This window comes from Lysinibacillus sp. FSL M8-0355 (genome assembly GCF_038008985.1).
Classification (GTDB): domain Bacteria; phylum Bacillota; class Bacilli; order Bacillales_A; family Planococcaceae; genus Lysinibacillus; species Lysinibacillus fusiformis_D.
Window position 1 is genome coordinate 230,686 of sequence record NZ_JBBPAI010000001.1, and the last position, 57,671, is coordinate 288,356.

Annotated in this window: 48 protein-coding genes, 18 tRNA genes, 3 rRNA genes, 1 pseudogene and 4 riboswitches (2 of these 74 only partly in view); of the genes and pseudogenes, 65 read left to right on the forward strand and 5 right to left on the reverse strand. The window is 40.4% G+C overall.

The genetic code is table 11. The annotated features are described in order from the left end of the window. From MKY46_RS01075 to thiC, 4 genes are all read left to right on the forward strand, one after another. Positions 1–46, forward strand: partial view of a response regulator gene (locus MKY46_RS01075; protein WP_036125634.1) — the final stretch only. The gene continues 1,115 nt to the left of window position 1, outside the view; only the last 46 of its 1,161 coding nucleotides appear in the window; its start codon lies beyond the left edge, outside the window; the stop codon is at positions 44–46. A gap of 211 nt (positions 47–257) precedes the next feature. Further along, entirely contained in the window at positions 258–2,360 is a 2,103-nt protein-coding gene (locus MKY46_RS01080) for a methyl-accepting chemotaxis protein (protein WP_036125636.1), read from the forward strand. A gap of 111 nt (positions 2,361–2,471) precedes the next feature. Next, positions 2,472–3,401, forward strand: a complete 930-nt coding sequence (locus MKY46_RS01085) for an AEC family transporter (RefSeq protein ID WP_036125640.1) — start codon at positions 2,472–2,474, stop codon at positions 3,399–3,401. A 78-nt stretch (positions 3,402–3,479) separates the two neighbouring features. After that, positions 3,480–3,594: riboswitch (TPP riboswitch) on the forward strand. A 145-nt stretch (positions 3,595–3,739) separates the two neighbouring features. Continuing rightward, positions 3,740–5,518, forward strand: coding sequence for a phosphomethylpyrimidine synthase ThiC (gene thiC, locus MKY46_RS01090; protein WP_036125643.1), 1,779 nt, complete (start codon positions 3,740–3,742; stop codon positions 5,516–5,518). A 121-nt stretch (positions 5,519–5,639) separates the two neighbouring features. Here the strand turns inward: thiC and MKY46_RS01095 are convergent, their stop codons facing one another. Both MKY46_RS01095 and MKY46_RS01100 read right to left on the reverse strand, forming a co-directional pair. Next, positions 5,640–7,145, reverse strand: a complete 1,506-nt coding sequence (locus tag MKY46_RS01095; protein ID WP_036125644.1) for a catalase — start codon at positions 7,143–7,145, stop codon at positions 5,640–5,642. Positions 7,146–7,454: 309 nt separating this feature from the next. Then, on the reverse strand, positions 7,455–8,909 hold the full coding sequence (locus MKY46_RS01100) for a helix-turn-helix domain-containing protein (protein WP_036125647.1): 1,455 nt from the start codon (positions 8,907–8,909) through the stop codon (positions 7,455–7,457). A gap of 281 nt (positions 8,910–9,190) precedes the next feature. Between MKY46_RS01100 and hutH the strand changes: the two genes are divergently transcribed. From hutH to MKY46_RS01260, 32 genes are all read left to right on the forward strand, one after another. Beyond that, complete coding sequence (gene hutH / locus MKY46_RS01105; protein WP_036125650.1) at positions 9,191–10,705, forward strand: histidine ammonia-lyase; 1,515 nt, start codon at positions 9,191–9,193, stop codon at positions 10,703–10,705. Positions 10,706–10,866: 161 nt separating this feature from the next. Continuing rightward, positions 10,867–12,537 (forward strand): urocanate hydratase, encoded by a 1,671-nt coding sequence (gene hutU / locus MKY46_RS01110; RefSeq protein WP_058844643.1) that lies wholly within the window; start codon positions 10,867–10,869, stop codon positions 12,535–12,537. After that, positions 12,534–13,811 (forward strand): imidazolonepropionase, encoded by a 1,278-nt coding sequence (gene hutI, locus MKY46_RS01115; RefSeq protein WP_036125121.1) that lies wholly within the window; start codon positions 12,534–12,536, stop codon positions 13,809–13,811. The genes hutU and hutI overlap by 4 nt, the downstream gene beginning before the upstream one ends. A 150-nt stretch (positions 13,812–13,961) precedes the next feature. After that, complete coding sequence (locus MKY46_RS01120) at positions 13,962–14,762, forward strand: NUDIX domain-containing protein (protein WP_036125123.1); 801 nt, start codon at positions 13,962–13,964, stop codon at positions 14,760–14,762. Between the two features lie 79 nt (positions 14,763–14,841). Continuing rightward, the gene (locus MKY46_RS01125) at positions 14,842–15,396 is read left to right on the forward strand and encodes a cysteine hydrolase family protein (protein ID WP_036125125.1); all 555 of its coding nucleotides are present in this window, start codon (positions 14,842–14,844) and stop codon (positions 15,394–15,396) included. 19 nt (positions 15,397–15,415) lie between these two features. After that, positions 15,416–16,876, forward strand: coding sequence for a nicotinate phosphoribosyltransferase (locus tag MKY46_RS01130; protein ID WP_036125128.1), 1,461 nt, complete (start codon positions 15,416–15,418; stop codon positions 16,874–16,876). 5 nt (positions 16,877–16,881) lie between these two features. Then, complete coding sequence (gene nadD, locus MKY46_RS01135) at positions 16,882–17,496, forward strand: nicotinate-nucleotide adenylyltransferase (RefSeq protein WP_036125130.1); 615 nt, start codon at positions 16,882–16,884, stop codon at positions 17,494–17,496. A 164-nt stretch (positions 17,497–17,660) separates the two neighbouring features. After that, on the forward strand, positions 17,661–19,514 hold the full coding sequence (locus MKY46_RS01140) for an SLC13 family permease (RefSeq protein ID WP_101967048.1): 1,854 nt from the start codon (positions 17,661–17,663) through the stop codon (positions 19,512–19,514). A 408-nt stretch (positions 19,515–19,922) separates the two neighbouring features. Then, positions 19,923–21,474, forward strand: a 16S ribosomal RNA gene (locus MKY46_RS01145). Between the two features lie 372 nt (positions 21,475–21,846). Beyond that, positions 21,847–24,774, forward strand: a 23S ribosomal RNA gene (locus tag MKY46_RS01150). A gap of 66 nt (positions 24,775–24,840) precedes the next feature. Next, positions 24,841–24,956 (forward strand): 5S ribosomal RNA (gene rrf, locus MKY46_RS01155). The 16S, 23S and 5S rRNA genes sit together here with 18 tRNA genes alongside, the layout of an rRNA operon. Positions 24,957–24,967: 11 nt before the next feature. Further along, positions 24,968–25,043 (forward strand) — tRNA-Val (locus MKY46_RS01160). A 26-nt stretch (positions 25,044–25,069) separates the two neighbouring features. Beyond that, positions 25,070–25,144: transfer RNA gene (locus tag MKY46_RS01165), tRNA-Met, on the forward strand. Between the two features lie 3 nt (positions 25,145–25,147). After that, positions 25,148–25,223, forward strand: a tRNA-Asp gene (locus MKY46_RS01170). A gap of 9 nt (positions 25,224–25,232) precedes the next feature. After that, a tRNA-Thr gene (locus MKY46_RS01175) sits at positions 25,233–25,308 on the forward strand. Between the two features lie 7 nt (positions 25,309–25,315). Further along, positions 25,316–25,399, forward strand: a tRNA-Tyr gene (locus MKY46_RS01180). 4 nt (positions 25,400–25,403) lie between these two features. Further along, a tRNA-Trp gene (locus MKY46_RS01185) sits at positions 25,404–25,477 on the forward strand. 47 nt (positions 25,478–25,524) lie between these two features. After that, positions 25,525–25,600: transfer RNA gene (locus MKY46_RS01190), tRNA-His, on the forward strand. A gap of 9 nt (positions 25,601–25,609) precedes the next feature. Continuing rightward, positions 25,610–25,684 (forward strand) — tRNA-Gln (locus MKY46_RS01195). A gap of 14 nt (positions 25,685–25,698) precedes the next feature. After that, positions 25,699–25,771, forward strand: a tRNA-Lys gene (locus tag MKY46_RS01200). Positions 25,772–25,790: 19 nt separating this feature from the next. Then, positions 25,791–25,867: transfer RNA gene (locus tag MKY46_RS01205), tRNA-Arg, on the forward strand. A 15-nt stretch (positions 25,868–25,882) separates the two neighbouring features. Continuing rightward, positions 25,883–25,959: transfer RNA gene (locus tag MKY46_RS01210), tRNA-Pro, on the forward strand. A 15-nt stretch (positions 25,960–25,974) separates the two neighbouring features. Beyond that, positions 25,975–26,050: transfer RNA gene (locus MKY46_RS01215), tRNA-Ala, on the forward strand. Positions 26,051–26,063: 13 nt separating this feature from the next. Beyond that, positions 26,064–26,156, forward strand: a tRNA-Ser gene (locus MKY46_RS01220). Between the two features lie 4 nt (positions 26,157–26,160). Further along, a tRNA-Phe gene (locus MKY46_RS01225) sits at positions 26,161–26,236 on the forward strand. 6 nt (positions 26,237–26,242) lie between these two features. Continuing rightward, a tRNA-Gly gene (locus MKY46_RS01230) sits at positions 26,243–26,316 on the forward strand. Positions 26,317–26,320: 4 nt separating this feature from the next. Further along, positions 26,321–26,394, forward strand: a tRNA-Ile gene (locus MKY46_RS01235). A 7-nt stretch (positions 26,395–26,401) separates the two neighbouring features. Beyond that, positions 26,402–26,478, forward strand: a tRNA-Asn gene (locus MKY46_RS01240). A gap of 1 nt (position 26,479) precedes the next feature. Beyond that, positions 26,480–26,551: transfer RNA gene (locus tag MKY46_RS01245), tRNA-Glu, on the forward strand. A 318-nt stretch (positions 26,552–26,869) separates the two neighbouring features. Then, on the forward strand, positions 26,870–27,916 hold the full coding sequence (locus MKY46_RS01250; RefSeq protein ID WP_089934917.1) for a nitric oxide synthase oxygenase: 1,047 nt from the start codon (positions 26,870–26,872) through the stop codon (positions 27,914–27,916). Between the two features lie 25 nt (positions 27,917–27,941). Further along, positions 27,942–28,130: a hypothetical protein gene (locus MKY46_RS01255; RefSeq protein ID WP_230593893.1), complete on the forward strand. Its 189-nt coding sequence runs from the start codon at positions 27,942–27,944 to the stop codon at positions 28,128–28,130. Further along, entirely contained in the window at positions 28,102–28,473 is a 372-nt protein-coding gene (locus MKY46_RS01260) for a hypothetical protein (protein ID WP_230593891.1), read from the forward strand. The genes MKY46_RS01255 and MKY46_RS01260 overlap by 29 nt, the downstream gene beginning before the upstream one ends. Positions 28,474–28,539: 66 nt before the next feature. Here the strand turns inward: MKY46_RS01260 and MKY46_RS01265 are convergent, their stop codons facing one another. Next, positions 28,540–29,748 (reverse strand): CynX/NimT family MFS transporter, encoded by a 1,209-nt coding sequence (locus MKY46_RS01265; protein WP_058845206.1) that lies wholly within the window; start codon positions 29,746–29,748, stop codon positions 28,540–28,542. Positions 29,749–29,924: 176 nt separating this feature from the next. Continuing rightward, a riboswitch (Lysine riboswitch) is annotated at positions 29,925–30,101 on the forward strand. 82 nt (positions 30,102–30,183) lie between these two features. Here MKY46_RS01265 and MKY46_RS01270 point away from each other — a divergent pair. Then, positions 30,184–31,647: an amino acid permease gene (locus tag MKY46_RS01270; RefSeq protein ID WP_036122023.1), complete on the forward strand. Its 1,464-nt coding sequence runs from the start codon at positions 30,184–30,186 to the stop codon at positions 31,645–31,647. Positions 31,648–31,842: 195 nt separating this feature from the next. Here the strand turns inward: MKY46_RS01270 and MKY46_RS01275 are convergent, their stop codons facing one another. Continuing rightward, complete coding sequence (locus MKY46_RS01275; RefSeq protein ID WP_036122019.1) at positions 31,843–33,108, reverse strand: Nramp family divalent metal transporter; 1,266 nt, start codon at positions 33,106–33,108, stop codon at positions 31,843–31,845. 208 nt (positions 33,109–33,316) lie between these two features. Here MKY46_RS01275 and MKY46_RS01280 point away from each other — a divergent pair, with 208 nt between their 5' ends. From MKY46_RS01280 to MKY46_RS01320, 9 genes are all read left to right on the forward strand, one after another. Further along, on the forward strand, positions 33,317–34,012 hold the full coding sequence (locus MKY46_RS01280; protein WP_036122016.1) for a response regulator transcription factor: 696 nt from the start codon (positions 33,317–33,319) through the stop codon (positions 34,010–34,012). Continuing rightward, on the forward strand, positions 34,002–35,297 hold the full coding sequence (locus tag MKY46_RS01285; RefSeq protein ID WP_036122012.1) for a sensor histidine kinase: 1,296 nt from the start codon (positions 34,002–34,004) through the stop codon (positions 35,295–35,297). Before MKY46_RS01280 ends, MKY46_RS01285 begins: the two co-directional genes overlap by 11 nt. After that, the gene (locus tag MKY46_RS01290; protein ID WP_036122010.1) at positions 35,294–35,965 is read left to right on the forward strand and encodes a PepSY domain-containing protein; all 672 of its coding nucleotides are present in this window, start codon (positions 35,294–35,296) and stop codon (positions 35,963–35,965) included. Before MKY46_RS01285 ends, MKY46_RS01290 begins: the two co-directional genes overlap by 4 nt. A gap of 91 nt (positions 35,966–36,056) precedes the next feature. Further along, a complete protein-coding gene (locus MKY46_RS01295) occupies positions 36,057–36,581 on the forward strand; it encodes a PepSY domain-containing protein (protein ID WP_036122007.1) in 525 nt (174 codons plus the stop codon). A gap of 192 nt (positions 36,582–36,773) precedes the next feature. Continuing rightward, positions 36,774–36,924: riboswitch (cyclic di-AMP (ydaO/yuaA leader) on the forward strand. A gap of 118 nt (positions 36,925–37,042) precedes the next feature. Then, on the forward strand, positions 37,043–38,866 hold the full coding sequence (locus MKY46_RS01300) for an APC family permease (protein ID WP_036122004.1): 1,824 nt from the start codon (positions 37,043–37,045) through the stop codon (positions 38,864–38,866). 164 nt (positions 38,867–39,030) lie between these two features. Next, positions 39,031–39,132: riboswitch (purine riboswitch) on the forward strand. 134 nt (positions 39,133–39,266) lie between these two features. Further along, entirely contained in the window at positions 39,267–39,851 is a 585-nt protein-coding gene (locus MKY46_RS01305; RefSeq protein ID WP_036122000.1) for a xanthine phosphoribosyltransferase, read from the forward strand. Then, positions 39,851–41,149, forward strand: a complete 1,299-nt coding sequence (locus tag MKY46_RS01310; protein WP_340833622.1) for a nucleobase:cation symporter-2 family protein — start codon at positions 39,851–39,853, stop codon at positions 41,147–41,149. The genes MKY46_RS01305 and MKY46_RS01310 overlap by 1 nt, the downstream gene beginning before the upstream one ends. A 114-nt stretch (positions 41,150–41,263) precedes the next feature. Next, positions 41,264–42,265, forward strand: a complete 1,002-nt coding sequence (locus tag MKY46_RS01315; RefSeq protein WP_259420458.1) for a tyrosine-type recombinase/integrase — start codon at positions 41,264–41,266, stop codon at positions 42,263–42,265. 653 nt (positions 42,266–42,918) lie between these two features. Then, positions 42,919–43,074, forward strand: a complete 156-nt coding sequence (locus MKY46_RS01320; RefSeq protein WP_175400688.1) for a hypothetical protein — start codon at positions 42,919–42,921, stop codon at positions 43,072–43,074. Between the two features lie 147 nt (positions 43,075–43,221). Here the strand turns inward: MKY46_RS01320 and MKY46_RS01325 are convergent, their stop codons facing one another. After that, positions 43,222–43,452: an LLM class flavin-dependent oxidoreductase gene (locus MKY46_RS01325; protein WP_259420601.1), complete on the reverse strand. Its 231-nt coding sequence runs from the start codon at positions 43,450–43,452 to the stop codon at positions 43,222–43,224. A gap of 131 nt (positions 43,453–43,583) precedes the next feature. Between MKY46_RS01325 and MKY46_RS01330 the strand changes: the two genes are divergently transcribed. From MKY46_RS01330 to MKY46_RS01420, 19 genes and pseudogenes are all read left to right on the forward strand, one after another. Next, positions 43,584–43,841: a hypothetical protein gene (locus tag MKY46_RS01330; RefSeq protein ID WP_319839450.1), complete on the forward strand. Its 258-nt coding sequence runs from the start codon at positions 43,584–43,586 to the stop codon at positions 43,839–43,841. 43 nt (positions 43,842–43,884) lie between these two features. Then, on the forward strand, positions 43,885–44,106 hold the full coding sequence (locus tag MKY46_RS01335; protein WP_340833624.1) for a hypothetical protein: 222 nt from the start codon (positions 43,885–43,887) through the stop codon (positions 44,104–44,106). 1,379 nt (positions 44,107–45,485) lie between these two features. Next, positions 45,486–46,442 carry a DUF3102 domain-containing protein gene (locus MKY46_RS01340; protein WP_340833625.1) on the forward strand — a complete coding sequence of 319 codons (957 nt, stop codon included), beginning with the start codon at positions 45,486–45,488 and terminating at the stop codon, positions 46,440–46,442. Beyond that, positions 46,408–46,587 carry a hypothetical protein gene (locus MKY46_RS01345; RefSeq protein WP_259420608.1) on the forward strand — a complete coding sequence of 60 codons (180 nt, stop codon included), beginning with the start codon at positions 46,408–46,410 and terminating at the stop codon, positions 46,585–46,587. The genes MKY46_RS01340 and MKY46_RS01345 overlap by 35 nt, the downstream gene beginning before the upstream one ends. Positions 46,588–46,602: 15 nt before the next feature. Beyond that, positions 46,603–46,857: a hypothetical protein gene (locus tag MKY46_RS01350; protein WP_259420610.1), complete on the forward strand. Its 255-nt coding sequence runs from the start codon at positions 46,603–46,605 to the stop codon at positions 46,855–46,857. 400 nt (positions 46,858–47,257) lie between these two features. After that, positions 47,258–48,457, forward strand: a complete 1,200-nt coding sequence (locus tag MKY46_RS01355; RefSeq protein WP_340833627.1) for a hypothetical protein — start codon at positions 47,258–47,260, stop codon at positions 48,455–48,457. A 20-nt stretch (positions 48,458–48,477) separates the two neighbouring features. Beyond that, entirely contained in the window at positions 48,478–49,440 is a 963-nt protein-coding gene (locus MKY46_RS01360) for a hypothetical protein (RefSeq protein ID WP_259420562.1), read from the forward strand. Between the two features lie 62 nt (positions 49,441–49,502). After that, on the forward strand, positions 49,503–49,745 hold the full coding sequence (locus tag MKY46_RS01365) for a helix-turn-helix domain-containing protein (protein WP_101967000.1): 243 nt from the start codon (positions 49,503–49,505) through the stop codon (positions 49,743–49,745). Positions 49,746–49,792: 47 nt separating this feature from the next. After that, on the forward strand, positions 49,793–50,056 hold the full coding sequence (locus MKY46_RS01370; RefSeq protein WP_259420565.1) for a hypothetical protein: 264 nt from the start codon (positions 49,793–49,795) through the stop codon (positions 50,054–50,056). A 124-nt stretch (positions 50,057–50,180) separates the two neighbouring features. Continuing rightward, positions 50,181–50,345, forward strand: a complete 165-nt coding sequence (locus tag MKY46_RS01375; RefSeq protein WP_259420567.1) for a hypothetical protein — start codon at positions 50,181–50,183, stop codon at positions 50,343–50,345. Next, entirely contained in the window at positions 50,346–50,798 is a 453-nt protein-coding gene (locus tag MKY46_RS01380) for a hypothetical protein (RefSeq protein WP_259420569.1), read from the forward strand. After that, entirely contained in the window at positions 50,798–51,895 is a 1,098-nt protein-coding gene (locus MKY46_RS01385) for a DUF5309 domain-containing protein (protein WP_259420571.1), read from the forward strand. The genes MKY46_RS01380 and MKY46_RS01385 overlap by 1 nt, the downstream gene beginning before the upstream one ends. A gap of 259 nt (positions 51,896–52,154) precedes the next feature. Continuing rightward, positions 52,155–52,490, forward strand: a complete 336-nt coding sequence (locus tag MKY46_RS01390; protein WP_330493661.1) for a hypothetical protein — start codon at positions 52,155–52,157, stop codon at positions 52,488–52,490. A 53-nt stretch (positions 52,491–52,543) separates the two neighbouring features. Beyond that, complete coding sequence (locus MKY46_RS01395; RefSeq protein ID WP_340833629.1) at positions 52,544–54,793, forward strand: phage tail protein; 2,250 nt, start codon at positions 52,544–52,546, stop codon at positions 54,791–54,793. A 49-nt stretch (positions 54,794–54,842) separates the two neighbouring features. Beyond that, on the forward strand, positions 54,843–55,121 hold the full coding sequence (locus tag MKY46_RS01400) for a DUF2577 domain-containing protein (RefSeq protein ID WP_259419697.1): 279 nt from the start codon (positions 54,843–54,845) through the stop codon (positions 55,119–55,121). A gap of 62 nt (positions 55,122–55,183) precedes the next feature. Next, the gene (locus MKY46_RS01405; RefSeq protein WP_259419698.1) at positions 55,184–55,696 is read left to right on the forward strand and encodes a hypothetical protein; all 513 of its coding nucleotides are present in this window, start codon (positions 55,184–55,186) and stop codon (positions 55,694–55,696) included. Further along, positions 55,681–56,085, forward strand: a complete 405-nt coding sequence (locus tag MKY46_RS01410) for a phBC6A51 family helix-turn-helix protein (protein ID WP_259419699.1) — start codon at positions 55,681–55,683, stop codon at positions 56,083–56,085. Before MKY46_RS01405 ends, MKY46_RS01410 begins: the two co-directional genes overlap by 16 nt. Before the next feature lie 864 nt (positions 56,086–56,949). Beyond that, positions 56,950–57,225, forward strand: a complete 276-nt coding sequence (locus MKY46_RS01415; protein WP_330493659.1) for a hypothetical protein — start codon at positions 56,950–56,952, stop codon at positions 57,223–57,225. 134 nt (positions 57,226–57,359) lie between these two features. Further along, a pseudogene (locus MKY46_RS01420) lies at positions 57,360–57,671 on the forward strand (solute carrier family 23 protein) (its annotated part continues 126 nt past the right edge of the window); the annotation flags it as partial.

The window sequence follows — 57,671 nt, forward strand, 5'->3', positions numbered from 1 at the left end:
CTGGAAACAAGCAAATGCTATGCCTCATGCTCAAACCTTTAGTTAAACTACATGATTTTGTTATGAGAGGCTCTGTCATAGACAGAGCTTTTTGTTTTTAATAGTTCATAAGACCCTTATTAAAAAATGTATATTGGTTGTAGATTTGTCCATATTTCTCTCTATAACTCTGTAAAATTCTACTTTATTCGCTAAATATTTTATTGTGATACAACCTTTCATCCTTTATCATTATTATAAAAGTGGGGGTGTTAGTTATGAAAAAATCTAAAGGTATTGCATTAAAACTATCTTCCCTAATTATAGGATTATTTCTAGTTTTATTTTTATCCTATACAGTGACAACGGGAATTATTATAAAAAATCAAAGTGTGGAAGACTCAGAATATGCAACGGTGCAGGCTGCTGAATCTTCGGCTGCTATTATGAGTGAACGTTTCAAGAAAGCAAATACGGCATTGCAAACAACAAAGCAAATCATTGAAAGCATGCAGAAGAATAATGCTTTATCTTCCAAGGGTGTCTTAGACATTATGGAAAATAATCTAGCTAACAATGATGATTTACTTGGTGTTGGAGCAATCTTTGAGCAGGGTTCTATTATGTTAGATGCAAATGCAGAGGCTACTTTAGTCGATTCCAAAAAACGTTTTGGACCATACCTAAGCAAAGATGATAATAAGATCAGCACCACTTTAATTGAAGGGGTCGATGATAAAAGTGTTTCTGAATGGTACTGGGTGCCAAAAGAAGACGGACGCGCAGTTTTAACGGAGCCGTATGATTACAATGTAAATGGAAAGAACGTATTAATGACAACCATTTCAGTGCCGTTAGTCAATGCTTCTGGATCGTTTTTTGGTGTATTGACGGCGGATGTATCGATAGATTTTTTAAATGGATTAACAGAATCTGTTGCACCAGAGGGTGGTTATGCGGGCATTATTACGAATAAGGGTGTACTGACAGCCAACAGTTTTGGTGAAGAGCTAGATGGGCGCAATATGCAAGAGGACCCAGCTTGGACAAGTATTAGTAAGACCATGGAAAATGATGAGCTTACAAGTATGTACGTTGATTCTAAACAGTTTAAGGAAAAGGCATTTAATGTATTTGCCCCAATGATTTTAGAGGATATTGACGAGACGTGGACTGTTCAAATTGTATTGCCTGAATCAAAAATTCTAGAGACATACAACCACGTCTTTGTATTTACAATTATTTCTTCTATTATTATGGTTGTTTTGATGACAGTTGCAAGTGTGCTATTCATTTACAAACAGTTAAAGCCACTCCAATTTTTGCGTGCATCCATTGAAACAGCTGCAGAAGGGGATTTAACACAAAGAGTAGAGGAGAAATATATTAAGTCTGATGAGATTGGTGCAGTTGCACTGGCTTATAATAATATGCTGGATAAAACCAATAGTGCAATACAAACAGTGCTAAATTCTACGACATTATTGAACCAATCTTCTAATCAAGTGCATGAGGTCTTTAATGAAATAGTAGCTTCAAGTCAAGAGGTTTCAGTAGCAATCAATGAAATTGCACAAGGTGCATCGAAGCAATCAGAGGATACTGAAGAAACCAATTATCGAATGATGGATCTATCTGATCAGATTGATGCCATTACGTCACTATCCAATGAGATGGATGAGCTATCTCATAAAACAAGTGCAACGACAGAAAAGGGATTGCATGAGGTTAATAGTTTACGTGAACATAATATAGAAACAAATGAGATGAATGGGCGTATTCAACAGCAAATGGAATCATTAGCTTCTAACATTGCCAATATTAATCAAATCATCGCTTCTATTCAAAGCATTACAGAGCAAACGAATTTGTTAGCTTTAAATGCAAGTATCGAGGCAGCTCGTGCTGGCGAACATGGAAAAGGGTTTGCAGTAGTAGCAGAGGAAGTAAGAAAGCTAGCAGAGCAATCTAAAAATGAAACAGAAATTATTAAGAGTACGGTAGAAAGTATTCTCGAAAATTCCCAACAAACAGTAGCTGTTATTGCTTCGAATGCAGATTTAATGCATTCTCAAAATGAGTCCGTACAAAGCACACAAATGGCCTTTAAAGATAGCAGTGACTTGTCACGTTCAATTGCAGCTTCCATTAGTGAACTAATGAGTAAGCTATCTAGTATGTTAGAGCATAAAAATCAAGCAATTATGGCCATTCAAAGTATATCTGCTATTTCAGAGGAAACAGCTGCCTCTGCTGAACAAGTAAGTGCTTCTGCAATGGATCAACAAGCAGAGTTACAAAAAGTAGCAGAGTCTATTCAAAATATGAATGATATATCAAATGAACTGCAAGAAGTCGTAAATCGATTTAAGCTAGCGTGAAGAAAAAGGCTGCCTAAAATATATAGGCAGTCTTTCTTAATGGTGAAGGGAAGAGACATTGACCTGTTAGCCATTCAGCACTACTATAATGAAGGGAAGGGGGTCATCAATATGATGTATCTCGGAATGATTTTCTTTCAAATTGTTGCACCTATTTTAGTGTTGCTTGTACTTGGCGCTATACTACAAAAGAAATTTCGTTTTAACTTAAAAGCATTGTCTCAGCTTATTACATATTGCTTTATGCCAGCCGCTGTTTTTGTGAATTTATATGAAACACGTGTAGAGCTGTCTGTTCTGGGAGAAGTCGGGTTATTTATTGTGCTTTTTATTGGGAGTCAAATGATACTCAGTCATTTTTTAGCGAAAGGGCTTGGTTTGGCCAAAACGGAGGCAGCCGTCTTTAAAAATAGTGTTGTGCTCATTAACTCTGGAAATTATGGTATTCCAGTGGCCCAAATGATTTTTGTAACACAACCTATTGGTGTAGCCATTCAGGTCATGCTCGTTATATTTCAAAATATGACAACTTATACATATGGTTTGTACAATTTAATTTCCTCTACGAAATCGGGTATGACAATCATCAAAGATTTCTTTAAAATGCCCATTATTCATGCGCTAATTATTGGTGTCGCTATGAACTATTTTAATATTGGTATACCGCAGTTTATCAAAATACCTGTAGAGCATGTCGCAGATGGATTTATTGCTGTAGCCTTAATTACATTAGGCGCACAATTATCACAGCTTGAAATCAAATCTATGTTTAATAAAACGGTTTTTGTTAGCTGTTTTACAAGATTAGTTATCGGACCAGCTGTAGCATTGGTCATTATTTATGTATTGGGGTTAGATGGAGTTGTCGCACAATCTCTGTTTATAGCCAGTGCCTTCCCAACATCTCGCAATAGCTCTAGTCTAGCATTAGAATACGATGTGGAATCAGCTACAGCTGCGCAAACTGTTTTATTTTCAACCATTGTGAGCTGTCTAACGGTAACGATCGTGATTTATCTTGCGGAAGTATTATTTACTTAGTTGGATGAAAATTTTAAAATATTGAATGGAAAACTTCCATCTCTTAGAAATATCTGCTACACTAGCATCAAACTAAATAGTATTAACTAGGGGAGTCTGATGAGTCAGGCTGAGAGGGAAACGCTTAGAAGTTTCTTGACCCTTTGGACCTGATCTGGCTCATACCAGCGTGGGAAAGTTAAGAAGCTATTGCATCGTATGTCGTGTGCAATTACTAGACCTTTACATTCATGGCCGGATCCAAAAAAATATTTTGGATTCGGCCTTTCTTTATTTGTTGGAGTGAGCTAGATTTTCGGTCCTTGTATCAAATTACATTTAAGGGAGAGAAGTAGCTCATGTCAGTAGTTAGTGAAAAGAACATTACGATTATGTCTAGCTTTGAAGGAAGCAAAAAAGTGTATGTGGAAGGATCACGTCCAGATATTTTAGTACCTATGCGTGAAATCGCATTAAGCCCAACGACTGGTAGCTTTGGGGATGAAAAAAATGCCCCTATTCGAGTATATGATACGAGTGGTCCATACACAGATCCGAATTATCACGTTGATATTACAAAGGGTCTGCCTGCTTTGCGACGTGCATGGATAGAAGAAAGAGGAGATGTTGAGGAATATGAGGGGCGTACGATTAAACCTGAGGATAACGGTTTTCGTCGTGTTGATGATCCGCGCATTCAAGAAAATGTTTTCCCTGAATTGGAGCGGAAGCCTTTACGTGCAAAAAGGGGTAAAAATGTAACACAGCTTCACTATGCACGAAATGGAATGATAACGCCGGAAATGGAGTTTGTGGCGATACGTGAAAACATGGATCCTGAATTTGTTCGTTCAGAAATTGCAGCAGGTCGGGCTATTATGCCTTCTAATATTAATCACCCTGAGGCAGAGCCGATGATTATTGGTCGCAACTTCCATGTGAAAATCAATGCAAACATTGGAAATTCCGCGGTGTCGTCGTCAATAGCAGAAGAAGTTGAGAAAATGACATGGGCTACACGCTGGGGTGCCGATAATATTATGGATCTCTCGACTGGTAAACATATTCATACAACGAGAGAATGGATTATTCGAAATGCTGCAGTGCCAGTGGGAACGGTGCCCATTTATCAGGCTTTAGAAAAAGTAAATGGCATAGCCGAGGATTTAACGTGGGAAGTTTATCGTGATACGCTCATTGAGCAAGCAGAGCAGGGGGTTGATTATTTCACGATACATGCGGGTGTTCTTTTACGCTATGTACCTCTTACAGCAAATCGTGTAACAGGCATTGTGTCACGTGGTGGTTCAATTATGGCACAGTGGTGTTTATTTCATCATCAAGAGAATTTCCTTTATACACATTTTGAGGAAATCTGTGAAATTATGAAGACATATGATGTTGCTTTTTCTTTAGGAGATGGCTTACGCCCAGGTTCCATTGCAGATGCCAATGATGAGGCCCAATTTGCAGAGCTTGAAACGCTGGGTGAATTAACACAAATCGCTTGGAAGCATGATGTTCAGGTGATGGTAGAGGGGCCAGGTCATGTACCGATGCATTTGATAAAGGAGAATATGGACAAGCAATTAGAAGTTTGTAAGGAAGCGCCTTTCTATACATTGGGCCCATTAACAACAGATATTGCGCCAGGATATGACCATATTACCTCAGCTATTGGTGCAGCGATGATTGGCTGGTTTGGTACAGCGATGCTCTGCTATGTGACACCGAAGGAGCATCTTGGCTTACCTAATCGTGAGGATGTTCGAGTAGGAGTTATTACTTATAAGATTGCTGCCCATGCAGCTGATTTAGCGAAAGGACACCCAGGTGCACAACAACGGGATGATGCATTGTCAAAAGCACGCTTTGAATTCCGCTGGCGTGATCAATTCAATCTATCATTAGATCCAGAACGTGCGGTTGAATATCATGACGAAACGCTTCCAGCAGAGGGGGCAAAAACAGCGCACTTTTGCTCAATGTGTGGCCCTAAATTCTGTAGTATGAGAATCTCACAGGATATTCGTAATTATGCTAAAGAAAAAGATTTAAATACGACTGAAGCTATTCATCAAGGTATGCAGGAAAAGGCAGAGGAGTTTAAAAAAGCGGGGAGTCAGATTTATCAATAATGAAGGAAGGCTTATGTCAAAGTATAGACATAAGCCTTTTCTAATCATAAAAAAGCTCCATGTGAATGACAGATTCACATGGAGTAAAAGTTGAATTTGGATATCAATAATAAGTGGACTATTAAACGTTAGTTGGTTGTTTTACATATGGGTTTGTAAGGTCCATACCTTCTAACGAAAGACCCATCGCTTTTGCGACACCCTCACCATATGCTGGGTCAGCTAAATAGCAGTGAAGGATGTGACGGCGTTTGATGAATTCTTCAACAGAAGCCATATCATTCGCTGTATTTTCAAATAGACGTTGTTGCTCTTCTGTAGTCATTAAACGGAACAGTTTACCTGGTTGCTCAAAGTAATTGTTATCATCTTCACGGAAGTCGTGAATACCTGCATGACCATCAATGCGTAATTCAGGCTCTTTATGGTCTAGGTTATGCTCCCATTCACCATAGCTATTTGGTTCATAGCCTAATGTAGAACCGAGGTTGCCGTCAAAGCGCATTGCACCATCACGATGGAAGGTACGGAATGGACATTTCGGTGCGTTAACTGGCAGCATATAGTGGTTTACACCTAGGCGATAGCGTTGTGCATCTGCGTATGCAAAGATACGACCTTGTAACATTTTATCTGGTGAGAAGCTAATACCAGGAATAATGTTAGATGGTGCGAATGCAGCTTGTTCAACTTCTGCAAAGTAGTTATCCGGATTTTTATTTAACTCGAACTCACCGACAGGAATTAATGGGAAGTCTTTTTTATACCATACTTTTGTTAAGTCAAATGGGTTGTATGGAAGCTCACGAGCTTGCTCCTCTGTCATAACCTGAATATACATTTTCCATTTAGGGAAATCGCCTTTTTCAATAGCTTCATATAGATCACGTTGTGAAGATTCACGATCTTGACCGATAACTTCAGTAGCTTCAGCACCTGTTAAGTTTTTAATACCTTGCTCTGTACGGAAATGGAATTTAACCCATACACGCTCATTTTCAGCATTGATAAAGCTATACGTATGAGAACCAAATCCATGCATATTGCGGTAACCAGCTGGAATACCACGGTCAGACATTACAATTGTCACTTGGTGAAGTGCTTCAGGTAATAGAGTCCAGAAATCCCAGTTGGAGTTAGCGTTTTTCATATTTGTACGTGGATCACGTTTAACGACATGGTTTAAATCTGTAAAGTGTAATGGGTCGCGGAAGAAGAATACAGGTGTATTGTTCCCTACTAGATCCCAGTTTCCTTCTTCTGTATAGAATTTAAGGGCAAAGCCACGAATATCGCGCTCAGCATCTGCAGCACCACGCTCACCAGCAACTGTTGAGAAACGTGCGAACATTTCTGTTTTCTTGCCAATCTCTGAGAAAATTTTCGCTTTTGTATATTGAGTAATATCATGCGTTACAGTAAAAGTACCAAATGCACCTGAGCCTTTAGCGTGCATACGACGTTCAGGAATTACTTCACGGTTAAAATTTGCTAATTTTTCAACTAACCATACATCTTGAAGTAAAAGAGGACCACGTGGACCTGCTGACATAGAGTCATGGTTACTTACTACTGGAGCGCCACCTGCTGTTGTAAAACGACGGCTACGATCATTTGCGTTTGTCATATTAGTTTACCTCCTGAAAAAAATATAAGTCAAACTCTTCATCTATAACTATAACAAATATAAAATAGAATTGCTAGTACATTATAATTATTATCGTTAAAGAATTTTTATATTTAAAGATAAACTATAAATATATGCGAAAGAAAGGTGTTTTATACATAGTTTTCACCAGAAATTTCACTTTTCTAATCTCCTTTTAAAAAATATTAGGTATGAAAATGACATGAATTTTAAGATAATGACTACATTGTAAAAACCTTTATTGAAAATAAAATGGACTAATTGAAAATTATTTCAATCAATTATCTTTTAGTTTTTTCGATATCGATTAGGCGTTATGCCGATTTGTTGTTTAAATATTTTAATGAAATAATTAGGATCATCAAAACCGTTTAAATGGGCAATTTCACTAATGGAAAAATCCGTTTCTAGCAGCATGTTAGTAGCATGATGAATTCTTATTTGCTGTAAATAGCGTTTAAATGGTAAGCCTTGCTTCTTTGAGAAAATGGTACTTAAATAATTTGGGCTGATTCCGAGCTTATGGGCGACGAAGGGCAGGGACAAGGAGCTATCATTAAATTGTTGATCAATTATTTCTAAAGCTAGTTCAACATAATCGGCTCGTTTCTCCATTCGAGCTTCCCGCGCTAATTCAATTAATGTTTGTGTGAAAGAAATAATGCCATTGAGAATTGTATAAAATATAGGATGTTCAATGATTAAGTGAAATAGCTGACGATAGCTTTGCTCGATAATTGCTTTTTCGTGTAATTTATATTTCAACATAAAGCGTCGAATTTGTGCTAGAACACTTGTTAAATGAATACGTAGATCATCTTGCTCATAATATATTCCCTCATTAGATAGCTGGTATAAAAATGTTTTAACGGCTTCAAGGTTTCCGTCTTCCAAACTACTGATTAACAATTGTTGCTCTTCTGGTGTTAATAAGGGATCAAAGGGCTGTGTTTCAATTTGTTTGCTTGCATAAAAAATATGACCAAAGCCTTCGTAAAAGCTTTGATGTAGTGCGCGCTTTGTTAATGTATACATGTTTTTGATGGTTGTCGGTGGCCCATCATAAATGCCAATATTTAAAGAACTATTACTAATTAACCGCCATTCCATCATAAGTGCACGGACATCCTTTTCTACCATCTTTATGTCACTTGTTTGAAAAAGGCATACAATTGTATTGGACAGAGGGTAGGTTTTCATATGGAAGTGGATAGGTGTTTGTTGTAGCCAATTGTAAAGCTTATTAAAAGTTTCGATATGTTCTGGCTCCATCATTGTGAAATGTATGGTCGTCTCAATTGAACTAGATTTGTTATCTAAAAATAATTGATAATAAAAGGAATCATTTGTAGTCTCCTGTGCATATTCCGTGACCTGTGGTGTGCGAAGAGAAATGGTTGTGAGCTTTTGTTTTAATAATTCTAAATCAATGGGTTTTACAAAGAGATGGGCCACTTGTAAATCTATTGCCTTCAATGCATTTTTAAATAAAGGTTCTGTCGTCATTGCAAGAATGGCACCAGATAGCTTTTGTAAATCCCGATAAAGAGCCGTTAAGCGATTATTAGGAAATAGATCGATATTTAACAGAATGGCGTCCGGTTCAAATAATCGAATTCTTTGGGGCACCTCTGAAATACTTGTGCACATTTCAATGAAGACGTCTCCAGGGAAATAGGTATGTAAAAACCACTTTATGCCTGCCAAGTCGGTAGGATCACGATCAATTAATAATAGCTTCATTACATCAACTCCTATAAAATATTCCAGTTTCATATAAAAATACGATTATATTATTAAAAATAACATAGGAATCTGAAAAAAATCTTCTTTTCTCTTTTAAAATTCTCTATATTCTGAAAAAAGTAGTGAGTACAATGTAAATAGAGTAATAAATCATCAGCAGAAACCACTTGTACAATGAAAACGCTTAAATGGAATTTAATGCTGAAGTTTTTAATATTACGACCAATAAATGAGGAGTTTTTATTTACATAGTTAGATAGGGAATAGGAGGATGTCATGTGAAATCGATCATCGAGCTTGATGGCAATACATTAACAAGACAACAAATTGAGGAAATCGTTAAGGGGCAAGCAACAGTTGCACTTTCTGTCGATAGTTTACAACGTATTCGTTTAAGTAGAGAGCGTATCGAGAAACGTTTAGCTGAAGGACAAACGATTTATGGAGTGAATACAGGCTTTGGGCAACTCAGCAATATAAAAATTGAGCAAGAGGATATTGAGCTATTGCAGCTGAATTTATTAAGATCTGATGCAACGGGTGTTGGTGAACCGTTCCCTACTGATGTTGTACGTGCAATGATGGTGTTACGTGCCAATGCTTTAGCTAGAGGATTTTCTGGCATTCGTGAGGAAACCGTACAGCTGTTATTGGAGTTTATTAATAAAGGGGTGCATCCGATTGTTCCGTCACAAGGTTCGGTGGGAGCAAGCGGCGATTTAGCGCCATTATCGCATTTGGCATTAGTGCTAGTGGGAGAAGGTAAGGCGGAGTTTAACGGAGAAGTTATGAGTGGAAGCGAGGCGCTACAACGAGCGGAGTTAACACCAGTTCGACTTCAAGCTAAAGAGGGGCTGGCACTTGTTAATGGTACGCAAGCTATGACAGGAATTGGTGTATTAACAGTCAATGAAGCTGAACGAATTGGACTTGCGGCGGATATGGCGGCAAGCTTGACGCTAGAAGCTTTAAAGGGCATTACGTCAGCATTTGATCCAGCGCTATTAGCAGTAAGGCCACATCCAGAATTAGAACTGGTGGGGGGACGTATTCGTAAGTGGCTTGATGGTAGTAAACGTGTCACAAAGCAAGGCGAAATTCGCATGCAGGATGCTTACTCGCTACGCTGTATTCCGCAAGTACACGGTGCTTCTTGGCAGTCCTTTTTCTACGCGGAGAATCGTGTTCAAACTGAAATGAACGCGACTACAGATAATCCGATTGTTTTAGAAAGTGGTGAGGTACTATCGGGTGGTCATTTCCATGGTCAGCCAATTGCCTTGGCAATGGACTTTTTGAAGATTGGTGTAAGTGAATGGGCTAATATTTCAGAACGTCGTACAGAACGTATGGTAAATCCACATCTTAACGAAGGATTGCCGCCGTTCTTGGCAACAAACCCTGGGATTGAATGTGGACTAATGATTGCACAATATACAGCAGCTTCTATTGTCTCAGAAAATAAAGTATTAGCTCATCCTTCTAGTGTGGATTCTATTCCTACATCAGGTAACCAAGAGGACCATGTAAGTATGGGAACAACATCGGCCCGTCAAGTACGTCAGATTGTTCACAATGCGGCTCGCGTTATCGCAATAGAATTAATTTGTGCTTCTCAGGCAATCCATTTAGATAAGGCGGAAGAGCAATTATCTCCAACAACACGTAAATTCTTAGAGAAAGTGCGTGAATTCTGTCCACCTTTATTAGCAGATCAACCAATAGGTGACGAAATTGAAGCATTGGCGAAATACTTACTAGCAAGTAATGATCTAGTAAATGAGTATGTGTAAATAGGATTGAATGAAATAGCAAAGGCTGAGGCAAGACTCGTTAATCCGAGTCACCTCTGCTTTGGATATAATTATATGCTTTTGAGTCTGAATATTCAGTCTTTATTTCGGTGTCTACACTTTCAAACTAATAGTATTTTTATGAAAAGGAGCGTGTTTTTATGGTATTCAAAACAGATATTCGTGCACCGCGTGGAAGTGAACTAACATGTAAGGGGTGGACACAGGAAGCGGCAATGCGTATGTTAATGAACAATCTAGATCCAGAGGTGGCTGAGAACCCAGATGAGCTGATTGTGTACGGTGGTATTGGAAAGGCTGCTCGTAACTGGGAAAGCTATGAACAAATTATTGCTTCTTTAAAAGAATTAGAGAATGATGAAACACTGCTGATTCAATCAGGGAAGCCAGTAGCTGTATTCCGTACGCATGAGCATTCTCCCCGTGTATTAATTGCCAATTCAAACCTAGTACCTGCATGGGCAAATTGGGATCATTTCTATGAATTAGAGGACAGAGATTTAATGATGTATGGGCAAATGACTGCGGGTAGCTGGATTTATATTGGTGCTCAGGGCATTTTACAGGGAACTTATTTATCATTCGTAGAAGCAGGGAAGAAGGTATTTGGCACTGCTGATTTACGTGGTAAATTCATCCTAACAGGTGGTATGGGCGGTATGAGTGGTGCACAGCCGTTAGCTGGGAAAATGGCAGGCGCTGTAATCTTAGTCGTTGAAGTGGATCGTGCCCGCATTGAACGTAAAATAAAAGAAGGATACTGTGATTACATCGTGGAGACTGTGGATGAAGCCATTGCATTAGTCGATAAATTACGTAATCAGAAAGAGCCAGCTTCTATTGGTCTTGTAGGGAATTGTGCAGATGTCAATCGTGAGCTGTTAAATCGAGGGATTATTCCGGATTTTGTGACGGATCAAACATCTGCACATGACCCGATTAATGGCTATGTACCAAATGGCATGACATTTGAAGAAGCATTAGCACTTCGGAAATCGGACGTTAAAACGTATGAGCACAAAGCGAAAGAAACAATGGCAGAGCATGTTCGTACAATGCTAGCGTTTCAAGATGCAGGTGCAGAAGTATTTGATTATGGAAATAATATTCGTGCCTATGCCAAAGAGATGGGTGTAACGAATGCCTTCGATTTCCCGGGCTTTGTACCAGCCTATATTCGTCCACTATTCTGTGAAGGAAAGGGACCATTCCGTTGGGCGGCTCTTTCAGGAAACCCTGAGGATATTTATAAAACAGATGCACTTGCGAAAGAGATGTTCGCTGAAGACGAAGGTCTAGTCAATTGGATTGATATGGCGCAAAAAATGGTTAAATGGCAGGGGTTACCAGCTCGTATTTGCTGGTTAGGCTATGGTGATCGTCATCGCTTTGCATTAAAGGTAAACGAAATGGTTGCGAATGGTGAATTGTCAGCACCGATTGTCTTTGGGCGTGATCATTTAGATTCAGGTTCAGTCGCATCACCAAATCGTGAAACAGAAGGGATGATGGATGGTTCGGATGCAGTATCGGATTGGCCAATTTTAAATGCGCTTGTAAATACTGCTAGTGGTGCGAGCTGGGTGAGTGTGCATCATGGCGGTGGTGTAGGAATGGGATATTCACAGCATGCAGGTCAAGTACTAGTTGCGGATGGATCGGCGCTTGCTGCTGAAAAAATCGCACGAGTATTGATTTCGGACCCTGGCATGGGTGTTGCCCGTCATGCTGATGCAGGCTATGAGATTGCGATTAATACGGCAAAAAACAAAGGTGTCCATATACCAATGTTAAAGGGTGATGTGAAGTGACCATTCTAATTAGAAATGCCAATGAAGTAATTACTTTGAGAAGTAATGCACAAGGACCGCGTACGAAAGAACAAATGCAGGAAATTGCGGTAGTAGAAAATGGCTGTGTACTAATTGAAGAAGATCGTATTGTAGCTGTTGGAGCTTTTGAACAACTGGAAGTAGATTTCCCTGATTTAGTAAGGAAAGCAGACATTATTGATGCTACTGGTAAGATTGTGATGCCAGGTTTAGTAGATTGTCATACCCATTTAGTGCATGGTGGAACACGTGAACAAGAATTTAATATGAGACTTAATGGTTCTACCTATATGGAAATTATGAACGCAGGTGGCGGTATTCATGCTACAACAAAGCGTACACGAGAAACCAGCTTTGAAGAATTATATGAAAAGACGATGCAGCATTTAGATGTATTTTTAAAGCATGGTGTGACAACTGTTGAAGCAAAATCAGGTTATGGATTGGATTGGGATACGGAAAAGAAGCAGCTAGAGGTAGCGAAACAATTACAAGCTACACATGACGTTGATATTGTTAGTACGTTTATGGGTGCGCATGCAGTACCACGCGACTATAAGGAACGTGAGGATGAATTTGTTGATGTTGTAATCCATGACATGTTGCCCAAGGTGGCAGAGCTAAAACTGGCAGAATTTAATGATGTATTTTGTGAAAAGGGTGTCTTTACACCAGAGCAATCTCAGCGCATTTTAGAGGCTGGCAAAGCTCTTGGCTTAACACCGAAAATACATGCTGATGAAATCGAGCCTTATCAAGGAGCGGAGCTTGCTGCCGAGGTGGGAGCTATTTCGGCAGAGCATTTGCTGGTTGCTTCTGATAAAGGAATTCTAAAAATGGCTGAAGCGGGCACAATTGCTGTATTACTGCCAGGAACTGCATTCTTTTTACGTGCACCATATGCAAGAGGACGTCTAATGATTGATGAAGGGGTGCCTGTAGCAATATCAACAGATTTTAACCCGGGATCATCACCGACAATGAGTTTACCATTTATTATGAATTTAGCCTGTATGCATATGGGCATGACATTGGAGGAAGTGTTAACTGCGACAACGATTAATGCAGCTTATGCATTAAATCGAGGCGAACAAATAGGTTCCTTGGAAGCGAATAAAAAAGCTGATGTACTTATTTTAGATGTTGCCAACTATAAGCAGTTACAATATTTCTATGGTATGAACCATACACATACAGTTATCAAAAATGGGCAAGTTGTTGTACAAAACGGCATTCTACTGAATAATCGATAAAAAATGGGCATAAATAAGGCTGAGGAAGCTTTATTTATGCTTTTTTAAAATTGAGTTGCAATTACCTTGAAGGAAGATTATAATACAATTAAATAGTAATTATTTAATTACAAATTACTTGACCTTGTAATCAATTAAAGGGGTTATACAATGACAAAATTCCGTACTGAGGAAGAAGTGCTTAAGCATTATGATTCTTCAAAATATCAAACACCTGATGGATATACCGCAGATATTGCCATTTTTACAATTACGTCAGAGAAAACAGAAGAAAAGGCGCCGCCCAACATGACGCTTAAGATTATGCTAATTAAGCGTGCGGCTAAGGATGCTGATGGAAATCCGAATATTGAAGGAGGGAAATGGGCACTCCCAGGAGGATTTGTAGATGCCGATCAAAAAGAAACAGCCTATATCGCAGCTAAACGAGAATTAAAAGAAGAAACCAATGTTGAAGGTTTGCATGTTCAACACTTTGGTGTTTATGATCAAATCGATCGAGATCCTCGTGGTTGGATGATCTCAAATGCATTTTACGCAATTGTTCCTGAGACATATATTGAACAACGTCAAGCAAATGATGATGCGGCTGAGGTAGAACTGTTTGATATAGAAAGTGTATTTACACTTCAACTAGCCTTCGATCATAGAAAAATTATTACAGATGCGTTGAATTTTATTAAAAGAGATATGATTCAAACAACCGTTGCTAAAAATTTTTTACCACAAGCATTCACTTTGTCAGAATTACAGCGAGTACTTTTAACAGTTGGGGAAGATCCTCGAATTTCTAATGATTCGGTGTTCTTTACAAAAGCACCCAAATTACCTTTTATCGAAAAAATATTAGATGAGGAAGGCAAACCGAAGAAAACCAAACGAAATTCATTCAGACCTTCGCAACTATATAGATTTAATAATTTTGAAATGGTGGAGTCCATTTATCATTAGGAAAGATCCGTCTTTCCTGATTGTTTTAAATGTAGTAATTTGTAATTTAGCTATTACTAATTAAAAACGGAGTGATGAGATGATGAAAAAGCGAGCATTAATTAATATTGATTATACAGTTGATTTTGTTGCATCTGATGGAGCCTTAACTTGTGGAGAGCCTGGCCAGCTGCTTGAGCAAGCAAATGTAGGCTTAACGAAGGAATTTATATTGAATGGTGAGTTTACGGTGTTTGCCATCGATGTTCATGAACGAGGAGATGTTTATCATCCAGAAACAAAGCTATTTCCACCACATAATATTCGAAATACAAAAGGCAGAGATTTATTTGGCGCTTTAAAACCGTTGTACGAAGCACATAAAGAGCAGGATCATGTCTATTACATTGATAAAACGCGCTACTCAGCTTTTGCAGGGACAGATTTAGAGCTGAAACTACGTGAAAGAGGCATTACTGAGCTTCACTTAATCGGCGTTTGTACAGATATCTGTGTTCTTCATACAGCAGTCGATGCTTATAATAAAGGGTTCGAAGTCGTCGTTCATAAGAATGCTGTCGCCTCCTTTAATCAAACAGGCCATGAGTGGGCGTTAGGACATTTCGAGCATACACTTGGCGCCACTGTGATTTGACATGAATGGAGGGAAAAACATGAAATATGCTGACGATAGTTTTATGTTACACACAGATCTATATCAAATTAATATGGTTCAAACTTACTGGCAAGATGGGGCTCATCAACGCAAAGCTGTTTTTGAGCTATATTTTAGAAACCTTCCATTTGGCAATGGGTATGCGGTATTTGCAGGCTTAAAAAAAGCTATCGAGTTTATTAATAACTTCGGTTTCTCTCAAAGTGATATTCAATATTTACGAGAAGAAGGAAAATATCCAGAGGAATTTCTTCAATATTTACAGGAGCTTAAGTTTACTGGATCGATTAAGGCGATGAGGGAAGGAGAACTAGTCTTTGCGAATGAGCCTATCCTACGAATTGAAGCCCCATTGGCAGAAGCCCAATTAATTGAAACCCCTTTGTTAAATATTGTGAACTATCAAACGTTGATTGCGACAAAGGCTTCACGCATTAAACAAGTGACAGGTGAGGATGTCGTGATGGAGTTTGGTACTCGACGTGCACATGAATTTGATGCAGCTATTTGGGGAACTCGTGCTGCCTATATAGGTGGATTCTCTTCAACAAGTAATGTAAGAGCAGGAAAATTATTCGGTATCCCCGTGTCAGGAACGCATGCCCATGCAATGATTCAAACCTATCGGGATGAGTACACTGCATTTAAAAAATATGCAGCGGCACATAAAGATTGTGTATTTTTAGTAGATACCTATGATACGTTGCGTTCGGGCGTTCCTAATGCGATTCGTGTAGCAAAGGAGCTAGGAGATCATATTAATTTTATTGGTATTCGTTTAGACAGTGGTGATCTAGCATATCTTTCAAAACAGGCAAGAAAAATGCTAGATGCTGCAGGATTTACAGAAGCAAAAATTATGGCTTCGAATGATTTGGACGAATATACAATTATGCATTTAAAGTCGCAAGGTGCACAAATTGACGCTTGGGGAATCGGAACGAAGCTTATTACAGCCTATGATCAGGCAGCTCTTGGCGGGGTATATAAATTAGTTTCAATTGAAAACGAAAGTGGAGATATGGTAGATACCATTAAAATTTCAGCAAATCCTGAAAAAGTGACTACACCAGGGCGTAAACGTGTTTACCGTATTATTAATATGGATAATGGTCATGCTGAAGGAGACTATATTGCATTAGAGGGAGAAAACATAGAGCAAGAAGAAAGATTGAAAATGTTCCACCCTGTTCATACGTATATTAGTAAATTTGTAACGAATTTTTTTGCAAAAGATTTACATGAAAGCATCGTAGAAAACGGAAAAGTAGTTTATGAGGAACCTACAATTCAAGAAACACAAGCATATGTGAAAGAAAATTTACATTTACTGTGGTGTGAATATAAACGAACAATGAATCCCGAAGAGTATCCTGTCGATTTAAGTCAAGCATGTTGGGACAATAAAATGGCAAGCATACAGGACATAAAAGAAAAAATTTCACAAGATAGGAGGTAGCTACAATGGCGAGAATAGGTATTTATGGTTCATCCTTTGATCCTATTACCAATGTTCATCTTTGGACAGCAAGCACAGTCGCACACCGCTGTAAATTAGATAGAGTCATTTTTTTACCTTGTTCAAACAAACGTAAAGATAAAACGATAAAAACAGCAGATACTCATCGTTGGAATATACTACAGCTGGCCATTGCTAAGGATGATCGTTTTATTGCAGATTCCTATGAGATGGACCAAGAAGGCTGGAACATCTATACTTATGACACGATGAAATACTTTAGAGAAAAACATCCAGAGGATGAATTGCATTTTATCATGGGCGCTGATTTATTAGTGGATATCGGCGCGGGATTGTGGAAAAAAGGTGACGCATTAGTTGCGGAGAATAAATTTATTGTAATGGCTAGACATGGCATCGATATGCTATCAACGATTAGTCGTTCTCCCATTTTAAGAAATAATGATGATGGTAGATTCCATCTGATAGATAAAGGGCTAGCGATGGAAATTAGCTCTACTTATATTCGTGAGGAATTTGCGATGGGGGGCGAGCCGAGATACCTCTTGCCTACTGCTTGTTACGACTATATTAAAGAGCATCATCTTTATCAAAAATAGTGGAATTATTTTTTTAAGTGTGGTTGGACGCCGCACTTTTTTTAATTTTGAAAAGATGGTGAATTTCATCATATGTAGCTCTAGGTAAGCTATAATAAAAATAGCAATGGAATACACCCTTTTTGCTGACGATAATTACAATGATTAATGTTAGAAAGGAATTCATGGATGTGCAGCTTACATTAACATTTCTTATTTTAGGAGCAACAATTTTTGCATTTGTGACCAATAAAATACGAGCAGATCTTGTAGCGATTGTGTCACTTCTAGCATTTGTCATTGCGGATATTCTAACGCCAACGGAGGCATTAGCTGGTTTTTCAAACTCTGTCGTTTTAATGATTGCAGGGCTATTTGTCGTGGGCGCTGGAATATTACGCACAGGTCTAGCAGGAATGGCAGGGCAACTCTTACTTAAATGGTCGGGCAATAGTGAGCTGAAATTATTTGTGCTACTGCTTATTATTGTAGGATCTGTTGGTGCCTTTATGAGCAATACTGGTACCGTAGCATTAATGATGCCAATCGTTGTAAGTATAGCGATTAGTATGAAAGTTAGTCCGTCTAAGTTTCTACTCCCACTCTCATATGTAGCAAGTCTTTCTGGTCTGATGACACTGATTGCGTCACCAACCAATTTAATTGTCAGTCAGTTATTGGTTGATCGAGGCTATAATAAACTTGGCTTTTTTGAAGTGACCCCTATTGGTATTGTAGGGATGATTGCTGGAATTACTTATTTAGTGCTTGTACGTAATATTCTATTACCAAAGGATCAAAATCGTACACAAACAAATGAAGGCTATAAACTTTCACCAAAAAAAATTATTAAGCAATATGATTTAAATAATCGTCTATTTAAAATCGCTGTTCCTGAAGACTCACCGATTATTGAGACATCTTTAGCAGAGTTAAAACTGCCAGCTAAGTACACGCTCTGTATGATGAAAATTCATCGTAAATCACAGGAGGGTATCAATTTACTGCCGATGACATATCAGGAAATGGCAGGTCCAACTAGTGTCATTCATGCCAAGGACGAGCTTTATGTTCAAGGAGAAGTAGAGGATATTCGTCGTTTTGTTGAGGATTATCATCTTGAGATGCAAGGGTTAGTGGAAGGAGAAGCTGATGAATTGGTATCGAAACATCTCGGTATTGCAGAGGTGTTGCTGACACCTAATTCGAGTTTTATTAATGAAACTGTTAGCTCTCTTGGATTCAGGGAAAAATATAATTTAAATATCATTGGCATTAATCGCAGAGGTGGTTATAAGCTTCAGGATATGGTTTCTCATAAATTGAAATTTGGAGATGCCATATTAGTACAGGGAGCATGGGATGAAATTCTCTTGTTAGCAAGAGAGACCCAGGATGTCGTGGTTGTCGGTCAGCCTAAAGAACACGCGAGTGTGGCAGCCGCTACAGGTAAAGCTGGTATTGCCGGTTTAATTATGCTGTTGATGATTATTTTAATGGCATTCGAAGTTTTCCCAGCTGTGATCTCAGTAATGATTGGTGCTGTGTTGATGATATTAACAGGCTGTTTACGAAACATGGAAGATGCCTATAGCAATATGAATTTTGAAAGTATTGTGCTGGTGGCTGCAATGTTGCCAATGGCAACGGCGTTAGAAAAAACTGGAGGCATGACCATTTTATCGGATGGTATTATTAATGCCTTGGGTGATTTTGGACCATATGGCGTGCTCATTGGTATTTATATTTTAACAGCTATATTTGGTCAATTTATAAGTAATACGGCAACTGCTGTATTGTTCGCGCCCATAGCAATGAGTGCAGCCATTGCTATGGAAGTTAGTCCTACAACATTTATGATTGCAGTAGCGGTTGCGGCAAGTATGGCATTTGCTACGCCAATTGCTTCCCCTACGAATGCGCTAGTAATGACGGCGGGGGGCTATAAATTTATGGATTTTGTAAGAATAGGGATACCATTACAAATTGTTATGTTTATCGTTATGATGATTGCCATCCCATTCTTTTTCCCGTTTTAAAAACTCGGTTTCTATACCGAGTTTTTTATTTTATATAAAGATCTATTATTTTTTATCGAAAAGTATGATAAAATTCTTTTTTAGATAGCGGTATAACATGGCACTCACTTGTGAAAATTGAATTTTAGGTTGTCATTATTTTTACGGGTATATATAGGAAGTTTTTCATTACCAAGAAAAAAGTTAAATTTTTTTCATGAAAAGTGTTGACCTTTTAAAAATAAGAGTGTAGTATTATACAAGTCGCCACGGTGACACGCTAAAACAAAGCAAAACATGAACCTTGAAAACTGAACAAGCAAAACGTAATCAATAAAGTTTTCAGTAACTAACTTCGGTTAGTGAACGAAACAAAATTTTGGACATCAAAATGATGCCAGCAAAACAATTTGAGCTATTCAAATTTCTTTTATGGAGAGTTTGATCCTGGCTCAGGACGAACGCTGGCGGCGTGCCTAATACATGCAAGTCGAGCGAACAGAGAAGGAGCTTGCTCCTTCGACGTTAGCGGCGGACGGGTGAGTAACACGTGGGCAACCTACCTTATAGTTTGGGATAACTCCGGGAAACCGGGGCTAATACCGAATAATCTGTTTCACCTCATGGTGAAACACTAAAAGACGGTTTCGGCTGTCGCTATAGGATGGGCCCGCGGCGCATTAGCTAGTTGGTGAGGTAACGGCTCACCAAGGCGACGATGCGTAGCCGACCTGAGAGGGTGATCGGCCACACTGGGACTGAGACACGGCCCAGACTCCTACGGGAGGCAGCAGTAGGGAATCTTCCACAATGGGCGAAAGCCTGATGGAGCAACGCCGCGTGAGTGAAGAAGGATTTCGGTTCGTAAAACTCTGTTGTAAGGGAAGAACAAGTACAGTAGTAACTGGCTGTACCTTGACGGTACCTTATTAGAAAGCCACGGCTAACTACGTGCCAGCAGCCGCGGTAATACGTAGGTGGCAAGCGTTGTCCGGAATTATTGGGCGTAAAGCGCGCGCAGGTGGTTTCTTAAGTCTGATGTGAAAGCCCACGGCTCAACCGTGGAGGGTCATTGGAAACTGGGAGACTTGAGTGCAGAAGAGGATAGTGGAATTCCAAGTGTAGCGGTGAAATGCGTAGAGATTTGGAGGAACACCAGTGGCGAAGGCGACTATCTGGTCTGTAACTGACACTGAGGCGCGAAAGCGTGGGGAGCAAACAGGATTAGATACCCTGGTAGTCCACGCCGTAAACGATGAGTGCTAAGTGTTAGGGGGTTTCCGCCCCTTAGTGCTGCAGCTAACGCATTAAGCACTCCGCCTGGGGAGTACGGTCGCAAGACTGAAACTCAAAGGAATTGACGGGGGCCCGCACAAGCGGTGGAGCATGTGGTTTAATTCGAAGCAACGCGAAGAACCTTACCAGGTCTTGACATCCCGTTGACCACTGTAGAGATATAGTTTCCCCTTCGGGGGCAACGGTGACAGGTGGTGCATGGTTGTCGTCAGCTCGTGTCGTGAGATGTTGGGTTAAGTCCCGCAACGAGCGCAACCCTTGATCTTAGTTGCCATCATTTAGTTGGGCACTCTAAGGTGACTGCCGGTGACAAACCGGAGGAAGGTGGGGATGACGTCAAATCATCATGCCCCTTATGACCTGGGCTACACACGTGCTACAATGGACGATACAAACGGTTGCCAACTCGCGAGAGGGAGCTAATCCGATAAAGTCGTTCTCAGTTCGGATTGTAGGCTGCAACTCGCCTACATGAAGCCGGAATCGCTAGTAATCGCGGATCAGCATGCCGCGGTGAATACGTTCCCGGGCCTTGTACACACCGCCCGTCACACCACGAGAGTTTGTAACACCCGAAGTCGGTGAGGTAACCTTTTGGAGCCAGCCGCCGAAGGTGGGATAGATGATTGGGGTGAAGTCGTAACAAGGTAGCCGTATCGGAAGGTGCGGCTGGATCACCTCCTTTCTAAGGATTATTTCGGAATACAAACCTAGGGTTTGTAAGATTACGTTTTGCGTTCAGTTTTGAAGGTTCATTCTTTCTGAATGAAACACTTCTAAATTATGTGCTCCTGTCGCTACGCTTTCGTCGCAAAGCTGCGAGATGTAGAAGCAGGGCAGTAGCTTTGTTCTTTGAAAACTGGATAAAACGACATTGAAATTGTAACAAACACATTTATTTTTTTAAGTTTTTTTATAGGCTTAATAACATTAAGAAGGTTTCAAGACACGAGCAGTTCTAGGAAGCAATCGAGTGAATGAAGGAGCGTACTTGAGTACGTGACGGATTGAACGAGTGAAGCTGACAACGAAATGCGATGTGTATTGAAAGCTGATAGGTTAAGTTATTAAGGGCGCACGGCGAATGCCTTGGCACTAGGAGCCGAAGAAGGACGGCACTAACACCGATATGCTTCGGGGAGCTGTAAGTGAGCTTTGATCCGGAGATTTCCGAATGGGGGAACCCACTACGTTTAATCGCGTAGTATCTTGACGTGAATACATAGCGTCTTGAAGGCAGACCCAGGGAACTGAAACATCTAAGTACCTGGAGGAAGAGAAAGAAAAATCGATTCCCTGAGTAGCGGCGAGCGAAACGGGAAGAGCCCAAACCAAGAGGCTTGCCTCTTGGGGTTGTAGGACACTCAATACGGAGTTACAAAAGAGCGAGTTAGATGAAGCGACTTGGAAAGGTCCGCCAGAGCAGGTAAAAGCCCTGTAGTCGAAAGTTCGTTCTCTCCTGAGTGGATCCTGAGTACGGCGGAACACGTGAAATTCCGTCGGAATCCGGGAGGACCATCTCCCAAGGCTAAATACTACCTAGTGACCGATAGTGAACCAGTACCGTGAGGGAAAGGTGAAAAGCACCCCGGAAGGGGAGTGAAAGAGATCCTGAAACCGTGTGCCTACAAGTAGTTAGAGCCCGTTAATGGGTGATAGCGTGCCTTTTGTAGAATGAACCGGCGAGTTACGATTACGTGCGAGGTTAAGCTTTAGAAGGCGGAGCCGCAGCGAAAGCGAGTCTGAATAGGGCGAAATAGTACGTGGTCGTAGACCCGAAACCAGGTGATCTACCCATGTCCAGGGTGAAGGTAAGGTAACACTTACTGGAGGCCCGAACCCACGCACGTTGAAAAGTGCGGGGATGAGGTGTGGGTAGCGGAGAAATTCCAATCGAACTTGGAGATAGCTGGTTCTCTCCGAAATAGCTTTAGGGCTAGCCTCGTGATGAGAATACTGGAGGTAGAGCACTGTTTGGACTAGGGGGCCATCCCGGTTTACCGAATTCAGACAAACTCCGAATGCCAGATATTTATACACGGGAGTCAGACTGCGAGTGATAAGATCCGTAGTCAAAAGGGAAACAGCCCAGACCACCAGCTAAGGTCCCAAAGTAATCGTTAAGTGGAAAAGGATGTGGCGTTGCACAGACAACCAGGATGTTGGCTTAGAAGCAGCCATCATTTAAAGAGTGCGTAATAGCTCACTGGTCGAGTGACGCTGCGCCGAAAATGTATCGGGGCTAAACGATTCACCGAAGCTGTGGATTGACATCTACGATGTCAGTGGTAGGAGAGCGTTCTAAGTGCGTTGAAGTCAGACCGGAAGGACTGGTGGAGCGCTTAGAAGTGAGAATGCCGGTATGAGTAGCGAAAGACGGGTGAGAATCCCGTCCACCGTATGACTAAGGTTTCCTGAGGAAGGCTCGTCCGCTCAGGGTTAGTCGGGACCTAAGCCGAGGCCGATAGGCGTAGGCGATGGACAACAGGTTGATATTCCTGTACCACCTCCTCACCGTTTGAGAAATGGGGGGACGCAGTAGGATAGGGTAAGCGCGCTGTTGGTTATGCGCGTCCAAGCAGTAAGGCGTGTGTGTAGGCAAATCCGCACACTGTAACGTTGAGCTGTGATGGCGAGTCCGTATGGACGAAGTTCCTGATTTCACACTGCCAAGAAAAGCCTCTATCGAGGTGAGAGGTGCCCGTACCGCAAACCGACACAGGTAGTCGAGGAGAGAATCCTAAGGTGTGCGAGAGAACTCTCGTTAAGGAACTCGGCAAAATGACCCCGTAACTTCGGGAGAAGGGGTGCTCTTGAGCGTGCAAGCGCATGAGAGCCGCAGTGAATAGGCCCAGGCGACTGTTTAGCAAAAACACAGGTCTCTGCAAAACCGTAAGGTGACGTATAGGGGCTGACGCCTGCCCGGTGCTGGAAGGTTAAGAGGAGTGGTTAGCGCAAGCGAAGCTGCGAATTGAAGCCCCAGTAAACGGCGGCCGTAACTATAACGGTCCTAAGGTAGCGAAATTCCTTGTCGGGTAAGTTCCGACCCGCACGAAAGGCGTAACGATCTGGGCACTGTCTCAACGAGAGACTCGGTGAAATTATAGTACCTGTGAAGATGCAGGTTACCCGCGACAGGACGGAAAGACCCCGTGGAGCTTTACTGTAGCCTGATATTGAATTTTGGTACAACTTGTACAGGATAGGTAGGAGCCAGAGATCTCGGAGCGCCAGCTTCGAAGGAGGCGTCGGTGGGATACTACCCTGGTTGTATTGAAATTCTAACCCATGCCCCTTAGCGGGGCAGGAGACAGTGTCAGGCGGACAGTTTGACTGGGGCGGTCGCCTCCTAAAAGGTAACGGAGGCGCCCAAAGGTTCCCTCAGAATGGTTGGAAATCATTCGTAGAGTGTAAAGGCACAAGGGAGCTTGACTGCGAGACCTACAAGTCGAGCAGGGTCGAAAGACGGGCTTAGTGATCCGGTGGTTCCGCATGGAAGGGCCATCGCTCAACGGATAAAAGCTACCCCGGGGATAACAGGCTTATCTCCCCCAAGAGTCCACATCGACGGGGAGGTTTGGCACCTCGATGTCGGCTCATCGCATCCTGGGGCTGTAGTCGGTCCCAAGGGTTGGGCTGTTCGCCCATTAAAGCGGTACGCGAGCTGGGTTCAGAACGTCGTGAGACAGTTCGGTCCCTATCCGTCGTGGGCGTAGGAAATTTGAGAGGAGCTGTCCTTAGTACGAGAGGACCGGGATGGACACACCGCTGGTGTACCAGTTGTCTTGCCAAAGGCATCGCTGGGTAGCTATGTGTGGACGGGATAAGTGCTGAAAGCATCTAAGCATGAAGCCCCCCTCAAGATGAGATTTCCCATTACGCAAGTAAGTAAGATCCCTCAAAGACGATGAGGTAGATAGGTTCGAGGTGGAAGTGTGGTGACACATGGAGCTGACGAATACTAATCGATCGAGGACTTAACCAAAACGTTTGAACCATTCAATGAACCGTTTATCCAGTTTTGAAAGAACAACTCTTTCAACTGAATAAGTGAAGTGATGATGGCAAAGAGGCCACACCCGTTCCCATACCGAACACGGAAGTTAAGCTCTTTAGCGCCGATGGTAGTTGGGGGCTTCCCCCTGTGAGAGTAGGACATCGCTTCGCTTATTTTTCGTGGAGGATTAGCTCAGTTGGGAGAGCATCTGCCTTACAAGCAGAGGGTCGGCGGTTCGAGCCCGTCATCCTCCACCATTATTTTTAAAACAGTATAGTATTATCGCGGGGTGGAGCAGTGGTAGCTCGTCGGGCTCATAACCCGAAGGTCGTTGGTTCAAATCCAGCCCCCGCAACCAAATGGTCCCGTGGTGTAGCGGTTAACATGCCTGCCTGTCACGCAGGAGATCGCCGGTTCGATCCCGGTCGGGACCGCCATTTTTTTTTGCCGGTGTAGCTCAGTTGGTAGAGCAACTGACTTGTAATCAGTAGGTCGTGGGTTCGACTCCTATCGCCGGCACCATTCCCTTGGAGGGGTAGCGAAGTGGCTAAACGCGGCGGACTGTAAATCCGCTCCTTAGGGTTCGGCGGTTCGAATCCGTCCCCCTCCACCATTTTAGGGGCATAGTTCAACGGTAGAATAGAGGTCTCCAAAACCTTTGGTGTGGGTTCGATTCCTACTGCCCCTGCCAGGTATTGAGGTACTCGTTCATATACAGCTGTTATAATTTATATAGTGGCGATTGTGGCGAAGTGGTTAACGCATCGGATTGTGGTTCCGACATTCGTGGGTTCGATTCCCATCAGTCGCCCCATTTTCAAATTGGGGTATAGCCAAGCGGTAAGGCAACGGATTTTGATTCCGTCATGCCTAGGTTCGAATCCTAGTACCCCAGCCATTTTTCTTTTTTACGAGCCATTAGCTCAGTTGGTAGAGCATCTGACTTTTAATCAGAGGGTCGAAGGTTCGAGTCCTTCATGGCTCATCGTTTTTTAATGAATATTGCGCCCGTAGCTCAATTGGATAGAGCGTCTGACTACGGATCAGAAGGTTATGGGTTCGACTCATGTCGGGCGCGCCAATAAATTTATGTTTTCGGAATGTAGCTCAGCTTGGTAGAGCACTTGGTTTGGGACCAAGGGGTCGTAGGTTCGAATCCTGTCATTCCGACCATTTTTTATGATAAATGGGGCCTTAGCTCAGCTGGGAGAGCGCCTGCCTTGCACGCAGGAGGTCAGCGGTTCGATCCCGCTAGGCTCCACCAGTTCAATATTTTTGGAGGTATACCCAAGTCTGGCTGAAGGGATCGGTCTTGAAAACCGACAGGCGGGTAACACCGCGCGGGGGTTCGAATCCCTCTACCTCCTCCATTTTGGGTCAGTAGCTCAGTTGGTAGAGCATTAGATTGAAGCTCTAAGTGTCGGCGGTTCGATTCCGTCCTGACCCACCATTATTTGCGGGTGTAGTTTAATGGTAAAACCTCAGCCTTCCAAGCTGATGTCGTGAGTTCGATTCTCATCACCCGCTCCAAAATGGGCCTATAGCTCAGCTGGTTAGAGCGCACGCCTGATAAGCGTGAGGTCGATGGTTCGAGTCCATTTAGGCCCATCATTATTCCGAAGTAGCTCAGTTGGTAGTAGCACCTGACTGTTAATCAGGTTGTCGCAGGTTCGAGTCCTGCCTTCGGAGCCACGGCCCGTTGGTCAAGTGGTTAAGACACCGCCCTTTCACGGCGGTAACACGGGTTCGAATCCCGTACGGGTCATCAAGCATGTAGCACAAATATTGTGTTACATGCTTTTTCTTTTATCAATAAATGATACATTAGTAAAGAGTGAAAGCTACGAATCCGCTATCAATGGTTCAGTAGCTTTTTTACATGACTAATATTTTGTTTCTCCTTTCTATAAGATGTCGCCCACCTCTTTTCCTTCTTCATTCACAATATCTTCTAATCATGATTCGATTCATTATAAATTTGAACAAACTATTTCATATATGCAATATGTATGTTTTTTTATAGCTATTTTCGTGGTGCTTGTCGTTTTGTTCCTCTAATATGAGGATAAGTGGAGGAATCGAAATGAATATACAGGAGATCCAGCAATTTTTAAGTTTATATCAGACAGAACAAGATGAATCAGAGCGTTGGTTAGCGAATAGATTACAACAGATTAAGAATGCAGGTGAGTACGACCCAACAACAGAGGAGCTAGCTTTTGGTGCACGGGTGGCGTGGCGTAATAGTAACAAATGTATTGGTCGTCTGTTTTGGCAATCATTGCATGTAGTAGATGCACGTGCCGTTTTAGATGAACAGGATATTTTTCAAAAACTACTGGAGCATATCGATTATGCAACAAATAGTGGAAAAATCCGTCCAACAATAACAGTATTTGCTTCGAACAGAGTGCGTATATGGAATCATCAGCTAATTCGTTATGCAGGCTATGAAACGGAAGCTGGCGTTATTGGTGATGCACATTCTATTGTTTTTACTAAAGTATGTGAATCGTTAGGTTGGAAAAGTGAGAGGACACCATTCGATGTGTTACCTCTTGTTATACAAGTAGATGAGCGAGCTCCGCAGCTGTTTACAATTCCTGTAGAATATATTTTAGAGGTGCCAATTCGTCATCCAGAGTCAGTGGATGTAGAGAAATTAGGAATGAAATGGTATGCTGTACCCATAATTTCAAGTATGCGTTTTCAAATGGCAGGCATTGATTTCCAAGCCGCACCCTTTAATGGCTGGTATATGGGGACAGAAATCGGTGCACGTAATTTAGCAGATCATGACCGTTATAATATGCTACCAGCTATTGCGGAGGTTTTTAATCTTGATACAACCAAGCAAGCTTCACTTTGGCGTGATCGTGCATTAGTGGAACTTAATATTGCTGTCCTTCATTCTTTTAAAGAACAAGGCGTGAGCATTGTCGATCATCATACAGCTGCTCAGCAGTTTAAATTGTTTGAAGAAGCAGAGGAATCAGCAGGACGAGACGTTACAGGCAACTGGACATGGCTAATCCCACCACTTTCGCCCGCAACGACTCATATTTTCCATAAACCTTATGTCAATATTTATCATACACCCAATTATTTTTATCAAAAACCATGCTATTAACTGATTGTGGAGAGGACGAAACGCTATGTTGAATGAGCAAATTCCGAGTATCCCGTGGTTACAATTGACGACACCTTATGGAAGAGGAACGGCTATCCCTCAGCTGATTGAACAGGAGCAATATATAGAGCTAGCTGAGTTAGTGGAGCATCAAGGTACACTATGGCAGGGTCACACCATGGGCTTTGCTTGTCCTTCTAAAAAAGCTTGCTAGCAAAAATACCGGGGATGTCTCTGTACAAGAAGTAGAGCTTTATTTAGCTGTGGCACATGCAATTTCTGAAGATTATCTAGACCCATCATATTCAGTTCAAACTATGCAGGAGCTGTTAGATGTCAAATATTTATGGATGGATCACGAAGAGAATGATGAGCTGGAATGGGAGGAGGAAACGCCAAAGGGTTATGAGCAGAAAGCTTTTGTAAGCTATTATTATTTTAGTTATATACTCTTACAAGAGGCTGTTCCTATTTTTGCAGCAGTTATAGCTCACAACAAAGAAACAGCAGACCGTCTTGCTGAACTGCTAACCTTACTACAGCAATTGGACAAATAAAACGTCTATACCTATATAGAAGTAAAGCAGATGGGAAATATGAGCAGTTATCCCATCTGCTTTATTTTAATGGACATATTCGTCTTTAGAAGCTCTCATTGAGCAAAAGAAAAGAATGGTCGCCACAGCTACAAAGAGCCAACCAGCAATATTCCAGCCACCAAATAAATCATGTAAGTAGCCAAAAAGAATAGGGCCAATGGCGGCAAATAAATAACCTAATGATTGTGCAAAGCCTGATAAATCTGCTGCTTCAAATGCCGTGCGTGTACGAAGTGTAAAGAACATCATCGCTAAGGCAAATGAAGAACCTCCTGCTAAACCTAAAAGAATCATCCACAGTACCCCAAGACTTGTCCACTCCATGACAACTCCAGTAAAGCCTATTAAATAGAAGAATGTAAACATCACTACAAGAGGTCTTTGAGAAGCCATTTTACTTGCAATGATAGGCACAGCCAATGCCATTGGTACTTGTGAAAATTGCATGATAGAAAACATCCAACCAGCTTTGTCAGGAGCCAATCCCTGGGCGATGTAGATTTCGGGAATCCAAGCAGCAGTCGTATAAAATAATAAAGACTGTAATCCCATTGCACCTGTGACAGCCCAAGTAACAGGTGACTTCCATAAGGGTGTACTTGTCATTTTAGAGGTAGTGGCTGGCTCAGGTTTATTTGATTTCAATTGAGGTATCCAAATTAAAATCGTTACGACCACGAGTACAAGTGCAATGGACAGCGCTCCTTGCCAGCCAAATGATGAATTGGCTATAGGATAGCTAATACCTGCGCCAAGCCCAGCCGTTAAGTTCATCGACATAGTGAAAAATGCCATTAATAAACCAACATGGTATGGAAATTTTAATTTTAATAATCCTGGAATCAGCACATTTCCAAATGATATGGCTATGCCGATGAGTACAGTACCAAATACAAGTAACCCCGTTGTACCAAGGGAACGTAGAACAATCCCCAAGGCTAATAAAATAGTGGATAAAAATAGTGTTAGCTCAAGCCCTAGTTTGCGTGCTACAACGGGCGCAAATGGTGAGATGGTAGCAAAAGCGAGCAATGGAATCGTTGTTAGAAAGCCTGCAAGTACATTAGAAATACCAAGATCGTCACGGATAAATGATATAATAGGGCCAACAACAGTTAGTGGCATTCTTAATGTAGAGGCTATAAAGATAACTCCGAAGACTAAAAGTAAGGTTGTTCCCCTCCAGCTAATTTTTTTACTCGGAAAACTAGCGGAATGATCATTTGTAGTCAAAATAAATCCCCCTGTTCGTAACCGCTCTAATTGAACTACTATAACACTTTAACAAACTAATAAAAATAGTAGAAGATTCACAAAATACAGAACATTTATTGTTATATTGAAATGTCAAAGGTCTTATGCTAATATAATAAGCATCATAAATTTAATAATTATATGCCTCATGTTTGTATTGAGGTAGAGGTCGCGATATTTATAAGTATGCTAATGGAAATGACAAGCATTGATGAGATTAGCTGAAAGGGAATATTGCCGAAGTGTGAGGGGACTTGAAAACCTCATGCTGGGGCTGTCTCCGAAAGGAACAGAACTGTCACGTTTGTACAACGTGTTGAGCTATCATTTAGGAAAAACTGAGGATTAACTTAGCCATCACAGTGTATATGTGATGGCATTTTTTTGCCTCGTAAATAGGAAGGAAGCTATATCGTGAGTGAAATAAAAGTAAATCAGCTCGGACATAAAGCGCCAAAGCTGAAAAAAGAATTGAAAAGCCGTCATATCACAATGATTTCTTTAGGCGGTACAATTGGTACGGGACTATTTTTAGCCAGTGGTGGTGCCATTGCACAAGCTGGACCTGGTGGTGCATTGCTTGCCTACGCCCTAATCGGTATTATGGTGTACTTTTTAATGACAAGCTTAGGGGAAATGGCTGCCTATATGCCATCATCCGGTTCATTTAGTACGTATGCAACAAAATTTGTAGATCCAGCACTAGGCTTTGCATTAGGCTGGAACTATTGGTATAACTGGGCAATCACTATTGCAGCAGAAATTGCGGCAGTATCCTTAATTATGAAATATTGGTTCCCTGATAGTTCATCAGCCCTTTGGACAGTATTATTTATTGCTGTTGTACTGTCATTTAATTTACTTTCTGTAAAGAGCTATGGAGAAAGTGAATATTGGTTTGCGATGATTAAAGTAGTGACAGTCATTGTTTTTATTATTATCAGTTTATTAATGATTTTTGGTATTTTAGGTGGACAGGCGCCTGTAGGCTTTACTAATTTCTTTATTAGTGATGGACCATTTCACGGTGGCTTCCTAGCTACATTTGGAATTTTCCTAGCAGCCGGATTTTCATTCCAAGGAACAGAGTTACTTGGGATTACAGCAGGTGAAACAGACGATCCAGGAAAAAATATTCCAAAGGCTGTTAAATCCGTATTCTGGCGTATTCTTTTGTTTTATATTTTAGCAATTGGTGCAATCGGAATGTTGATTCCATTTACAGATGAACGCTTATTATCAGAAGATATCGCAGTATCACCGTTTACATTAGTGTTTGACCGCTTAGGTATTGCCTTTGCAGCTTCGTTAATGAATGCCATTATTTTAACGGCTATGCTGTCAGCTGGAAATTCAGGGCTTTATGCATCATCACGTATGCTATGGCAATTAGCAGTGGATGGACATGCGCCTAAGTTCTTCACAAAGCTAAGTCGTCGAGGAATACCAATTTATGCATTGATGGCAACATTAGCTGTAGGTTGCTTAGCTTTTTTAGCGTCTTTCTTTGGTGATGGCGTTGTTTATATTTGGCTGTTAAACGCCTCTGGTATGTCTGGTTTTATTGCATGGCTCGGCATTGCCTTTAGTCATTATCGCTTCCGTCGTGCATTTGAGGCACAGGGCCTAGATCCAAAGCTATTACCTTATAGAGCAAAATTGTACCCGTTTGGACCACTATTTGCCTTTACTGTTTGTATGATTGTGGTCATTGGGCAAAATTACACGGCCTTTACGGGAGACCAAATTGATTGGTATGGGATATTAGTTTCTTATGTTGGAATCCCACTATTTTTACTGTTATGGTTTGGCTACAAAATCAAGCACAAAACAAAAATGCTTTCACTTCAAGAATGTGATTTAAAAGTGGAAGATTAAATAGTAGGGCTGTTCTGTAAACTAATGAATGATTGGTTTATGGGACAGCTTTTTATGTCTTAATCGTCGTTAACTAGCCATTCGAAAGTCGCGATGTCTAATCAAATAAAAAACAGGTACCCATTCTTGAACTGCCCCGTAATAGTTAGAAATCAAACTTTTACGGGGCAGTTCATCTCGAGTAACTGATTTTTATTATCCAAATATTGTTTCCCACAGTAAGTAAATATTCAATGTCACAACGATAACAACAACAAACCAACCTAAAAACGTTGTAATACGGTGATTGACTAAACTGCCCATGATGTTTCGTTTGCTTGTAAACATCACAAGAGGGACAAGAGCAAATGCAATACCGAAAGATAAAACGACCTGACTTAGAACGAGCGCATAGGTTGCATTCACGCCTGAAGCAATAATGACTAGAGGCGGCACCATAGTAATTGCTCTACGTAAATAAAGTGGTATTTTTCTTTGAATGAATCCTTGCATGACTACATCACCTGCTAACGTCCCGACAGAGGAGCTAGCTAGCCCGGCAATAAGTAAACCAAGACCAAATGAAATAGCAGCCATGGGGCCGAGCGCATCTTTTAAGCCATTGTAGGCAACATCTAAATCTTCTACAACCACGCCTTGTGTGTGGAAGACTGCTGCAGCAATGATCAGCATGCTCATATTAATCGCTCCGGCAATAATCATAGCGATGATAATATCGATAAATTCAAAACGGAAAATACGTTTTTTTTCATTTTCATTCCGACCAACAATACGATTTTGCGTTAACGATGAATGTAAGTAAATAGCATGAGGCATGACAGTTGCTCCTAAAATACCTGTTGCTAATAATAGTGAATCTACACCTTCAAACTGTGGCGTGAACATGCCAATCGCTACATCGCCCCATTCTGGCTGTGCTAAAAATGTTTGGAAGGCAAATGCTAAGACAACAATTAACACCATGCCCGAAATACCGGCTTCAAAGGCTCTAAATCCTCTTCTTTGAAGTTCTAAAATAGCAAATGAACCAACTGCCGTAATTAATGCTGCGGGCAGCATAGGGATATTGAAGAGCAAGTAAAGCCCTAATGCTGCACCAATAAATTCAGCAAGATCTGTAGCAATGATGACCAATTCAGCCTGTATCCATAAAAAGATGGATGTTTTTTTAGAAAAATGCTCGCGTGCTACTTCAGGCAAGTTTTTACCTGTCGCAATTCCAAGCTTGGCAGATAAGGATTGAATTAACACGGCCATTAAATTAGAAAAGGCTATAACCCAAAGTAGCAGGTAGCCATATTGAGAGCCTGCTGTAATATTTGTAGCAAAATTACCAGGATCGATATAGGCGACGGCTGCAATAAATGCAGGTCCTAAAAATGGTAAAAAGCGTCGCCAACCTTTTATATCTCCATCTAAAACCGCCTCGGCAGACGATTTTGTGACTCGTTTGTAAACCATATTGTTCCCTCGTTTCAAAAAGTATCATTAACGAAATAAAGTTTCCTATAGGAAAATAAGATATTAGTATTCTAACGCTAGGAATCAAAAAAGTGAAGTGGTTTGCTTTAAGTTTCTATAAGTATGTGCCATTCTCATCATTTTCTAATTAGACTTTCACCACCAGCATCGTTTACGATGAAAAGAAAAGATGAAGGACGGATTCGACATGACCAATCGAATTTTAATTATAGAAGATGAAGAAAATATTGCGAGAGTGCTACAGCTTGAGCTTCAATTTGAAGGCTATGAGGCGGAAATGGCTCATACAGGGACAGATGGTTTGCTTCGTTACCGTGAACAGCCATGGGATTTGATCCTACTTGATGTCATGCTGCCAGAGATGAGTGGCATTGATGTGCTAAAGCGGATTCGTGCAACGGAATCCCAGACACCTGTTATTATGCTTACTGCCAAAAGTGAGGTGGAGGATAAAGTAAAAGGATTGGATTTAGGAGCCAATGATTATGTGACAAAGCCGTTTGAAATTGAAGAATTGCTGGCGCGTATTCGCAATGCTTTACGATTTTCACAAAAGGCTAGTCCAAAACAAGTTGCCCTTGCATTTGGACATTTATCGATAAACGAGCAAACAAGAGAGGTCGTATATTTTAATAAAGATATTCAACTGACACCTCGTGAATATGATTTATTGTTCTATTTACTAAAGCATCCTAAACAAGTACTGACTAGGGAACAGCTACTAGAGGCTGTATGGGGCTATGACTATTATGGGGATACAAATGTTGTGGATGTCTATATTCGCTATGTACGACAAAAGCTTGAAGCTGCTAATGCAACGCCTATTATCCAAACAGTTCGTGGAGTTGGCTATGTGTTGAAGGAACATCGTGATGAGACTTAAAACAAAAATTCATCTACTTACAACATTGCTGATGCTAGTAATATTAGTGGCCACAAACAGTGGAATTTATTTATTGTATGAGAAATCTGCCTATGATACGGAATATCATCAGCTTCAAACACGTGCCAATGATTTAAGCTCCACATTCAGTCAGTTAAATGCTCAAACTAACCTACAGCAAGTATTAAGAGCCTATATGCCGACAGATGGTGCCGTCTACATTTATGATGGAGAACGTTTAAAAACAAAGGTTCAGGCTACCCTTGACATGCCAGAAGGCCCTTCCATTACCTATACAATGCCTGCTATTTGGATAGACGGAACGGTTGTGGATATCACATTACAGCAATCCATGGAAGAAGTAGAACGGACATTAAGTTTGCTAAAGGTTATATTGATTATTGTATCTGTTATTGCAACGATTCCTATTTTCTTAGCAAGCCTAGTACTTGGGCGACTTATTTTATTACCGCTAGAACGTTTAAATGAGACTATGCGAAAAAGTGCATCGACAGGAAAATATGAAAAAATGGATATACCAGTAAAAGGGGGGGATGAGTTAACAAACATTAACCGTACTTTTAATATGATGATGGAAAAGCTTGAACAGCATTATCGAAAGCAAGAAGAATTTGTATCGAATGCTTCCCATGAATTGAAGACACCCATTACGGTTATTGAAAGCTATGCAAAATTACTGCTCAGAAGAGGTTTTGACAATCGGGAAGTTGCACAGGAATCATTACTAGCTATTGCCAATGAATCATCACGCATGCATGAAATGGTGCTGCAATTGCTAGAACTAGCTAAAAATAATGAGCATCTGGACATTCATTTTGAACAGCTAGAGCTTGCGCCGTTCTTGAATAAAGTGGCTTTCCAAATGCAGCATGCGTATCATCGAGCATTTATAGTTGATGTGAAGAAGCCAAGTTTTGTTTATAGTGATGAAAAAATATTAAAGCAACTACTCTTTATTTTGCTGGATAACGCTAGGAAATATAGTGAGGAGGAAGTGCATATTCTCGCAACAGAAACAGCTAATCATGTATGCATTACCATCCAAGATTTTGGTATTGGTATTCCAGCGGAGCATATTCCACATTTGTTTGAGCGATTTTATCGTGTAACAGGAGATCGTAACCGTAAGACAGGTGGTTCTGGGCTAGGACTTGCCATAGCGCATGGGCTTGCAGAACAATTGGGGATAATGATGGATGTAAAAAGTACAATTGGAGAAGGGTCAAGCTTTACCTTATGTATACCAAAGGAGGGACAACAATGAGAAAGTGGCTGTTGATGATTGTTGTGATTGTCCTTCTCGGTAGCGGAACGTTTTGGTTTATTCAAACGCGTTATTTTCAAGTCGAGCCTCTTAGCGAAGCGGAGGCCATTCGCCATGTTGAAACAATCTATAAAGGTCATGTTACTCAGGTGAAGAAACAAGGAAAAACCTATGAAATGCTCTTTACGCGAGATCATATCAAGTATGGAGCTGTGCTCGATGCTACGACACAACAGGTGACTGATTTAAAAATAAAAGAAGGACAAAGTAAATTACTGTTAACAGAAAAGCAAATCAGGCAGATGGTTAAACAGGAATATGGAGATGTAGAAAGTGTTATGTTAACAGATTCCATTTATACAGTGCGAGTTGAAAAAGATAGCAAGCAAAAAGAAATCACACTTGATGGCTATTCCGGTGAAGTATTATCGGAGAAAATGGTGGAGCCACAAGAACAATCTGTAGAAGGGCCTATTATTACTGAGCAGCAAGCTGTTCAAATAGCACTGGAGCAATTGAAGGGAGAGGTGGATTCAGTCGATTTTGAAGAAACCTCAGAGGGTGGTTACTATTTAGTTGAAATTGAAACACAGGATGACGAAGCCACTTTTCAAATTCATGCCGTTTCAGGAAAGGTTCTGTCTGTTACATGGGATGACGAACAATAAATCATTTCTCATGAAATTCTAATGTTCCTCTTATAGTTCTATCATCTTCGCTTGCTAAGCTAAGAATAGATAAAACAAAGGAGAGATGAATATGAAAAAAATAATTATGATTCCAGCATTGGTAGTTACTCTTGGGATTGGAGCAGCAATTGGCTCGACAACTTTATTATCAGGAAATGCGCAAGAAAATAAGGTATTAACAATGCAGCAGATTGAGAAGAAAGCATTAGCAATAGTTGATGGGACTGTTGCGGATATCGAATTTGATCAAAATCAATTCCGCTCTATTTACGAAGTAGAGGTGCATACCGAGACAGCGGAATATGATTTAAAATTTGATGCTTATACGGGAAAATTACTGAAGCAGAAAAAAGAGCGTCGAGATGACGATGATTGGGATAATTACGTTTCTGTTAGCACGCCAACAGCGAAAATTATTACAAAAGAACAGGCTATCGAAACAGCCTTAACGAAAGCAAAAGGTACCGTGACAAAAATTAAGCTGGATGATGGCTTATATGAAATAGAATTGAAAGATGGTCAGTATGAATATGAAGTAGATGTGGATGCAATGACAGGGAACATTGTTGATTTTGAACAAGATATAGAAGACTAAAAGAGCGAGCTGTCTTAAAAGTAGAGCATACTTTTAAGACAGTTTTTTGTTGTAGCGAGAGTATTGGCAGCAATGACGAGTATTAACATATGCTCGAAAAAAGTCTATGTTTTTCACTCGTGAAAATGAAAAATTTTCTTCTTTACTTTTTCAATCAGCAGGCGTAATATGACATCATTATAAAAGTTTCAAATTTCTAAATCGCTGAAGCAACTAAACGCGGGGGAACCAATTTTGATGTATGGCATAAGCCATTCTTGGGGTGAATCTCTTCCATTTGGAGGGGTAGGGCTACTCAGGCCCGAATCCGACAGCTAACCTCGTAAGCGTTAAGAGCAGAAAAGTGGAGCTTGGCAGACGGATGAACGTCTACAAGTCTTATTTAGTGATGACTTGTAGACGTTTTTTGATGTTATTTAGAGAGGCGAAACACATTCTATGAAACTAGAAGGTGTTTATCAATGAAATCCTCATTCAAACGTTATGTAATCGGCAAACCATTAAGATCCGATGAGTTAGGGGAACAAAAGCTTAGTAAAGCAAAGGCATTGGCAATCTTATCGTCCGATGCTTTGTCTTCAGTAGCCTATGGACCAGAACAAATTTTAATTGTTCTTATGACAGTGGGCACACTTGCCCTTTGGTATTCTTTACCGATTGCCGCTGGAGTGGTCGTTCTGCTTGTGGCACTGATTTTATCTTATCGTCAGGTTATTTTTGCTTATCCACATGGTGGTGGCGCTTATGTAGTATCGCGAGAAAATTTAGGAGTGAATGCAGGTCTTGTAGCTGGAGGCTCTTTGCTTGTTGATTATATTTTAACAGTAGCAGTTAGTGTTTCAGCAGGTACAGATGCTATTACATCGGCATTTCCAAGCCTTCATCCATACAATGTACCCATTGCTATCGTTTTTGTGATTTTCTTAACAATTTTAAACCTACGAGGTGTAACAGAGTCAGCCTCTATCTTGGCATACCCAGTCTATCTATTTGTAGGCGTTATGCTCTTGTTAATTGGGATTGGGCTCTATCAGGTTGCAACTGGTCAGGTGCCAGCAGAGCTGCATCCAAAGGTTGGTACACCAGTGGCAGGGATTAGCTTATTTATTTTATTAAAGGCATTTGCCTCAGGTAGCTCAGCGTTAACCGGGGTAGAAGCTATTTCTAATGCTATTCCTAATTTTAGAAATCCTGCTCCTAATAATGCAGCAAAAACACTTTTAGCGATGGGCGCCATTTTAGCTGTTTTATTTATTGGTATTGTAAGCCTAGCTTATTTTTATGGGATTGCCCCAACGGCAGAGGCAACAGTTGTTTCCCAACTAGCAGAAGCTAGTGTTGGTCGGAATTTCCTTTATTATATTGTACAGGGGACTACGGCAATGATTTTAGTACTTGCCGCAAACACAGGGTATTCAGCCTTTCCATTGCTTGCTGTGAATTTATCGAAAGGTGGTTTTATCCCAAGAATATTCCAAATTCGTGGAGATCGTCTTGGTTATTCAAATGGCATCATGATGCTAGGTGTTGCGGCCATTGTCTTAATTATTCTTTTTGATGGAGCCACAGAGCATTTAATTCCGCTATATGCAGTTGGGGTATTTATTCCGTTTACATTAGCGCAAACGGGAATGATGCGAAAATGGTGGCGCGAAAAACCTAAAGGTTGGGTAGCAAAATTTTCTATCAATACAATTGGAGCAGCGATCTCTTTCATTGTAGCTATGATGTTCTTTGTGACAAAAATGCCCCAAGTATGGCCAGTGTTCGTCTTTTTACCAATCATTATTTTTGTATTTCATCGGATTAAGCACCATTATCAAGCCGTTGGAGAACAATTGAGATTGAATCAGGAGGAGCTGACTACTATTGAGGGAAATGTGTTCATTGTGCCAGTCGCTGGTATAACAAAGGTAGTTGAAAACTCTCTTCATTATGCTAAATCACTTAAGGTGGATAAAGTGATCGCCTTTTATGTAGCTTTCGATCAAGCAGAAGCAAAAGCTTTTGAAGAGAAGTGGAACGCATGGCAACCTGATGTACGGTTAGTGACTTACTATTCACCATATCGTAGCATTACACAGCCATTGATGAAATTTATTGATAAAGTAGAGCACCATTGTACTAAAACAAATCATAAAGTGACGGTTGTGATTCCTCAATTTCTACCGAAAAAAGGGTGGCATCATATGTTACACAACCAATCGAGTCTACTCATTCGTACGACACTGTTATTTCACAGAAATGTCGTCATTATGACAGTCCCTTTTCATTTATCAAAATAATGCTAGCAAGCTAGAAAATAGTCTGTTATAATCAGTACGTTGATTGAAAACACGAACGTTTGCAATTGAAAAGTTGAGAAATACCATTAAATTCCGAAAAATCAAACTTTATTTCGTAAAAGTTATAGGTTCTTGCCGAATAAAGTGATAAATTGGATATTCTAATAGTTTCATACAAATCCACTCATATAATAGCGAGAATAGGGCTCGCAAGTTTCTACCGATTTACCGTAAATAAATCGACTATGGGTAGCAATGCTTTTAGAGAACTTCAATTATAATGTTGTTTTCTATTCGTTTCGACGTTTTTACGCTGAATGCTTTGCTCCACTCGTAGCTGAATGGAAACAAGGTATTTAGCGTTTTTTATTACTCTGAAAGAAAGAAGGATATAAAAGAAATGAAGTTATTACAAGAAAAAATTATGCAAGAGGGTAAAGTATTATCTTCATCCGTATTAAAAGTTGATTCATTTTTAAACCATCAAATTGATCCAATGTTAATGAAGGAAATTGGGCATGAATTCGCAAACCGTTTCTCTGATCAAGTGATTACAAAGATTTTAACAATAGAATCTTCAGGTATTGCACCATCTGTTATGTTAGGGTTAGAAATTGGCGCGCCTGTCGTGTTTGCTCGTAAACGCAAATCGTTAACACTTTCAGATAACCTTTATTCATCAAAGGTACATTCGTTTACAAAAAATGAAACAAATGAGATCTCTGTATCACGTAATTTCTTAAATGAGGACGATAATATTTTAATTGTTGATGATTTCTTAGCAAATGGTGAAGCTGTCAAAGGCTTACTAGATATTGCTGCACAAGCTGGTGCGCATGTTGTGGGTGTGGGCATCGTTATTGAAAAGGGCTTCCAAGATGGTGGAAAATTATTGCGTGAGCAGGGAGTTCGCGTTGAGTCATTAGCGATTGTAGACTCTCTTGAAGATGGCAATGTAACATTTGCTACGGAGGCTCGCTCGTAATGAATACCTTTAAATCAACTGCGCTAGCGATTCAACATTTACTTGCGATGTATGCTGGAGCCATTTTAGTGCCACTGATTATTGGTGGAGCAATTGGCTTTGATTCAACACAAATGACGTATTTAGTAGCAATTGATATTATGATGTGCGGGATTGCAACACTTTTACAGGTATATTCAGGTAAATTCATCGGGATTGGCTTACCTGTAGTACTTGGCTGTACATTCACAGCAGTAAGTCCAATTATTGCGATCGGCACCAATCCAGAGCAAGGTATCACAGATATTTATGGTTCTATTATTGCCTCTGGTGTAATTGTAATGATTATTGCGGGCTTCTTCGGCAAGCTTGTGAAATTCTTCCCTCCAGTAGTAACTGGATCCGTTGTTTCGATTATCGGTATTTCCTTATTACCAGTAGCTTTAAACAATATGGCAGGTGGACAAGGTGCTGAGGATTTTGCTTCTGCTTCTAATGTGGCATTAGCGTTTATTACATTAATCATTATTTTAATCGTGTATCGTTTTTCTACAGGTTTTGTTCGTGCGATTTCTATTCTGATTGGATTAGTAGTAGGTACCGTTTTAGGTGCATTCATGGACAAAGTGGATTTCACGCCAGTAGCGGATGCTAATGTATTTCACATGGTACAACCTTTCTACTTTGGCATGCCAACATTTGATGTAACGGCAATTATCACCATGACACTTGTAGCAATGGTATCTTTAGTAGAGTCATCTGGTGTCTATTTTGCACTAAGTGATATTTGTAATAAAAAATTAGATTCAAAGGATTTAGCTCGCGGCTATCGTTCAGAAGGTCTAGCTTCAGTAATCGGTGGTATTTTCAATGCCTTTCCTTACACAACATTCTCACAAAACGTGGGACTTACACGTATGTCAGGCGTAAAAGACCGTAAAGTCATTTACATCACAGGTGGATTACTAGTAGCACTTGGTTTCCTACCAAAAATCGCAGCATTAACAACGATTATTCCAACATCCGTACTAGGTGCGGCAATGCTTGCGATGTTCGGTATGGTGATTACACAAGGTATGGGAATGCTTGTACCTGTTATGAATGAATCAGCGGAAAACGCAATGATTGCAGCGATTGCAGTAAGTTTAGGTGTCGGTGTATCCGTTGTTCCTGGCATTTTTGATGCACTGCCAACAAGCGTTTCAATCTTAACATCTAACGGTATCGTTTGTGGTTCAGTCACAGCGATTATCCTAAATATTTTATTCAACATGATTGGGCCAAAGCATAAAAAAGACCCGATGCATGGGGAAGTGTAAAAAGATAATTAAATAACATTCATCTAAATACCCCACATATTTTGATGAAAAGAACGTTGTAAAGTCGCCTATTTTTTGACTATTAATTTAGTTGAAAGTAGGTGGCTTTTTTGTATGCGTAAAAGAGTACACGTTAGAAGAACTGTAGAAGAAAAACCTTTACTAGCGTTCACATTTAAGCAAGCTTTTGATTATTTTTATTCCGCAAAAAAAGGTGAAGAAGTTAGAAGAACAACGCTTATAACTTATGAGGAGCATTATCGATTTTTTGTTCGATGGTTAGAGCATTCAGATTACGAAATAAATAAAATAGATGAATTAACAGTCGTCATTGTCCGTGATTACATGCTTTATATGCGTGAACATCATTACAACTTCAAGCAGAAATGTGTAGGGTTATCTATTCAGACAGTAAATGCTCGTATTCGGTTTTTAAAAACCTGGTATAGCTTTTTATTTACCGAGGAGTTACTTGAAAAAAACATTATGGAATCTATTAAATTTTTGAAAGTAGACGAAAAGAGGGTAGATTTATTAACCGAAGATGAGATGAAGCGATTATTCGAAGCCCCAGATAAAAAATTATGGGCACAATGGAGAGATTTCGTCTTGTTTCATGTTTTGTATGACACTGCTTTACGTATATCCGAGGCAATAAGTTTGGATTGTAGTGACATAGACATTGTGCGTCGACAAATTGTTTTACCTCCAGAAAAAGCTAAAGATAGACGATACCGAACAATACCAATTACTAATCACACGTTAAAACTACTGATTAAATTAATGGACGAAAATAAAGAGGTTTTCGGTAACCATGAAGCTGTGTTTTTAAATTGGTTTGGTGAAAGATTAGCTTCGGACACATTCAGAAGAAATTTAGCTAGGTATTTGAAAAAGGCAGGAATCAATAAAAAATATAGCTGTCATGATTTCAGAAGGCAATCTATTACGGAAATGCTCAAAAATGGAGCGTCAGTTTTTGCGGTCCAGTCTATAGCGGGGCATTCACAGATTTCAACCACTCGGAAGTATGTATTTTTCGATGATAAAACGATAAGGCATCAACATGATTTATACAGCCCGTTAAACAGAATGGCTTATAAAAAGAGGAAATAGGCAAAAGAAAAAGCCGAGTGCGCTAACACTCGACCTCAACTGAATATGACTACCGCAAAGCGATAGCATACACACCAATGTATAGCTATTGTACAGCCTTTTCGAAAAAATTACAACGTCTAGGCTTATTTAAGTGCGCCTATTTTTCGGTAGTCCGACGAGGTAGCCCACTAATTCGTCGTTAATCTAACCTGGTCAGTGCCGTCCGTCACATCGCAAACTACGGAATATATCGCAGATACACGTTTCCCTGTTAACGTAGCGACGAATAGCGAGCACGGCTTTATGGTGCGGTAGGTTTACTGGCTCTTTGCGGAGAGGGTAACTATGATCATGCGTTAATACGCGCATACAGGACAGTAATTGTATGAGGTCATAGCGGAAGAGATTCCGATACGAACAGGGCAACGAGAAACATCAGACGTCACATGACGCTAGTTATTGCGTATTTACTTTATGTCTATTTCTCTTTTTTGAGTTTTAGATATAAGGTAACTACGTTTCAGCCGATTTCATAGAGCGAGCGCCATTCTGCTAGTTATTGGGTGCGGTTGTCAAGCGTCAATATACAATAGATATCGGTGTTTTTGGTTATTGGAGCATAGAGTGCAGCACGCTTTACATATTTTTAATAAAAAGGAGTGTGTTTAATAATGCCAACAGAAGAACAAATGCAGAAAATAGCCGATGGAGTAAGGAAACAAAGCGAAAGGTATGGATTGCCTACAGTGCCAAGAAAGAAGAAATCGAGAGATAAGAGGGTACTAGCTGTATTAGAAAAAACGATACCGGTCATAAAACCTAAATAATGGTATAATGTGTAGAAAAAGGTGTGGTATTCTTGAAACTAACTGAAAATGAGTTAAGTATACTGTTGGAGCTAGAAGATTATTTTAAGGTTGGTTTTGCAACATAGTAGCTCCTCCTATTATTTCAGCAAAGTATGACGATAGCCGTTATTGGCCGTCGTCTTTTTTGTTGTCTACCCATTCAATACGCTTTCCAATTGCAATAGCTATTTGTTGCGCCTCATCATAGCGTAACGATCCGCGACTTAGTTTATTAGACAAGTTTTGTACCGACGTCTTTTTGTTCTCCGGTAAATCTTTGTTTAATCTCTCAACAAGTTCAGTCATAGTAATACCGGTAGCTGCTAAATAGCTCTTAATTTCGTTTTTAATATTCATATAAAACACCCCTTTTTACTCTACAATAACACGTTTGTAAATATTTTTAAACTTTTTCGTGTAAAACAGTTGACTTATTAAACGAATTCGTTTAAATTTACACCAAGAAGTAAAAAACGGGAGGTTATCTAATGTTTACTCAAATGCAAATTTTCGAAGTTGAGCCAGGATATTCTTATGTCGTAGAAAGAACTCAGATTATTGACGGTGTGTATTTAGAAGTTTTTAAGCAGCCAGGATACGAAGATGATGCAATTCTTTACATCGGTGATAACGAGATTTTATTCAAGTGGGATGATGAGGCACGCTCAATCTTTTCCGAATTGGATACCGCAGAACCTATCGAATTGCTGGCGATCCTTGCGCAAGCACCGAAAGTATTAGCTTAAACTCATTCATACTCGCGACAACTGCGATTGGAGGTATTACTGCATGAAACCAATAAAAGAACGTAATGCGACAGCGCTGTCGCTTGAACGCGAATATAAGAAGGCATACATTAAGTTACTAACGAAAGCAGCCGCCAATACAGCGAAGCAAGTGGATGCATATTTTTTCGGTGAAGAAGGCGAGGAAGGTGAACTTAGAGTGTGGTATTACGGTACAACAGCGTTTTCTATCGTAATAGCTCTATCCGTATACGTAATGGTGTAATAAACAATATTCCGAATTTGACTAGAGGCGGTTGCAGACGCTTCTAGTTTCTTTTTTTATAAATCGATATAGTTCTTAGGTATTTAGCCTTATTTTATGAGTAAAGTGTGCGGAATTCAAAATTTATCTATATTAGTCAAGTAAGGAGATGCTTAAGGTGTCCGAAACCAAACTCGTAAGTATCGCGATGGTATCGCATTTTGAAATTATTTTCCGTAAAAGTGTGCGAACCATGAAATCTTTCTATAGTAGTTAAGTAGAAAGGGCAGTTATTAAGTTGTCACAAAATCGATATAAAATGGCTAGCTGAAAGTGTGCCAAACAGAAATTTTTTGTATATAAGTCAGTAGGAATAATTTTTCCGAATTCTGTCCCGAAATAAAACATTTTAGTCTGCTATGTAATATGAGAGGTAATTTTTCAGAAAGTGTTAACAAAATTAAATTTTACAGACCAGCATAAAGTAGGTGAAAGTTTTTCATGAAACTTGATGCAAAACACACTGAAAAATCGGTATATAAAAGTAAGAAGAAATAATTTTTAGAAGCTGTCCCAAAAACAGAGGTTTGAGTCCACTATGTATAGTAAGTGAATTATTTAAACGAAAGTGTGCGAAACTCATTTTTTGTGGCTATAAGTTTAGTAGGGAAGGAAATTAATTTTAATAAAAGTGCGACAAACGGAGATTTTATGGATATAAGTCAGTAGTAATAAATTTTTCTGAAAGGTTGTCCCAAAATTAAATAGTTTACTGGGTGTATATAGTAAGAAAAGTTTTTCATGCTTCTTGTTGCAAAATGTCATATTCAAGTCCGCTTAAGTAGTAGAACAAGTTTTTCATTCAATTTGTCCCAAACGTCATTGAAAAATCGGTATATACAAAGTGAGGACGAAGTTTTTTAAATTATTTGTCCCAAAATCTATCGTTTTAGTGTGCAGTATACAGTAGAACGAAAACTTTTCAAAATGTGATATCAAATTAAGATTTTAATCCCCTATGTAAAGTGTAGGAAGAAAATTATCAAAACATGTCCGAAACTGAATTTTCATTCGGGTATACAAAGTAGGGGGGGCAAATTTCATCAGAGGTGTTAACGGAATTAAATTTTAGTCCGCATTAATTATTAGGATGACCCAATTCATCTTTTTATATAAAAGTGATATCAAATATAAAAATTACTCTGCTATGTAAAGTATGGAATTATTTTTATGAATAGTGTTAAAGAAATTAAATTTTACCGAGGAGTATATAGTAGGAATTATTTTTGAAATATTGTCCCAAAAAGAATCATTTTACGGGGTGTATATAGTAGGAGGCAATTCCGTCGATCAATCGGCGTGAGATATTCAGCAAATAATCAGCAAAGGGAGAGATTTACATGCAACTTACATCAACTGAAAAAATCGAAATTTTATCATTAGATTTACGTACAAACGAAGCAGCGATTCGTAAGAACATGCGTAAAGCTGGCGAAGCAATCTTCGAAATTGGTAAGCATCTAAAACACGTCAAAGAGAACGTCATTGAGTCGGGCAAATGGACGGAATGGCTGCAGTCGATGGATATTGATCCACGCCAAGCACAACGCTTCATCCAGGTGTATACGGAATTAAACGAGCATGCGACAGCGCTGTCGGGTCAGTCGCTTACTAAATTGCTAACGCTAGCACAGATTTCAAGCACAGTTGGCGATATATCGGAAGTAATTGAGAAGCCGCATGTGTTGCCGAACGGACAAGAAAAGACAATAGATGAGATGACTTCTCGCGAATTAGCTGACCTAAAGAGACGTCTAGCGAAAAGTGAGTCCGATGTTACCGAATTGCTAGAACAGACATATATCCTCGAAGAACAGGTCGAAGCTGCTCAAAAGAGTGAGCGAATTGCAATTAGTCAATTGGAGGAGATGCAAAATGAAGATTATTCAGGAGAAATTGACGGTGCTTATTCTCATTTATCTATGGAACGTGATGAATTATTAGGTCAACTTCATGAAGCAAATGCGCGTATCCGAACATTAGAGAAATCAGATGCTAAACTGCGAAGGTTCGATGAATCTGCATTATCAGGCATAACTCGATCGATTGCTAGTGTGATTCTATCGATTGAAACATACACAACGCAACGAGCATTCTTCCAAACAAACATTGAGCACGCATCAGATGACTCTGTAGATTATTTAGAGAAACAGATTCTACGTTTACAAGCGCAAGTTAATGAGATTCGAGCAGCTATCAGTACTCGTAGAAAGATTACTATAATTGATGGTGATTTTACAGAATGTGAGGAGGAGCAACCGCATGAAACGCAAACTAAAGGCAGTTCGGTCGCTTAGAGTGGCGAATATACTTGCGCAAAATGGACATCGCATATTACGTACCGAGCCATGCGCTGACAATCAGCAGCTTAGCGTATTCATTTTCGAAGATACACCCGCATTACAGCTAGTTTTATCGGAAGCAAGACGCACTACTAATTAATAGGAGGAATTTAAAATGACAGAAGTAAATGTACCGCAGCCAATTATCGATTTAGTGATGAAAGTATTTGAAAATAATCCCGCATATAAAATTGTAGATTGGGATTTTGACCGTGTTTATATCGAGAAAGATAGCGAGGAGTATACGATTCGTACATGGGATATAACGGAGACATTTATCAGTTGGACGCTGTTTAAATCGATAGAACTAGCGGACGGGTCGGGGTACGGTGAAGAAGTTAGCAACGGAACGTTTTACTACACTGTGTGACCGCATTATCCGCCAGCACTTTCTTCAATATAAAAGTGCAGAACAGCAGTCCTAAACCGCGTCATATCAACGTTTGTGAGGTGTCGTCCTTAAAGACAACGGTATAAAAAGTGCACCTACTATCGCATGAGATTTGCATAGCAAATTGAAATGCTTGCGTAGCAATGGATAGACGATATATGCGATATATCAATAACTACCGGCTACGCCGAGTGTTTCGGCTGAAAAGATGCCTCACACTGTCAGCACTTATTTATATCGTATCTTTAAGGGAGTAAATAGAATACGTGTATTAACGAGGTAATTAACGTTTAAATAACAGAATTAACGTCTGAATAAGATGCTCTGCACTTTTTATTCTGTAGAAGTGCTGATGCTACTAATATCGGAGGTAATCGCTATGGAAAAAGTAACCGTAATCGACTCGCTTATGGGTGCGGGTAAGACTACCTATGCAATTGATCGTATCAACAATGCTTCACCGTTAGAACGTTTCATCTATGTAACGCCATTCGTTGCAGAAATTGAACGTGTTATCGCAGCTGCGGACAAGCGCCATTTTGTTCAACCGACCAATAATGTAGAAGGTGGACGTAAATTAACGAGTCTTAAGAGATTGATAGAAGATGGCGTAGATATTGCTACCACGCATGCGTTATTTGAAATGGCGGACGATGAGCTTCGTGATTTGCTGCGAGCTAACAATTACACGCTCATTCTTGACGAAGTTATTAATGTGATCGATAAGGCCGGCGTCTCGCCGTCAGACATGCGAATTTTACTCGACAAGGGATTCGTAGAAATGGAATGTAATAGAGTCGTATGGACAGCGAAGGATCACGAATATGAATATGGAGTATTTGACCGTATCAAGTTATTAGCGCAGGCAGGGACGCTGTTTTATCATCGTGAGAAGTATCTTATCTATGCGTTTCCGCCGTCAATATTCGAGACATTTTCGGATGTGTTCGTCTTGACTTATTTATTTGACGCGCAGCTTATGAAATACTACTTCGATTTATATTCCATCCCATACGAGTTAAAAGCAGTTTGTGACGGAGAGATTGTGCCGTATGATGCGAAGCGAGAGCCACGTGCTGAATTACTGTCGCTCATGGATATATACGAAGGTCCGTTAAATGATTGTGGGAATACGAACACGGCATTTTCCGGTAGATGGTTCCAGCGTCGTGACAAGCGAGATGAGCTAACTGGAATAAAGTCAAATATGTACACATACATCCGCAGTCATGCGAAAGCTAAAGCCGGAGAGGTATTGTGGACGACTTTAAAAGCACGCCAGCACGACTTAAAAGGTAAGGGATATACGAAAGGATTCTTAGCATTGAATGCTCGTGCCACAAATGAGTATGCGGATCGTTCTACGCTTATGTATTGTTACAATCGTTTCATGAACCCGATTGAGACGTCGTTTTTCCAAGATAATGGGTTGACAGTGAACGAGACGAAATTAGCGTTATCTGATATGTTGCAATGGATATGGCGCAGTCAAATCAGAAATGGTAAGCCAATCAAATTATATGTGCCTGCTAAGCGCATGAGAGATTTACTTTATGCGTGGGCAAAGTACGAAATATAAAAACTAGGGGGATTCAGCCAATGACGAAAGCAGTCGCAGCTAAAATGAGAGCCAGTAAAACAACGTTCGCACTAATCGAATATGCAAAAGCTGAAGGGATCACTATAACGTATGAAAACGTCTATCCAGGCTCTATTTACACGCATAAAATTCTCAAGGCGTACCACTACGTCAAGACTAGCGAAGATATGCCGAAATCTAAGAACCCGTCAATACTTGAGCGGTTTGCAAATGTAGATGACGTACCACTAAAAACTGCGAAGGTTACAACGCTAGAAGGGATGGCTAGAGAGTTTGCTAAATTATCGGAGTATCTGGATCGTCAGCGTATCAAGGCGAATCCGCCTGTTAACGATAAAGCATATGTTGAGCGTTCCGAATTTACAATTACGGATTTATATAATGATTTAATGTCGATAATTGAATGGTCATTGTTCCGATATATGGCGTTGCTTCACACGTTTGGATTCGATGCGCTACCGTATTATTCTACTGTGCTGGATTACTCGTATTACGTCCGCGAGCGTAAGAAGTTTCGGAGATGTAAGTATATGTTTTGTCTGAACATGTTCGCTATTGAAGACGATAACTTACGCGATAGTAAATCAAAGCGAGTAGATAGCCGATTCTGTTGTGATGCATGCCGTAAAGCCTCGCATGAATCGAAAAAGCGATTTGATAAAACAGGCTCGTATTTGCCGATTGAATATTATGCACCTATTTATGGTGAGTCGGCGGATGATCGATATAGACTTCATGAGGAAACGCAGCCCTCCTATAAGGTTGAAACGGAGATAATGAAGAAGAAGCCTATGTTCAAAGTAAAACTGAAAAATGAAAGTTATGAACATGGGGAAATGGTCAAATATAAAACGTTGGCCGAAGCTAAACAGGCCCAAATAATTGCTGAAAAAGTTGATAAAATAGCCGTTTATCGTCAGATTATCCGTCGGACGAACCCCTATATTAGTGAAGGGCAGTAGCCCATTTTATTTTAAGCACCTAGTGTCAAAATTGAACAATTAAATACAAAGGAGGACAAGTGATGAAACCGCACACGATTAAAGCGCTACGTTCGTATCATGGTTTGACTCAAGAAAAGTTCGCTACAAAAATCGGCTTCGCTCGAACAACAATTAGTGAAGTAGAGAACATGCGTAAATATCCGTCAGCTGCGTTATTAGCTGCTATCACTCGACAGTTTGAAATTACAGATGAATTCGTTGCTTTTTTGCGCGACTTCGAAAAAATAAATGGAATTATCCATGATTACACAATAACACATTAATTATCAAACGTAAAGTGTTGAGCTTGGCTAAATAATTGTAAAAGGGGATGACTAAGATTACCGCTGAACTTTGGAGGCAGACAGAAACAACATTTGCACTTTATATCGATAGCTCGCATGAGCGTGAAATCCGTAACATTAAAAGGTCCCGCGATTGGTCAGTCATAGCAACATACCAAAAGAATGGACAAGTCGTCGGTTTACAGTGGCGAGTTCCTGAATCGGACTATCGAGCAGCAAAACGTATAGAAAATCGGATTAACAAAAGTGTACATGAAATCGGGGAAAAGCCTTCGTTAGACACGGGTTAGCGTTGAGATGAACAAACACCTTACCTAATGCTCTATCGTCGCTTAAATCAAGCGAAATGACAGATTCATGTCAATATACGTAGCAAATTTTCAATGGGGTCCAAAACAAGAGGGAGGAATATCTATGACAATCGAAAAACATGAGGTAACTGTAGAAACGAAGATATTTACGCAAGAGGAAGTCAATGAGATCGTTAAAAAGCGTTTAGCTCGCGAACGGAAAAAGAGCGCAGAATTAATTCGGCAATTGTCTGATTACATTCAAGTGCTTTCCGAAGGGGGTGAGTAAATGACAGAAGATCAAATCGAGGTTGTTGAGCAAGTCGATGAGCAGCCAAAAAAAGAAACTCCGGATATAGACGAGTTGCTTGAAAAGGCAAGAGAATTAGACGAGCTTAAAGCAGAAATTGCCGAACAAAAGGCGAGTGCAAAAGAACAAGAAATTCAATCAAAATTTGAACAAGCTGGCGTGACTAACTTTGATAAGTTGCGACCGTTTTTAAATCTGGAAAAACTCGATGATGCTTCATTGGATGAACTAGTCGCAGTTTTATCGGAGGCAAAGCCAAAACCAAAACCGGTCGGCTCTCCAACAAACGCTGGCCAAACAAATGAGCAGGCAGTCTATGAAGCGCAATTACAAGATGCGGCTGCAGTTGCAAAGCGAAGTGGTCGTGCGGAAGACATTGCACGTTATTCAAAACTAAAACAAACACTTAAAAAATTCGGAGGTAGTAGATAATGACATACAATACAATTAAAACAACAAACTTAGTGGGTAAAAAAGAATCGGTAGTAGATGAGGTTTTATTATTAAATCCTAATCAGACGCCTTTAATTAACCTTTTAGGGTTTAGTGCACCAACAACAAATACAGCGCATATTTGGTATGAAGATGAGATGTTCGCAACAACTGCGACAGCTACCTCGCCAGCGACGGAGAGTGATACAACTATTGCAGTTGATAGCGTTGAGCCGTTTGTAGTTGATGCTGTCGTAGATGTTAACGAAGAACGTTTACTCGTAACAGGTATAAATACATTTGACAAAACAATTACAGTTGAGCGTGGCTACTCGGATACAGATGCAGCTCCAATTGTGGTAGGTGATAAGCTTGTATTCCAATTCGTTAAGAAAGCAGAAGGTGCCGACGCAACACAGGCTCGAAGCAAGCAACGTGTTCGAGTCGATAATTATACGCAAATCTTTACTGACACTGTTTCAGTAACGGGATCCGCGGAAGAAGTATCTCAATATGGTATTGACGACTTATATAACTACGAAAAAGCTAAGAAGCAGTTAGAACTTGCGCTGCAACTTGAAAAGGCGTTAATCGGTGGAATCAAGTATGATGATGGTTCTGTACGTCAAATGAGTGGTATTCGCCAATTCATTAAAACCAATGTAGTTAACGCTAGCAATACAGCAGTTAATTTAACTATGCTACGTGATATTGCGCATGCAGTGTTTAAAAATGGTGGGTTAGCTGGCGGAGGTCAGTACGCTTACATCGTTTCACCGGTGCAAAAGGTTGCTATTAGCGATTTACAAAGCGATAAAGTCCGCATTGTTCAATCAGAGACGTCTCGTGGACAAACAGTTGATAAATTAGTTACCGATTTTGGAGAGTTCCCGATTATCATGAACAACAACGTAAAAGACGATGAAATCTTCTTCGTCGATATTAACCGTATGGCAATTAAGCCTTTAGGCGGTCGATCGTTCTTCCATAAGGAATTACCGGAGAATGGCGATAGAAAGTCTGGCATGATTATCGGTGAATACACACTTGAATTTAAGCAAGAGAAAGCACACGCACGTATTAAAAACTTAGGTTAATAGATTCCAAGAGGTTAGCGATTAATTTCGCTGCCTCTTTTTTATTACGGCGGATTATTCCGCCACCAAGCCTTTGATGCGGCGTGAGTCGTGTCTTACCTACGAGGCTGTAAATTGTCATAGGGCATTAGGCGTGGAAAACCTGGTGTCCAATCTCCGAACTCAGCGGTATTGTAGCACCGCATTTTGGGCGTCGTGGCTCCTACCGGCTACGGCGCCTCTTTTTTTTATTCAAAATAACGCAAGGGGGATATAAGGGATGAAACTAATCAAACGTAAGCAGGAAATAACGCAATTACTAGACGATAACGAAGTAATACTTGCTGCAGCTAAGTTTGTAGTAGAAGTTGAACGCCTTCACGGTAAAGTGCCGCAATTAAAAATTAAACAGGCAACCGTTTTAAAAGTACCATTACTAGCTATTGCAATGAGTGGCCGTATCCAAGCGGACCATGCTCGTAAACGATTAGAGTCGCTGAATGCAGCTATCGAATACGCCGAGGGTGATAGAAGCGCACGCAAACGATACATTACGGCAAGTCAACAAGCTGACCGTCTAGCAGATTTAGTCGCAAAGAGAGTTGATAGTATCTAATGGCCATAAATCTAACGGCAATTTTCAGAATGAGGGACCAGGGATCGTCCCGTATGAGAAGATTAACGCAATTGATGGAGCGCATGAATCGGACAAGCAGAGCGACAAGTGAGTCGGTAAGTCAATCTCAAACAGCGTTAAATAGGTTTGGGAGCGCTGTATCTTCAACATCAAATCGTATGGGTAACTTTTCTACTCGGATGACAGGCTTACGCGTGGGGGCTAGCGGCTTAAGTGCGAGTTTCAGCGGTATGCAAAGCGCGCTTGTTGGATTAGCGGGAGCTTATTTATCGGCGAATGCTGCATCCAGTCTTTTTGATGCTACGATTGGGGCTGCAGCGCGATATGAACAAAATGCGATGGCTATTAGTGGAATGTTTGGCGATGATAAGCAAGCTAAAAAGTATCTTCAAATGATTGAGAAGGCGGCAATTGATAGTCCGGTATTGAACAGTACGGATATGATGACAAACTCAAAAGCATTCATAGGAATCAGTAAGAACCTTGATGAGTTAAAACAAGTTTGGGGACTAGTTGAACGTATACAAGCACTTTCTGGCGTAGACACTCAACAGGCGGCTTTCTCAACAAAAGAGCTTATGCAAGGTGACTACGTTTCAATGTACGAGGCGGTCGGACTAGATAAAAAGGAATTGCAAAAAATCACTAAAATGGACGGCATGTCTGCTAAGATGGCCGGTTTGGATAAATTATTAACCAAAATGGGCGTTACAGATGAAATGGTTAATAAGATGGGAAATACGACAAAAGGATTGTGGTCACAACTTGAGGAAAAGTCACAGACGTTCTTTAAAAACATAGGAATGGAAAGCAATACAAAACTAGCGGACTTTCTAAGGCGACTAAATAAGATGTTTGATGGTCTTGATACGACTTCTATCAGCAATAAATTGGGTAGTATGCTCGGCAAAGCGACCGACAGAGCAATAGCACTCTATGACTTATTCGTGAAGTTTCGTAAACCAATTGCTTATGCTGCAGGCGCATTCGCAACGTTTGTTGGTGCTTTGGCTGTAGTTGGAACAATTTCCGCGTTGGCAAATCCAATCGCGCTAATAGCGATGGGGATATCAGCTGCAGCCGTTGGATTTAAGGCTCTTTACGAAAACAGTAAAACGTTTAGAGGGATCATTGACGGCATAGTCGGCAAGGTTAAAACGCTCATGTCCGCATTTAAGACAGGCGGAACAGGCGGCTTAATTAGTGCGCTATTTCCTCCTGATATTGCGAATCAGATTAACACGATAGTAGACGGAATCAAAACGAAAGTTCGTGCATTATTCGATTTATTTAAGGTAGGCGGAGTTAGAGGCGTGCTAAAGGCTTTGTTTTCATCGGATCAAATCAACGCCATTATGACGCGAGTTGCAACGATGAAGGAACAGTTTTCATCAGTATTTACCTCGATATACAACGTTGTAGTGCCGGTACTTCAATCATTATGGGGCATTGTGAAGCCAATCTTAAACGGATTATGGACGAATTTAAAGATTATCGCTGATATTGCGGTTCTAGCGTGGAATAACGTACTTGCTCCAGCGATTCAGTTCATTACAGCAGCGTTTCAGATGTTCTGGGGAGTAACTGGACCAATTCTCAAGTTGTTTGGTGCGGTGCTTGGCGTAGTATTCCAGGTATTACGTTTGGGGTGGGATACAATCGTTGGACCATTCGTAGCATTCCTGGCTGGAGCGTTTACTCAAGCATTCGGTATGGCAACGGAAGTGGTAAAAGCGTTGACGCCAGTGTTTAAAACAGTAGGTAGCTGGATAAGTACGGCTGCTGGACATTTAAAAGAGTTCGCAAGTATTTTAGGGAAGGTTAAAGTTCCGGATTGGATTGGAAAGATTGGTTCAGGCGCTGTCAGTTGGGCTAAGAAGTTGATTCCGGGGAACGGTGGTAAACCGGATGGCTCACATTATCATGGACTGGCAAGAGTACCATCGAATAATTACCGGGCGCTATTACATCGCAATGAAATGGTATTAACGGCGCAAGAGGCGGATCAATATCGCTCGCTTTTAAGTGGAAGAACATCGGGTTCGAGTTTTGATCATATAAAGTACGAACAGGTAGAGCGAGGCGTGGTAAATAAGGCAACCTACAAATCGTACAGCACAACAAATGTCCCTAGTAGTGAGAAAAGTACACCTAGCGTTGTTAACATTACTCCTACGTTTAATGTTGAAAAGATGGAAGTTCGAGAAAATGCAGACATCGACAAGATTGCGTTAGGGTTAGCAAAATTAATAGAAAAGCAGGCGATGCAAGTTGCTTATTAAACCAAAGGTTCCTATAGAAGGTAGTGGTGGTACGCGGTTGGTTGGGATAATGCAGGCCGTGGGATATAATCCTGGCGGTACTCTAAAGATAGCAACCGTTACGAGTGAGAATCCAATTAGTATTCTCCTGGACGGTGACACAATTGATACGCCTGATCCTTTTCTCGTGTGCAATCCGCAATTATTGCCTTACACTGAAACGGTGAGGATAAACGGTCAAGTCGCGACTATTGAATACGAGAATAAGCTGAAAGTAGGCGTTCGTGTGTTAGTTTTCGAAGCAGAACATCAGCAACAACTATATGTATTATCGTTATCGGATGAATGACGAAGAAGGCAGGCGCTTAAATGTGCTTGTCTTTTTTATATTAAAGAAAGGAAGTAGATGAAATGAAACGATCATCAACTATGGAAGAAATAAAAGCGGACATTGAGCGTTTACAAAGTGAGATTGATGCGGCAAATATGGAGCGAGGTTATTGTAAAATACCGTTCCCACCTGTTAGTGACGTTTGGGCAGAACAGGCATATAAACGTAATTTAGCAGACATAAAGGCGTTTTTAGCAGATTACGCAGAATTATTACTAACGGCAAAGGAAATTGTACCGTTGGGTGAACAAGAACGTGTTAACGATTGGTTAGGTATGCTAAAGGTTGCGAGAGAAGCAAAGGATTTAATACTAGGTTCTACGTGTACACTGATTGCTGCTTTATTACGGATCGCTACAAATGGTAATAGTAGAATGCACTTCGCAAATTTAGCGGATATGCTTGTAAGTATCATTGAAGAAACACCTTATTCCGTTTATTTCGAGGATGCTTATAAAGGTGACTATGACGGAAATTTTGATCAATACTACGCTGATAAACGAGAGGAGTTAGTTAAATGGCAAGTAAACTAGAAGGTATTTTAAAAGAACTGACGGCCGATCAGGCGAAGGCTGCCGAATTAATTTATGAAAACGATCTATTACCGAAGGGTAAGCGTCGTTCTTATGTTGACATTGCAAATGAGATTGGCGTATCTGATCGAACATTGCGTAAATGGAGACAGTTGCCTGCGATGTTAGATTATAAGTCAGCGGTAACGGATACGTATTTAGCTGATAATCGTACACGGGTTATGCAGGCGCTTATTAACGAATGTGAGGCGGGTAATGCCTCGATGATGAAACTATACATGCAAACGATGGGTATGCTCGTTGACAAGGCGGAACTTGAGATTAAAGCGCCGACAGCCGATCCAGATGCAGTTGCAGCTAAGTTGGCGAGTATTAAAGCACGCTTATAAATAGCGATATATCAACGTTTTAGAGCGTTAAAGTGTTAAATGGCGGTGGTTGGCTTCGGCTGACTGCCGTCTTTTTTTGCGTTAAAGGAGCGTTGAGGCTTCCGTTTGATTCCGAAATACGAGGAAACATCGGGTAGAAGGCGCTGGCGGACGCGCTACCTTGAAAACAAATCGTTATCTGACAATTTATCCGATATTTTATACAGCATTTTATGCAGTATTGTAACGCATGTATAAACAGAGATAGTCGCAAGAATTGCGGTATATCAACAATGTATAAGGTTGTGTATATATTGTTTTTATGAAGAAGTTGAAAAAGTCAGTTGTATCAACGTTTCGTAGCTATTTTTAGTTTACATAATTAAGCTTATGGGAAGTTATAAACGAATATTTATTCAGTCTGTATTCATTGCGTCAATTTAGCGTCGAATAAATCGAAAATTCCCCAAGCCGCATATTTCCTACAGGCGCTTTCTGCTGTCCGATAATTACAGATACTATTTTAAAAACAAGCCGACTTTTTGCGCTGTCAGACGTAGCGAAAATAGTTGTGTCGGATAGTAGTGCGTGTGGAATCGTCTGAATGCTGCCTATTGCATAGGTTATATATGTTATTTATTACTATTTTAGGAATATTTTAATCTGATTTAACTTGCGTCAGTTTTGCGTCATAGCGATTTCTCCGTAATATAACAATATCTCAAAGTGCTACCGAATAATATCGGACGACTTTCCTTCAATTCTCTTTATATAGTTGAGGTAATTTTGCGGATACCTAGCTGTTTAAATTTACGCTAGAATAGCGAAGTGAAAGCGAGATGATTAAAAATGTGGGAAAAAGATTCGTTTACTATCGGAGAGATTATGGAGGAGTTAAATCTAACGGATGGTCAAATTCGCATAATTCTTAGTAAAATGCAGGATCGTGTAGACTTTAGCGAGAAGTTACGGAATGGGGAACGTAGATTAAATAACCTAGAGGTAGCCGTAATTGAATTTGTACATGCACGTACCAGTAAAGAGAGAATACAAGATGACGCTTGCGATTTAGCGGTTTCTATTTTTTATCGAGATAATAAACCTAAAATAATAAAGGAATATCTAACGTCTGAAATTGAGAGATTGGAAAAAACCGAATAAGTTTTATTGCAGAGCGTGTTGATAGTAGTGTATATTGGAAAAAAGAAGATAGTTATTAATAGGCGACTATCTAATATGTGGGATTAATAAAATGTAATATAGTTAATTATATAACGAATGAATAGGAGCCTCGGTATTACCTGTTCTCACAAAACGTGGGACTTACACGTATGTCAGGCGTAAAAGACCGTAAAGTCATTTACATCACAGGTGGATTACTAGTAGCACTTGGTTTCCTACCAAAAATCGCAGCATTAACAACGATTATTCCAACATCCGTACTAGGTGCGGCAATGTTAGCGATGTTCGGAATGGTGATTACACAAGGTATGGGGATGCTTGTACCAGTTATGAACGAATCAGCAGAAAATGCGATGATTGCTGCGATTGCAGTAAGTTTAGGGGTCGGTGTATCAGTCGTTCCTGGCATTTTTGATGCACTACCA

Excerpts from the sequence above, each read along its gene's own strand:
- MKY46_RS01080 (WP_036125636.1), top strand. The coding sequence starts at position 258 with ATGAAAAAATCTAAAGGTATTGCATTAAAACTATCTTCCCTAATTATA.
- MKY46_RS01085 (WP_036125640.1), top strand. The coding sequence starts at position 2,472 with ATGATGTATCTCGGAATGATTTTCTTTCAAATTGTTGCACCTATTTTA.
- thiC (WP_036125643.1), top strand. The coding sequence starts at position 3,740 with ATGTCAGTAGTTAGTGAAAAGAACATTACGATTATGTCTAGCTTTGAA.
- MKY46_RS01095 (WP_036125644.1), bottom strand. The coding sequence starts at position 7,145 with ATGACAAACGCAAATGATCGTAGCCGTCGTTTTACAACAGCAGGTGGC.
- MKY46_RS01100 (WP_036125647.1), bottom strand. The coding sequence starts at position 8,909 with ATGAAGCTATTATTAATTGATCGTGATCCTACCGACTTGGCAGGCATA.
- hutU (WP_058844643.1), top strand. The coding sequence starts at position 10,867 with ATGGTATTCAAAACAGATATTCGTGCACCGCGTGGAAGTGAACTAACA.
- MKY46_RS01120 (WP_036125123.1), top strand. The coding sequence starts at position 13,962 with ATGACAAAATTCCGTACTGAGGAAGAAGTGCTTAAGCATTATGATTCT.
- MKY46_RS01125 (WP_036125125.1), top strand. The coding sequence starts at position 14,842 with ATGATGAAAAAGCGAGCATTAATTAATATTGATTATACAGTTGATTTT.
- MKY46_RS01130 (WP_036125128.1), top strand. The coding sequence starts at position 15,416 with ATGAAATATGCTGACGATAGTTTTATGTTACACACAGATCTATATCAA.
- nadD (WP_036125130.1), top strand. The coding sequence starts at position 16,882 with ATGGCGAGAATAGGTATTTATGGTTCATCCTTTGATCCTATTACCAAT.
- MKY46_RS01140 (WP_101967048.1), top strand. The coding sequence starts at position 17,661 with ATGGATGTGCAGCTTACATTAACATTTCTTATTTTAGGAGCAACAATT.
- MKY46_RS01250 (WP_089934917.1), top strand. The coding sequence starts at position 26,870 with ATGAATATACAGGAGATCCAGCAATTTTTAAGTTTATATCAGACAGAA.
- MKY46_RS01255 (WP_230593893.1), top strand. The coding sequence starts at position 27,942 with ATGTTGAATGAGCAAATTCCGAGTATCCCGTGGTTACAATTGACGACA.
- MKY46_RS01275 (WP_036122019.1), bottom strand. The coding sequence starts at position 33,108 with ATGGTTTACAAACGAGTCACAAAATCGTCTGCCGAGGCGGTTTTAGAT.
- MKY46_RS01280 (WP_036122016.1), top strand. The coding sequence starts at position 33,317 with ATGACCAATCGAATTTTAATTATAGAAGATGAAGAAAATATTGCGAGA.
- MKY46_RS01285 (WP_036122012.1), top strand. The coding sequence starts at position 34,002 with ATGAGACTTAAAACAAAAATTCATCTACTTACAACATTGCTGATGCTA.
- MKY46_RS01290 (WP_036122010.1), top strand. The coding sequence starts at position 35,294 with ATGAGAAAGTGGCTGTTGATGATTGTTGTGATTGTCCTTCTCGGTAGC.
- MKY46_RS01295 (WP_036122007.1), top strand. The coding sequence starts at position 36,057 with ATGAAAAAAATAATTATGATTCCAGCATTGGTAGTTACTCTTGGGATT.
- MKY46_RS01300 (WP_036122004.1), top strand. The coding sequence starts at position 37,043 with ATGAAATCCTCATTCAAACGTTATGTAATCGGCAAACCATTAAGATCC.
- MKY46_RS01305 (WP_036122000.1), top strand. The coding sequence starts at position 39,267 with ATGAAGTTATTACAAGAAAAAATTATGCAAGAGGGTAAAGTATTATCT.
- MKY46_RS01310 (WP_340833622.1), top strand. The coding sequence starts at position 39,851 with ATGAATACCTTTAAATCAACTGCGCTAGCGATTCAACATTTACTTGCG.
- MKY46_RS01315 (WP_259420458.1), top strand. The coding sequence starts at position 41,264 with ATGCGTAAAAGAGTACACGTTAGAAGAACTGTAGAAGAAAAACCTTTA.
- MKY46_RS01320 (WP_175400688.1), top strand. The coding sequence starts at position 42,919 with ATGCCAACAGAAGAACAAATGCAGAAAATAGCCGATGGAGTAAGGAAA.
- MKY46_RS01325 (WP_259420601.1), bottom strand. The coding sequence starts at position 43,452 with ATGAATATTAAAAACGAAATTAAGAGCTATTTAGCAGCTACCGGTATT.
- MKY46_RS01330 (WP_319839450.1), top strand. The coding sequence starts at position 43,584 with ATGTTTACTCAAATGCAAATTTTCGAAGTTGAGCCAGGATATTCTTAT.
- MKY46_RS01335 (WP_340833624.1), top strand. The coding sequence starts at position 43,885 with ATGAAACCAATAAAAGAACGTAATGCGACAGCGCTGTCGCTTGAACGC.
- MKY46_RS01340 (WP_340833625.1), top strand. The coding sequence starts at position 45,486 with ATGCAACTTACATCAACTGAAAAAATCGAAATTTTATCATTAGATTTA.
- MKY46_RS01345 (WP_259420608.1), top strand. The coding sequence starts at position 46,408 with ATGAAACGCAAACTAAAGGCAGTTCGGTCGCTTAGAGTGGCGAATATA.
- MKY46_RS01350 (WP_259420610.1), top strand. The coding sequence starts at position 46,603 with ATGACAGAAGTAAATGTACCGCAGCCAATTATCGATTTAGTGATGAAA.
- MKY46_RS01355 (WP_340833627.1), top strand. The coding sequence starts at position 47,258 with ATGGAAAAAGTAACCGTAATCGACTCGCTTATGGGTGCGGGTAAGACT.
- MKY46_RS01360 (WP_259420562.1), top strand. The coding sequence starts at position 48,478 with ATGACGAAAGCAGTCGCAGCTAAAATGAGAGCCAGTAAAACAACGTTC.
- MKY46_RS01365 (WP_101967000.1), top strand. The coding sequence starts at position 49,503 with ATGAAACCGCACACGATTAAAGCGCTACGTTCGTATCATGGTTTGACT.
- MKY46_RS01370 (WP_259420565.1), top strand. The coding sequence starts at position 49,793 with ATGACTAAGATTACCGCTGAACTTTGGAGGCAGACAGAAACAACATTT.
- MKY46_RS01375 (WP_259420567.1), top strand. The coding sequence starts at position 50,181 with ATGACAATCGAAAAACATGAGGTAACTGTAGAAACGAAGATATTTACG.
- MKY46_RS01380 (WP_259420569.1), top strand. The coding sequence starts at position 50,346 with ATGACAGAAGATCAAATCGAGGTTGTTGAGCAAGTCGATGAGCAGCCA.
- MKY46_RS01385 (WP_259420571.1), top strand. The coding sequence starts at position 50,798 with ATGACATACAATACAATTAAAACAACAAACTTAGTGGGTAAAAAAGAA.
- MKY46_RS01390 (WP_330493661.1), top strand. The coding sequence starts at position 52,155 with ATGAAACTAATCAAACGTAAGCAGGAAATAACGCAATTACTAGACGAT.
- MKY46_RS01395 (WP_340833629.1), top strand. The coding sequence starts at position 52,544 with ATGAGAAGATTAACGCAATTGATGGAGCGCATGAATCGGACAAGCAGA.
- MKY46_RS01400 (WP_259419697.1), top strand. The coding sequence starts at position 54,843 with ATGCAGGCCGTGGGATATAATCCTGGCGGTACTCTAAAGATAGCAACC.
- MKY46_RS01405 (WP_259419698.1), top strand. The coding sequence starts at position 55,184 with ATGAAACGATCATCAACTATGGAAGAAATAAAAGCGGACATTGAGCGT.
- MKY46_RS01410 (WP_259419699.1), top strand. The coding sequence starts at position 55,681 with ATGGCAAGTAAACTAGAAGGTATTTTAAAAGAACTGACGGCCGATCAG.
- MKY46_RS01415 (WP_330493659.1), top strand. The coding sequence starts at position 56,950 with ATGGAGGAGTTAAATCTAACGGATGGTCAAATTCGCATAATTCTTAGT.